This is a genomic window from Rhodococcus sp. KBW08, from assembly GCF_003852455.1.
GTDB classification, from domain to species: domain Bacteria; phylum Actinomycetota; class Actinomycetes; order Mycobacteriales; family Mycobacteriaceae; genus Rhodococcus_F; species Rhodococcus_F baikonurensis.
Genome location: NZ_QAJJ01000012.1, coordinates 1 through 56,634 on the forward strand (window position 1 = coordinate 1; position 56,634 = coordinate 56,634).

Below are 56,634 nucleotides of genomic sequence, written 5' to 3' on the forward strand. Positions count from 1 at the left end.
TTGCAACACTTGCCTGGACAGCTGCTGACGTCCGGACGCACAGCGTGACGGCCAAATATCTCGGTAATGCCAAAGTAGCGACCTCCACGTCGTCGGCAATCGACGTCGTCGTGTCCGAAGCCGACAAGAACACCGCCACCACGATTACCGGTCCCGCGAGTGCGGTCGCAGGTGAGTCCGTGACCCTCGAGGCTTCGGTCTCTCCTGTCCCGGAGGGCGGAACGGTGCAGTTCAAGGACGGTGCAACCGACCTCGGCGGCGCTGTTACGGTCGACGCCAACGGCAAGGCGTCACTGGCGAATTCCTATGCAGAAGGCGCACATTCGATCGTGGCGGTGTACTCCGGTTCCGGCGTCTACCAAACCTCGACGTCAGCGCCGCATGCTTTGACGGTCGCTCCGGTGGTGGTCGAGGAGAACACCACGACCACTCTCGTCGGTCCGTCGACCGCTTCGACCGGAGAGGCATTGTCGTTCACTGCCTCGGTCTCTACCGGTGCTGCAGGTGGCACCGTGCAGTTCAAGGAAGGTGGCAGGGATCTGGGCCCCTCGGTTCCAGTGGACGCCGCGGGTAAGGCGACAACCATGCCGACCTTCAACGTGGCGGGCGAGTACAGCATCACCGCAGTATTCTCGGGTTCGGGCAACTACCTGGGGTCGACGTCGAACACCCAGACTGTGAACGTCAAGGCGCCGGCTCCCACCGACCAGCAGACCGAGACGGTCTTGACCGTTCCGGCGGATGCGAAAACCGGTACGGCAGTGGGTCTCTCCGTGACGGTCACTCCGTCGCCGGTGGGTGGCACGGTGCAGTTCAAGGACGGCTCGGGCAATCTCGGCTCGGCGGTGCCGGTCGTCGACGGCAAAGCGTCGATCATGCACGAGTTCGCGAGCGTTGGCACTCACGACATCACGGCGGTGTACTCGGGTGCAGCAGGATTCCTCACCTCTACCTCGGCCGCGCAAACGGTTTCGGTCACAGCTCCGGCTGCGGAGGATCAGGAAACGTCCATCACCGTGAGCGCTCCGACGTCAGCGGTCAAGGGCGCGAAGGTCGATCTTGTTGCGGCAGTTGTTCCTACGCTCAGTGCGGGAACGGTCCAGTTCATGGACGGAACCACCCCGATCGGCGGACCGGTTGCGGTAGTGAACGGCAAGGCCACGCTCTCGCATACCTTCACCGAACTCGGTGATCGCCGAATCACCGCGGTGTTCAGCGGAACCGACGGCTACCTCGGTTCCGAGACCCAGACTGCAGTCACCGTCAAGGTCACGGCAGAGTCCGACGGCGGAGAGCCCGGCAACGGCGGCAGTTCGACCGGTTCGCTCGGAAGCCTGGAAAACATCTTCGGGTCCTAGCCCGACGCTTGCACGAAGACGCCCCGCCGCGGAGAGAACCTCCGCGGCGGGGCGTTTCACGTCGGCGACTTCAGGGGTTCGGCGCCACCACATGCCAGGGCACCGTCAAGATGCAGTCGCGAAGGCGACGTCGCGCCGGCTGAACGGGAATTCCCTGCGCCCGAAGAATCTCCAAGGCAGCGGCCCAGCGGTGGCGAGGGCCGAAGGAGGCGTGCGGCGCGGCAGTTGCCCAGGCTCGATCGGCGGCGCTGAGCAGTGCATGGATCGGCTCGCCCGGAACGTTGCGGTGGATGAGGGCCTTCGGGAGACGTTCCGCGATGTCGGAAGGGCGATCGATGTCGAAGGGATCCCATGCCAGTGTCAGGGTCAAGGGACGATCGGCGTCGAGAAGCACCCAGGCGCAACGCCTCCCGAGTTCGTCGCAGGTTCCGTCGAGTAGCAGTCCGCCTGGTGCGAGGCCGGACTGGATGTGCGACCAGGCCGAACCCACGGCGTCCTCCGGGTACTGCCGGAGCACGTTGAAGGCGCGCACGAAAACGGGTGTGAGACCGGCCAGTTCGAATCCACCACGGGCGAAGCTGACACCGTCACGACTCTCGACCACGCGCGCAGGGTCGATCTCGAGCCCGATGACGCGTCGATCCCGCCGGACAGCGGTGAGGCGGCTTGCCATCTCGAAGGTGGTGTCCGGCCTCGCTCCGTATCCGAGGTCGACGATCAACGGATCGGCCGCGTTGTTCAGGGCATGCGCAATCGTCCGGTTGTGGACGATCCACCGGTCACTACGGCGTAGTCGGTTGATCCCCGTCGTGCCACGGGTGATGACCCCCTCGATCTTCGGGGGTGGAGCCTTCTTCACGACGGCTTCAGCGAGCGGCGAGCCACGTCGCCGTGACCTGAGCTTCGGTGCGGAACAGATCGACGAGGTTGATGAGCATGAGCTGTTCCAACTTCGCGCCGATGAACGGTATGAATACCTTGGCCTCGGACGTGGTTCGCAGCGTGGACCCGGTATCGGTGGCGAACAACTCCATGGTTCCGGACAGACTTCCCGGACCGGCCGGGATCGAAGCCTCGTATGTGCCGGTCACGGTGTCACCGAAGGCGCCGTACGACTCCTTACGGGTGATGACCAGGTCCTTCTTCATCACAGTCTGTGCGATGTCCGGCAAATCGGTACGCGGAAGAATGTGGTGGAGCACGAGATCGATTCCGGAGTCGGTGACCTCGAAATGTTCGACATGGTTCTCGGAATGCTTGCGCATCTCGTCGACGCGGGCCTCCCAGTACGAGCGGTCCGCCAGCGCCGCGTAGACCTGCTCGGGGGAGTGCTGATAGCGGGCGGAGTAGTCGATGCGGCGAGCCATGATCGGAAAGAATACCGGTTACGCGTTGTGACAAGGCAAATTGGCTGTATCGACAAACTGTCGCCGCCGCAGCGAATTACTTCGCGATCCACTCCCGGGTGAAGTCCTGCTCGGCCTGGATGAGCCGGACAACCTCGTCGACAATCGCGCTTTCGATCTTTCCGCCGAGGAACGGGATCTTGACCTCGACCTCACCGTCGATCTCGAGAGTGGCGGAGTTCTCGTCACCCGTCAGGACCTGAGTGCCCTCGATACGGGCGGGAACGCCGTCGACGTGGGCGGAGAAGGTGCCAGTGGCCTTGCCGTCCTTGAACGGCGCCATCGTTTCGCTGCGTTTGATGACGATGTCGCCGTTGACAACCTTCGACACCATGCTCGGGAGATGTTCGGCGGCAATGATCTGCGACATCGTGACCGCGACGGTCTCGTCGCGCACGGTCAGCTCTTCGATCGTTGCGCCGGGACCGCCGACAGCGACGATTCGGTCGCGCCAGTACTGCTCGGAGGTCACCGCCTCATGGACCTTCTCGGCGGGGACTGTGTACTTCGACGAATGCTCGATGCGACGGCTCACGATTGTGGAGGCTACCGTTTATCGATGTGTGGGACGTAACCATTGGCAGACGCGTCGTGGAATCAGGCGCTTTCGTGTCCGAGAACGTTGACTTGTCGGGATTGACGACGCTCCGAATCGGGGGACCGGCGCGGCTGCTCGCCGAATGCCCGACGACGCAGTCGTTGATCGACGTCGTGACGCTGCTCGATCGCGAGCAGATCCCGACGCTGATTCTCGCCGGCGGGTCCAATCTCGTGATCTCCGACGCGGGATTCGACGGAGTTGTCGTTCGTGTGGCCAACACCACCGTGAGCCTCGACACGGACCGCGTCGTCGCCGAAGCGGGCGCAGTGTGGGACGAAGTAGTCGGCCAATCCGTCGCCGCGGAACTGGGCGGCCTCGAATGTCTGTCCGGGATTCCGGGCTCGACTGGTGCGACGCCGGTGCAGAACGTCGGCGCGTACGGCGTCGAGGTGGGCTCGCGGCTTCGGCAGGTTCAATTGCTCGACCGACGCAGCGGGGAAGTGTCGTGGGTCGAACCGTCGACACTCGAATTGGGTTATCGGTCGAGCGTTCTCAAGCATTCGGATGCAGCACTGGTTCTGGCCGTCGAATTCGACGCGTCGACCGACGGGTTGAGCGCCCCGCTCGCGTACCGCGAACTGTTCACTGCACTCGGCGCCGAGGAAGGCGCGCGGTTGCCTGCGTCGCAGGTCCGCGAGGCAGTTCTGGGGTTGCGGACCGGTAAGGCGATGGTCCTCGATCCGTACGACCACGACACCTGGAGCGCGGGTTCCTTCTTCACCAACCCCGTGGTGCCGGACGCGGAGCTGCCTGCTGTGCTCGGGGCCATCACCGAACAGCTCGGAGACGTCACCGTGCCACAGTTCCCCGGCAGTGGTGGAACCAAGCTCTCGGCCGGATGGTTGATCGAACGGGCCGGATTCTCGAAGGGTTATCCCGGCGAAGATGCACCGGCCAGGCTGTCGACCAAACACACCTTGGCGTTGACCAACAGAGGGTCCGCAACAAGTGCGGATGTGGTCTCGCTCGCGCAGACAGTGCGCGACGGCGTCGAGGTCGCGTTCGGCGTCCGGCTGGAACCGGAACCGGTAACTGTGGGCTGCACCATCTGATTCCTGACAGAGCCCGCAGGTAGCCTGTTGAAGTGCATGAGCTGGGTGGTCGGAGAAGTCGTTCGCGTCTTGTTGCGTTGGTAGCTGTCTTACTCGCTGTGATGGTGGCCGTAGTCGGCTGCACGATCGGCGGCAAGGACGGACAGGGCGGCGCGGCCGCCGCCGAACCGGCCCCGGTCGCGACCGTGGTGTCGACGCCCGCACCAGGCACCAAAGACGTCAGCCCGGTAGCTCCCGTCTCGGTAGCGGTGACCCAGGGGACACTGTCGGACGTCAATCTCAGCAACGCGGCCGGTAAGGCCGTCGCCGGGCAACTGTCGCCTGACAAGACAACCTTCACCGTCAGTGAGGCACTCGGCTACGGCACCACGTATTCGTGGTCGGGTACGGCAACCGGAACCGACGGCAAAGCGGTGCCGGTTCAGGGGAGCTTCACGACGGTTGCCCCGGAGTCGACCACCGGCGCCACCCTCAACATCGCCGACGGCCAGGAAGTTGGTATCGCGGCACCGATCACGTTGCAGTTCGACAACTCCGTCGTCGACAAGGCGGCCGTCGAGAAGGCGCTTGTCGTGACCACCGTGCCGCCCACCGCCGGATCGTGGGCATGGCTGGCCGACGACAACGGCGGATCACGGGCCCATTGGCGTCCGGCCGATTACTGGGTGCCGGGCACAACTGTCCATCTGGACGCCAAGCTCTACGGCCTGAACTACGGCGGTGGCGCCTTCGGTGACCAGGATCTCACGCTCGACTTCACGATCGGTCGTAGCCAGATCGTCAAGGCGAACGCGCCGAGCCACCGCATGCAGGTGGTGCGCGACGGTCAGACGATCATGGACATTCCCGTCAGCTACGGCGAGGGAAACGAACCTCGAAACGTCACGCGCAGCGGCATTCACATGGTGACGGAGAAGTACGAAGACTTCATGATGTCCAATCCGCCGTTCTACGAGAACGTGCGTGAGCGTTGGGCGGTGCGCATCTCCAACAACGGCGAATTCATCCACGCCAATCCTGAAACCACCGGGGTGCAGGGCTCGTCGAACGTCACGAACGGTTGCATCAATCTGTCGACGTCCGACGCGCAGGAGTACTTCGGAACGGCCCTCTACGGTGACCCCGTCGAGGTAACCGGCACGTCGATCGACCTGTCTCCTGCGGACGGCGACATCTACGACTGGGCGATCGATCTGCCGACCTGGAAGTCGATGTCTGCACTGGCTTAGATTTCTCCTGCTGTGAACCGAGAAATCGGTGGACGAAGGGAACCGTCCGTGCTCTGCATCCGTCAGTACAGGTAAGTGCTGTCGGCTCGGGGAGTCTGACGGGGATTTTCGACTTCAGGGGGACAGCGGTGGGCATTCCATTTCTGGAAGACGTGCTGGGAAGGATCTCCGAAGCGACGCGGGCCGTGCCTCCCGGCGTGGCGGCATTGCCAGTTGTCGGCACTCCCATCGCTAGCGCAATCGCTACATCTGCGCTGGTTCAATCCGTGACCGACGACCGCGGAGCGTTCGACGACGAGATGGCTGCTGCGACTGCTGACGCCGATGCGGAGCGCGCACGGGCCTGGGGCGAGCGCGATGCCCTCTCCGCTCAGACCTCGTCGCTGCAGTACAGCGAACATGCAATCGTGGACGACGATCCGTTCGACGCGATGTCGCACTCCGAAATCTTCGATCACGTCAACGAGATGGATCCGGCAACCCTGAGCGCAATCGGCGAGGCCTGGAAGGCAATTGCCGGTCGGGTGGAAGCCGGCATCGGGAAGTTCCGGAGCGATGTGAACGGCGCGATCACCGAAGGCTGGCAGGGGCGGGGCGGCTCGGCGGCGTTGGAAGCCGTGCTGGCCTACTCGGCAGATGCGGGTGAGCTGAAGGTGCGGGTCGACCTGATCTCGAACAAGATCGAGGAGGCGAAGATCGCACTCCACGAGGCCAAACGCTCGATTCCGGCACCCGACGGCGCCTCGACGGTCGAGATGATCCTCAGCATGGTTCCCGGGGCTACGTGGAAGCAGGCCCAATACGAAGCGGAAGAAGCCGAACGTCAAGCGCGTCAGGTGATGAAGGACGTGTATCTGCCGTACATGAAGCGTGCGGACGACCAGGTGCCCATCCTCCCGGCCGCGTTCAATCCGGTCACCGGCAGTGGAGGGGCTGGCAGTGGAGGGGCTGGGGGCGGCGCATTCGGTGGCGGTGGTTCCGGCGGCGGGAACACGTCGGGTTCGGGGAACGGACTCGGCGCGCCATTTACATCGGGTGGCGGAGTTGGTGGAGGAGCGGACGGTGGACACCTCGGCGGTGCAAACCCGGCCGGAGACGGTTCCGGTCAGAACCCACCCGGCACCGCTTCCGAACCTGGTGACAACCGTAGCGGCGTTGATGCCCAAGGGAATTCGGGTGCCGATGCTGCCCGGTTCGCACACGATTCCGGCCCGGCCGGGACTGCCGCGGCACATGCCGGCCCACTGCCGTCCGGTGCAGCGCCAGGTGGCCTGGCAGGTCCAACTCCGAATGGTGCCCAGCTCGGTTCCGGAGTGCCTTCAGGCCTCATGGGTAGCGGTTCGGGTGGTGGTTCCGCAGGTGGAATCGGTACCGGCGGCTTCGGGCCTGTCGGAACCGGAGGTGGCGCTCTCGGGCCTGGCGGCTCCGGCGGCCTCGCCGGTGGTGGACGTGGGGGAGTCAACGGAACTGGCGGTACTTCGGCGACGGGCGCGCAGAGCGGTCGGGGCGCGATGGGTGGCGTCGGTGGCATGGCACCGGGACGCGGACAAGGACACGACGAAGACACCGTTCACGACACCCCCGGCTACCTCGTCACGGTCGAGAACGGCAACACCCTGATCGGCGACCTGCCCATGGTCTCTCCGGCGGTGTTGGGCGAATGACGACCACGCGGTGGCAGTTCACAGGCCTCGAATTCTCGATCCTCTGGGAAACGATCGGACGCGACCGACTCCCGTACCCGCTGCGATTTCGTCCGGCGGCCGAAACCATGGACGAGCTGAGGGCGCAGCGTCGTCGAGCGGGAGCGCACCTGTCTTGCGTTCTCGACGATCGGCTGCATCACGTTCTCGGTGTTCTTGCGAATCCTGATGCTCGCGTGGAGGTTTCCGGTTTTCACGGACAGAAAATGAGTACGGCGACGCGATTGCACGGCGCTGTCGCCGGCGACCTGGGTGTGCTCCTGGCTCAACTGCCCGGCAGGACTGTCGACTGTGGCTCCGACGTGGTTCTCACCGTGGCACGGCCATCGGCAATTCCACGGATGCTCGTCGATCACCTGCCGACCTGCCCCGCCGGATCGGAGCGTGGGGTGAGCATCGAAACGTCGAAACCTAATGGTAAACAGGGGTTTCTGCGCAGTGTCGACGGTGCGCGAGCGAGTGAGGAAGTGAGCAGGTTCTTCGGCCGAGAGCGGACCTCGATCGGTGAAGTCACCGTATATCCGGGCGGAGCCGTCGACAGCAGGCCGACCGACGACGGCATGACTTTCCACTGGTACGACTATGCCGGTGACGGTCGGTACATCATCACCGCCGGTGAAACCGTGAGTGCCCGCAGCGCTTCCACGGAAATGACGGAGGCCGAGATTGCACGCAATCTCGGCCTCGTCCTGCACCGGGCGATTCGGACTGGTAGCCAGAGTTGTTCGAACTAGCTGGTGGTGCGGTGGAACCGACCGGGGCTTGCCTGATCCCGCGGCTTGACGACAATCTGATCGAGGTTCACGTGTGACGGCCTGGACGCGACGAAACCGATGATCTCGGCGATGTCCTGCGCCACCAACGGTGTGATTCCCTCGTACACCTTGTCGGCCTTGTCCTGATCACCTTCGAACCGGACGAGTGAGAATTCGGTCTCCACTGCTCCGGGCGCGATTTCGGTCAGACGAACGGGCTTACCCAAGAGTTCACCGCGCAATGTCCGATGAAGGACGGCTTGAGCGTGCTTGGCCGTGGTGTAGCCCGAACCGTTGTCGTATGCCTCCAGCGCCGCTACCGACGTGATGGTCACGACCAGACCGTCACCCGAATCGATCAGCTTGGGCAGCAGTGCTTTCGTCACACGCAACGTGCCCAGGACATTGGTCTCCCACATCCATCGCCAGTCGTCCAGATCGGCGTCCAGGACCGTCGCCAGGCCCTTCGCACCACCGGCGTTGTTGACCAGCACGTCGACACGGGGGACCACGGCGGCAAATGCGTCGACGGAATCCTCGTCGGTGACGTCGAGTTCGAGCGCGGTACCACCGATTTCCTCGGCGATCTTCTCGAGACGATCGACGCGGCGAGCACCGATCACGACATGGAATCCCTGAGCTGCCAGGGTGCGGGCGGTGGCCTCACCGATTCCGGAGCTGGCTCCGGTGACTACGGCGATGCGGGCATCGGAAGAAATGGTCATGATGCAATCGTAGGGCTAGTCGGCGGCATACTCTGCTTCCCGTTCGATGGATTCAATGTGACGACGCGGTACCTTGACCGGGCCAGGGGTGTAGGTGACGGCGCGCAGCGCCCCGCTGTACCGGAACGGTCCGTGGCGTCGTCGTACTTCCCACGACACAGGTCCTCGGGCGTCGACCCCGACCGAGATGCCGGTCCACGGCGCCATCCCGACCAGTTGTACCTGACCCAGCAGTTGACCGGCGTGGACGCCGTCGACGCTGACGTGGAGGTCCCAGCGCAACCGCGGTACCACCGTCACGGACACGTCGATGCGCTTGGTGCCGACCGCCAACGGGCCCGCATCGACCACGGAGTAGGAACCGAACGCGTTGTACCCGAGATGCAGGTGCCCGTCCTCGACGTACAGAAGATATCCACCCTGCGGATCACCATGGGCAACAAGGACACCGGCGTCGCCTTCGCGGTAGCCGTCGAGTTCGATCGTGATGTCGAAGTCACGGAACCCGATCAGTTTGGATGAGCGGTAGCGCTCGAGTGGAGGCGTTCCGGCAAGTAGTCGCACCGGGTGTGAGAGCGCCTCTTCCTCTGGACGGCGGACCGCGCCGACGGTGTTGCCGAGCAGTGGAAATACGGTGTTCGCCCACGCCGAGTGGTCCCAGGCCTCGGCGAGTTCGCGAACCTTGTCGGGAAACCGTGATGCGAGGTCGTCGAGCTCGGTCGGGTCGGCTCGGACGTCGAACAATTGCCAGTGCGGTTTGTCGATGTCAGCTGGAGCGAGCGCCAGCAGTTTCCATCCGTCCTTGTAGTAGCCGCGGATTCCGGTCACCTCGGTGTACTGCTCGGTGTGGGTACTCGGAGCGGTGGGTGAACGCAGAACCGGCGCGCTCGACGCGCCGTCGAACTCCTTGACAGGAAGCCCGTTTCGCACGGTGGGGGTTTCGATTCCGGCCAGTTCGAGAAGCGTCGGCGCCAGGTCGGTGACATACGCGAACTGGTCGCGGATCCCGTTGTCGCCCGCTTCGGGTTTCAGTCCCGCGGGCCAGGACAGGAGGAAGGGAACACGGATTCCACCGGCAAAGGATTGCCCTTTGTAGAACCGGAAGGGGGTGTTGGACGTCTGCCCCCATCCACGTGGATAGTGCACGCCCAATTCAGGTCCGCCGATGAGGGATTCGTCGTGGGGGACATCGCCGACCCAGTCTGGATCCTGGATATGCGCGAACTGCGCGAAGTAGCTTCGAGTCCCGTCCGAACCGCCCTCGGCGGTGCCGCCGTTGTCCGAGGTGAAGACGATGATCGTGTTGTCGAGCTCGCCCAGTTCGTCCAGGGTGTCGACAATGCGTCCGACGCTCTGATCGATCGAGTCGACCATCGCCGCGTACACCTCCATGTAGCGGGCGAACCGAGACCGCACCTCCGGCGTGAGCGAATCCCATTCGGGCACGTCGAAACCGGGTTCGGAGTTTCGTGGTGCCTGCCGTGTCCCCTCCGGAAAGAGTCCTTGCAGGAGTTGAGAGGCGAACCGCGACTCGCGGATTCGATCCCAGCCCTCGTCGTATCGACCACGGTATTTCGCCTGATCGGCGGGCTTGGCCTGCAACGGTCCGTGCATGGCGACGTGTGCGAAGTAAAGGAAGAACGGCTTGTCCTGATCGTGGGCGCGAAGGTCCTTGATGTACCCGACGGCCTTGTCGGTCAGATCGTCGGTGAGGTAGTAGCCCTCGGGATACTCGTCGACGTCGACCACTGAATTGTCGGAGATCAGTTGATTGGGGTAGTAGAAGGAGTTCAGTCCTTCGAGAGAGCCGTAGTAGCGATCGAATCCGCGCTGAGTCGGCCAGGAGTCACGACTTCGTCCCGGGGCGAGGTTTGCGTCGCGCACGAGATGCCACTTGCCCACCGCATAGGTGGCATAGCCTGCGCCGCGGAGGATTTCGGGGAGTGTCTGTACGTCGTCGGCCAATTCCAGGCGCAGTCCGGGGTATCCCGGATCGGCGTTGGCGACGAAACCGTACCCGGCGCGGTGCGGATTGAGGCCGGTGAGAAGAGCGGCGCGCGACGGCGAGCAGAGGGGCGTCGTGTGATAGTTGGTCATTCGAATACCCTGCGCAGCAAGGCGATCGAGGGTCGGAGTCTCGATCTCGGAGCCGAACGGCCCGATGTCGCTGTATCCCATGTCGTCGATCAGAACCACGACGATGTTGGGTGAGCCGGGAGCCGGGGCCGTGGCGGTGGGCCACGACGGGGTCGAATCGGCTGCAGTGCGGCCGATTCGACCTTCGAAGCCTTCGTAGCCGCGCGCGTGCGGCGGAAGGGCGGAATCTGCGTGCGTCATGAGTTGGTCGAGGCACCTTCGATAACCGAGTATTCGGAAGCGTCGCCGGCTATGCTCCGGCTTCGTTCCCCGTGGATGTTGACCGGAATGTCACCGGCAAGTGTGATGCGCTCCAGACGGCGGTACTGGTCGTCGTAGTCGGCGATCGCGTAATGCTGGGTGGCGCGGTTGTCCCAGATCGCGACGTCACCCGCCGCCCAGTTCCACCGCGTCGTGTACTCGAGCTTGATGGCGTGATCCTGCAAGAGCTTGAACACACCGTTCGACTGTTCGGTGCTCAACCCGACGAAGTTCTTGACAAAATGCCCGAGGACGAGCGTGCGCTCTCCGGTTTCGGGGTGTACACGCACCACCGGGTGTTCCGTCTCGAAGTACGTGGACTGGAACTCCTCGCGGTAGGCGGCCGTGCGATCTTCGGTGAGCCGCTCGGCGCTGGTGGCCGCGTAGTCGTAGACGTTCGTGTGACGGGCCCAGAGGTTCTCCGCGAGTGCCTTGAGCGGATCCGGCAGTCCGTTGTACGCGGCTACCCCCGACGCCCACGTGGTGGAACCGCCGTACTCGGGGAGCTGCACCGCGCGCAGGATCGAGGCCTTGGGGATGCGATCGACGAAGGTGACGTCGGTGTGCCAGCTGTTGGCCTTGCCCAGGTCCGAATCGATGGGCAGAACTTTTGCGCCGTGCGACTTCACCGTGGGGTGGGCAGTGGTCGGGGTGCCCAGTAGCTGGGCGAACTCGTACTGCGAATCGTTGTCGAGGTGGTCCTGCCCGCGGAAGAAGATCACCTTGTGCTCGAGAAGTGCCTGTCGGATGAGTGAGATCGTCGCCGGGTCGAGGTGCCCGCCGAGAGTGATTCCGTCGATTCGGGCGCCGATATGCGCGCCGAGGGTGGTGACAGTGCCGCGAGCGGCGTCAGCAGCCACCCCGTTCGTTGATGCCGTGTTCGTGAGAGTCGGCTTGGCGAAAGCTGTAGACATGGTGCACCTTTCGTGGGGAGTGTGCCCACCCAAACACGCGAGATTTCGCCACGACAGGGTTGCGTTCAGTGTGATCGTTACCGCACCTGATTTGTGAATCTCGGTGAAGCTGCTACTTTTGGAGCCATGTCGACCGACCAGCCTGCCGCTTTGCGGGTCACCTATGTGACCGCTGCGCTTGGTTCGCGTCTGCCTCTGGCGCGAGAGCTGTGTTGTCGCCGCCGTTCTTTCTGCAGCTAATTTCTGCGCCTTTTCTGTCTATTTCTTCGTATGACCAGTGGAAACGCTGAGTTCTCGGTCGACAGAGATGTGCGCCTTCTCCTCCTTCTGCAAGGGACAGCCATGTCGACACCCACAATCTCCGCCATTCCGAACATCCGATCGCGAACCGCGCTCTCGGGAACCCGGACCCGAACCCAGATAGTTGCGCCGGAGCTGCGCATTGCCGACGGTCCGTCCGCGACGGTGTTGCGCATTGCTCGATCCCGCGGACCGCTCTCTCGCGATACCGCGGCCAAAGCGTCCGGGCTGAGTATTGCCACCGTGAACCGGCAGGTCACGAGCCTGCTGGACCTCGGGATCCTGCGCGAACGCGCAGACCTGACAGCTTCCGGCGCCATTGGGCGTCCGCGAGTTCCGTTCGAGGTCAATCACGAGCCGTACCTGACCGTCGGCATCCACATCGGTGCCGTCGTCACCAGCATCATCGCCAGCGACATTCGGGGCAAGGTGCTCGGTGCCGTCGAGATCCCGACGCCCGCCACCAACTCCGCTGTTGCGCTTGCCACCATTGCGCGCTCGGCCAAATCGTTCGCCTCGCGGTGGCACAAGCGTCGTCCGCTCGCGGTCGGGGTGGCCATCGGCGGTCGCGTCGATTCGGCTACCGGAGTAGTCGACCACGCGCGCCTGGGGTGGAAGGGCGCCAAAGTCGGATCCATCATCGGAGCCGGCTTGGACCTTCCCGTTTCGGTTGCCGCCCACGTCGAGGCGATGGCGGCGTCGGAACTTCTGCTCAGCACCGACCGCGCCGAGGCCCCGACGCCGGGAACCACCGGGCTCTACTTCTATGCCCGCGAGACTGCCGGTATCGCAATCACTTTCGAAGGGCGAGTGCACACGCCGTCCAGTGGGCCAGGCTCGATCGCACACCTCCCCACCGGTTCGTCGGCACGGTGCACCTGCGGTGCGGTGGGTTGCTTGGAAGCGACGATCAGCGACCGCGCTGTCGTCGCGCAGGCACTGTCTTCGGGTGCAGTGATCCAGGGCAGTGAGCGTGTGACGATCGCGGATGTCTACCGTGCTGCGTCGGCGGGTTCCATTCCGGCACACGACCTTCTGGTTGATCGAGCACGCGTCCTCGGACGAACGGTGGCGATGTTGCGTGACCTGTTCAATCCGGATCGGGTGATCCTCGGCGGCCAGGCCTTCACCGACTACCCGGCCGGCGTGCCGCACGTCGCCGAGGCCTTCTCGACGGCATCCTCGTTGGAGCGTAAGGACATTCGGATTACCGGGTTCGGCAATCGGGTTCAGGAATACGCGTCCACCGTCGTGTCGCTGAGTTCCTTGTTCGCCGATCCTGCGGCGGCAATGCGGCGTGCTTCGGCCATCTGACTGCGAAGAGGGCAGTCAGAGTTCCGGTCGGTCGAGCACCCGCAACCACGAACCGTCGGGCTGGCGGCGTGCCACCTGAGTGCGTCCGCCGGTCCCGTCGGAAGGTTTGGTCGAGGTCATGGCGAGATCGCCGCTGATTACCGTGGGTAGCGCTTCCTCGACGGTGAATGTCGGTGCTGCGGCCAGCATCTGAGAAATGACGTCTCGGATGGCCGTCCTTCCCACAGTGAGTGACCCGGGTGGAAACGCCATCACGGCGTTTTCCTCGTAGAGTCCGGCGACGGCGTCTGCATCTCCGGCGTTCGCGAACTGGACGAACAATCGGGCGATGTCTTCCGGGGTTTCGGCCGTCTGAGCTTCATGTGTTGTTGTCATGCCTCCATCTTGCGAGTCCGCCGACGATAAGTCCAAGATCTAGTTTGTCTCAAAGCTAGAATTATCAGTTATGGAACTTCGGCAGCTCGAATACTTCGTCACGGTAGTGGAGGAAGCCAACTTCACTCGCGCCGCCGAGCGGCTTCACGTAGCGCAGCCGGGTGTGAGTGCGCAGGTCAAAAGGCTGGAACGTGAGCTGGGTCAGGAATTGCTCGATCGGAGTGGTCGAACCGTTCGTCTGACCGAGGCCGGGCGAGCTGTCCTCCCACATGCCCACGCTGTGCTTGCGTCCGTTCAGAGCACCCGAGATGTCGTCGACGCCCTGAACGGACTGGTGAGGGGCTCGGTAGCGGTGGGGATGGTCACTGCATGCGCGTCTGCCGACCTGACCGACCTGCTCAGTCGGTTGCACAACAAACACCCCGGTCTGGACATCTCCCTGTCCGAGGACGACTCGCGCAGCTTGCTTGCCGGAGTGTTGGACGGAACCTTCGACATAGCCGTCATCGGGGTGGCGGGCGAACTGCCGGAAGGGCTCGAGTCGAGGGTGATCACCGACGAGCGACTGGTAGCCGGAGTGGCAGCGGATCATCCGCTGGCCGAGGTGTCGGCTCTGCCGTTTGCCGAGCTCGCCACGCGATCTGTCATCTGCCTGCCGGAGGGAACCGGAATCAGAACGTGTCTGGACTTCGCGTGTGCCGCGGCCGGCACGAAGCCGACGGTGGCACTCGAGGCAAGCAACCTCGGCATCATCGTGTCCTTGGCCGCTCAGGGGTTGGGAATGGCCGTGATTCCCGAGTCGGCAGTGGGGGAGTTGCATCGGATCGATCTCGAACCGGAAGCGCGGTCTCGGCTGGAATTGGTCTGGCGTGCTTCCGGCGGGAAGAATCCGGCGGCCTCAGCTCTCATCGATCTTGCGAGAGCTGTTCCCGCCGAGTGAGTTCGGCCTGCGCCCGATCCAATCCGCCGTGCTCGAGAGCGGCCAATCGCGACCTGTCCTTCCAGACGATGGTTCCGCGTCGTCGGACGATGACCGACATGGTTCCACCGAGATGCTCGAGCGCTCCGGGCACGTTTCGGCGCTCGGCGGGTATCGGAACAGGAAGTATGTGTGCGTCGGCGATGGGCGCGGTCCCGTCGATGTCGACGCTCCACTTCCTGCTGTAACCCCGAAGCGTCCAGCGATCGTCGGACACGGTTGTCTCCACCTGTGACGTCAGTGGATTGCCCAGCCGCAATACCGTTCCGTCCGGTAGCGCAGCAACGACGGCGGTGACTTCGGTGCGCAGAGGCCCGGCGCTGACCTGTCCGCCGGCAAACGCCACGCAGGCTCGTGGATCGGTGAACCCCTGTGCCTGTCCCCACCACCAGGATTCCGGGAATCCTCCCTTTCCCCAGTTCTTCTCGCCGTACACCTGCGCTCCGGTGAGATCCCACCTCTGTCCGTCGATGACGGCGCTTCCCTCGACCCGGCCGCCGAGCAGCCACGGATGCCAGTACTGATTGAGCGCGGGAACTGATTGGAAGTAGCTCGATCCGCCGAAGCGGCGGTGCGGCCAGAATCGCTGATTGCTGATCCGCACGTCGAGGTGGCTGTCGCCGAAATCGACCTGCAGTCGATCGGCGTTACCGCGGAAAACGTTGTCGGCGTAGGCCCCCAGTGTGCGGGGATCCGCCGATCCACGCGGATGTTCGGCGGTACGGAGAAATCCGCCCGGATGCGCCGCGAGACCGAGCGTCGACCAGTTGCCACTGTCGGACTTGTTGATACCGGCGAGCGCGATCACCACCCGTCCGCTGGCCGGCATCGTGAATCGCCAGAAGTAACCCTCCATCGCAACGTCATGGGAGGCAAGCAGATTGCCGTACGGCAGGGTGGCGCCCGAAGCGCGGTACGCGGGAAGTTTCACGGTCCCAGTACTGCCTGTGATGCGGTGACCTGAGCGACGAGGCGGCCTTCGTCGTCGCGAATCTCGGTCACGACCGCGATAGTGCTGCGCCCCGCATGCAAAGGGCGGGCGGTTGCGGTGACCGTGCCCTTGCGGACCCCGCGTGTGAACACGGTCGACGAACTGGTGGTGGAAGTGCTTGCACCGGGCGGAAGATTGAGGAACGCACAGACGGCGCCGACGCTGTCTGCCAGCGTCATCAAGGCGCCGCCGTGCATTCCGTTGCCGGCGGTGGTGCGGTGGCTGTCCCAATCCAGATGGCCGACAACCTGTTCGGGTGCCGCGCTGTCCAACTGAATTCCGGTGTGAACTGCAAAAGGCATGGTCGCGACAAGTTGTTCGAGGTCCATGCCTACCGATGGTAACGAGCCGCCGAAACCTCCGTCGGGACTTCGGTTTATCGAGGGAGGTGGCTCAGAGGGGGAGGGCGGTTTCGGACAGTCCCTCGGGCGCGTTGCGGCGACGGAACCACTCGGTGCCGAATGCCGCGGCGAGCTGCTCCGTCGGCATTTCGAGGAACGGGCCGAAATCGCCGACCTGCGTTGCGTGCGCGTACATGGCCGCGCGCTTGGACGAGATCACCGAACTGACGTCGACGGCGGTGGTGAGTTGATCTGCCGGAAGCCCGAACGATTCGATGTCCGGCGGCTGCGCCTCCTCGGTCCACTCGGGGTTGGCCTGCATCAGCATCTTCATGTGATCGCGGTTGGTGGACGCCTCGTAGACGAACGGCGTGCCTGCGAGTTCTGCCGCCCGGACGCCGACGTGGTGGACCTGGATGTGATCCGGGTGCCCGTATCCGCCGTTGGGGTCGTAGATGGTCAGGACATCGGCGTTCTCTTCACGAAGTACCTCGGCCAGACGCTCAGCGGCCTTCTCGACGTCGACGTTGCAGAACGCTTCCGGATTCTCGTTCTCGGGCGTACCCACCATCCCCGAATCCGGGTAGTGCAGGGACACGACGCGATTGGCGCCCAACGCGTCGGTGGACGCCTCGAGTTCACGGCTGCGGCGCTGAGCCAACGTCTCGTATTCGTCCAACAGGCCGTCGGGGAATTCACCGAGAGCACCGTCGGTAGCGGTGACGACTACGACGCGGTGACCTGCGTCGGCGGCCATTCTCATCACGCCGCCCGTAGTGAAAACTTCGTCATCGGGATGGGCGTGGAAACACACCAGGACACTCATTCGCGCAATCGTAAGGCAAGTTACCGACAGGTCAACCCGAGCGCACAGTGAAAACGATTTGTCGAGTCGGCCTCGGCTCTGTGAACCTTGTTCAGTGCACGAGAAGCTGACATGAGCGAATCCACCAACAAAGGCCTGTTGAGCGCCTACCGCGAGATCTTTGCCGCCCCCGGATCGGTCGCCTTCTCGGCCGCCGGATTTGTCGCAAGGCTGCCGATCGCCATGATCGGCATCGGAATCGTGACGATGATCTCGCAACTTCGTGGTGACTACGCGCTCGCCGGCGCGCTCGCCGCGGTTTTCGCGCTGTCGTCGGCGATCATCGCGCCCGCCGTCTCGCGTGCGGTCGACCGCTTCGGGCAGCGAGCGGTCCTGCCGATTGCCGCAGCAGTGAGCGTCACCGCGATCGGGGCGCTCTTGCTCGCCGTACGGATGGAAGCTCCTGACTGGCTGCTTTTCGTTCTGGTCGTCCCCGGTGGCGCCACCCCGACGATCGGGGCGATGATCCGCGCCAGGTGGGTCGCGATCTACGTCGGAAAACCTCAGCTGCGCACCGCCTTCGCCTTCGAGTCGGTGGTGGACGAACTCTGTTTCGTGGCGGGTCCGGTCATCTCGGTGGGCCTGAGCATCGGACTCTTTCCCGAAGCGGGACCGCTGGCGGGACTGATTCTGCTGGTGACCGGGACCCTGCTGTTGGTCATTCAACGTGGAACCGAACCGAAGGTGCACCCGCGTCGACCCGGCCGCGGACGATCGGTTCTCGGTAACCACGTGATGTGGATCGTCATCGTGATCATGGTGATGCTCGGAACGATCTTCGGCGTCATCGACGTCGGTGCCATCGCGTTCACGAAGGAACAGAATTCGCCGGGATCCGCGACGCTGGTCCTTGCGCTGTTCGCCGGCGGTTCGGGAATTGCGGGACTGATCTTCGGGTCGATGCACCCGGCGCGATCGCTGCGCGGTCAGCTGATGATCGCGTCCTCGGCGGTCGCCGTTCTCAGCGTCCCCCTTCTCCTCGTCGGCAACGTGGCCGCACTGGCGGGTGCATATGTGCTCGCGGGCGCGACCATTGCTCCGACCCTCATCATCGCGACGGCCTTGGTCGAGCAGATCGTCCCCCCGGAAAAGCTCACGGAGGGAATGACCCTGACGGTCACCGGCCTCGGCGTCGGCGTGGCGCTCGGGTCTGCGCTGGCCGGACAGCTGATCGATCGTTACGGCGTCCCGTCGGCCTACATGCTCGCCGTCGGCGCCGCAGTCGCAGCCTCTATCGTGACGGCATGTCTATTCGTGAAGCCGTCAGCGTCGACGGCACGTCCATCGTCTATCGAGTAACCGGAAATTCGGCTGGGACCCCGCTGGTGCTGCTGCACGGCTGGGCTCAGTCGTCGCAGTGCTGGGGTGAGCAGGTCCTCGCGGACCTCGCCGCGGACTACCGCCTGATCGCCGTCGATCTGCGCGGCCACGGTTACTCCGATGCGCCTGAATCCGGATACGACGACTCCGCGAACTGGGCCGGCGACGTCGCGGCCGTTCTCGCGGCAGAAGACGTCACCGAGAACGCGATCCTGCTCGGCTGGTCGTACGGCGGACTGGTGATCTGCGATTACCTGGCAGCACACGGAACCGGTGCGGTGGCGGGTGCGGTTCTGGTCGGTGCGATCACCAGCATCGGTCGCGGTGAGAAGGGCGGCAAGGTCGGCTCGGCGATGCGGAGTGCGGTTCCCGGCGCGATGTCCGAAGATCCCCGCGAGGCGATCAGGGCTCTCGGTGCCTTCGGCAACGCGCTCACCGGCCCACCCGAGGGCAAGGGCGCAGCGTCGCAGGCCTTGTTCGGGTACAGCCTCTCGACGCGTCCGCGGGTGCGCGCAGCACTGTTCAATCGTGCCGTCGGTCACGACGAGTTGCTCCGCAGCCTCGACATCCCGGTCCTCGTTCTGCACGGAACCGAGGACTCCGTCGTCGACGTGAGCGCAGGTAAGCACGCCGAGGAACTGATTCCCAAGTCCCAGGCGTCGTACTGGGAAGGCTGCAATCACGGACCGTTCGTGGAGGATCCGACACGATTCGTGTCCGAAGTGCGAGCCTTCATCTCGAGCCTCGGTTAGAGTTCGCGCCCGGTGAGGGGGCAGTATGGAGTGGTGACGCCCATGCACATTTCGCGCCCTCGCCGGGTGGCCGTTCTCTCGGTCCACACCTCGCCATTGGCGCAACCCGGCACCGGTGACGCGGGTGGGATGAACGTCTACGTTCTGCAATCCGCCATTCAACTCGCCAAACGTGGCGTAGAGGTGGAGATATTCACCCGCGCGACGTCCTCGGCCGACGCACCCGTGGTGGACGCCGCTCCCGGAGTGCGGGTTCGGAACATCGCGGCCGGTCCCTTCGAAGGACTGGACAAGGCAGATCTGCCGACTCAACTGTGTGCCTTCGTCGCGGGAGTTCTGCGGGAGGAAGCGCGTCACGAGCCCGGGTACTACAGCCTGATTCATTCGCACTACTGGTTGTCCGGGCAGGTCGGATGGCTGGCCCGCGACCGCTGGGGCGTGCCACTCGTACATACCGCCCACACCCTCGCGGCGGTGAAGAATCTGTCGCTGGCCGAGGGGGACACCCCCGAGCCCGCAGCACGTCAGATCGGTGAGCAGCAAGTAGTCGCCGAGTCCGATCGTCTGGTCGCCAACACCACCGACGAAGCCAAAGCGCTGCACGAGTTGTACGGCGCAGATCCCACGCGTATCGACGTCGTGGCTCCGGGCGCCGATCTCACCCGCTATCGACCGGGCGATCGCGATTCCGCCCGCGCGTCGTTGGGGTTGAACCCGGGCGAGATCGTCGTGACCTTCGTCGGCCGCATCCAACCGCTCAAAGCGCCGGACGTTCTGCTGCGCGCAGCAGCCGAGGTGATCAGCCGTCGCCCGGGGTTGCCGCTGCGCATCCTCGTTGTCGGCGGGCCGTCCGGAACCGGTCTCGCGCGGCCGGACGTGTTGATCGAACTGGCACGCTCACTGGGCATCACAGCGCAGGTGACGTTCTTGCCGCCGCAGGCGCCGCAGCGTCTCGCCGATGTCTACCGCGCATCGGATCTGGTTGCGGTGCCGAGCTATTCGGAGTCCTTCGGACTGGTAGCCATCGAAGCTCAGGCCTGCGGAACCCCGGTGATCGCCGCGGATGTCGGCGGACTGGGAGTGGCCGTACGCAACGGTGAGACCGGTCTGCTGGTTCAAGGGCACCGCACCGAAGACTGGGCCGGCGCTCTCGAATCCTTGGTGACAGCGCCGAAACGCTTGGCCGAACTCGCCGCGCAGGCACCGCGTCACGCCGAGAATTTCTCGTGGGAACACACCGCGGACGGTTTGCTCGAGAGCTATCGCAAAGCCGCAGTCAACTACAACAACGGAACCGGTCCCAGCGACTTCTCGCCCCGCCGTGCGCGGGGTCTGTGGCGTCTGCGCCGGACCGGAGGGGTGCGTACATGAGCAGCATTTCGGACACCATCGAGCAGGCTCTCACGGAGCGTGAACTCGACTTCACCAGAAAAGACGACGCGCATTTCATCGTCGAACTTCCCGGCGAACACAAACTCAAGACGTCGACGCTGCTCACTGTCGGTAATCACGGCGTGCGGGTCGAGGCCTTCGTGTGCCGCAAGGTGGACGAGAACTTCGAAGGCGTCTACAAGTTCCTGCTCAAGCGCAACCGTCGTCTGTACGGAGTGGCCTACACACTCGACAAGGTCGGGGACATCTACCTGGTCGGCAAGATCGCCGAGCATGCCGTGACCGGCGACGAACTGGACCGAGTGCTCGGTCAGGTTCTCGAGGCAGCCGACGGCGATTTCAACGTCATCCTCGAACTCGGTTTTTCCTCGTCGATCAAGCGTGAGTGGGCGTGGCGGGTGTCGCGTGGTGAGTCGCTGGCGAATCTCGAGCCGTTCAAGCACCTCATCGAGGAAGAGCCCGCGCAAAGCTGATCGAGCGGGGTGAGACACATCGCGGATGTGTCACGTAAAGTGGCCTTTACTTGTGACTGTCGTCACGGAATAATACTGTTCCCGTGAGTCACAGTAAGTTGGTCACACCACCCCGCCGCGCAACTTTTCGAGGAGCACAGTGAGCTTCAAGAGTCCGTTCCCCGACGTTGAAATCCCCAACCTCAGCGTCTACGACTTCCTGTTCGGAAACACCGACCCCGCAGACCTCGACAAGACGGCATTCGTCGAAGGCAGTTCGGGCGCCGTAACCACATACGCTTCGCTGATCGCGCAGATCAACGGCGTTGCAGGCGCCCTCGCAGCGCGTGGGCTCGCCGTCGGCGACGTCGTCGGGCTCCATTCGCCCAACGTCCCGGCCTTCGGTTCCGTCTTCCACGGCATCCTGCGTGCCGGTGGCGTCGCGACCACGATCAACGCGCTCTACACCGCCGAGGACATCGCCAAGCAGCTCACCGATTCCAAGGCCAAGTTCCTCTTCACCGTCTCGCCGCTGCTGCCGCAGGCCAAGGCCGCCGCCGAGCTGGTCGGTATCCCGACCGAGAACGTGTTCGTGCTCGACGGCGCCGAAGGCCATCTGTCGCTGCGAGATCTGCTCGGTGAGGGCGCAGCGGCGCCCGAGGTTTCCTTCGATCCGGCCACCCAGCTCGCGGTGCTGCCGTACTCGTCGGGCACCACCGGCCGGCCCAAGGGCGTCATGCTCACCCATCGCAATCTCGTGGCCAACGTCTGCCAGATCATTCCGCGGATGGGGATCGAGACCGACGACAAGATCCTCGCGGTCCTGCCGTTCTTCCACATCTACGGCATGACGGTGCTGCTCAACGCTGCGCTCTACCGCCGCGCGAGCCTCATCACGATGCCGAAGTTCGATCTCGTCGAGTTCCTACGGATCGTCGCCGAGCAGAAGTCGACGTACATCTTCGTCGCACCGCCCGTTGCCGTCGCGCTGGCCAAGCACCCGCTCGTCGATCAGTACGACCTGTCGAGCGTGCACACCATCTTCTCTGGCGCGGCCCCCCTCGACGCGGCGCTCGGCAAGGCCGTCGCGGACCGTTTGAACTGCCATGTGCGCCAGGGCTACGGCATGTCCGAGATGAGCCCCGTCTCGCATGCGATCCCGTTCGATCGTGACGACATCGCGCTCGACACCTGCGGTCCGACCATCGCCAACATGGAATGCAAGCTCGTCGACCCGGGAACGGGCGAAGAGGTCGCGTACCCCGCGCTCGGCTCGGACGGCGTCAGCGAGCCCGGGGAACTGTGGTGCAAGGGACCGAACATCATGCTCGGTTACCTCGGCAACGACCAGGCCACCAAGGACACCCTCGACGACGACGGTTACCTGCACACCGGTGACATCGCGACCGTCGACGGCGACGGCGTCGTCAAGATCGTCGACCGCCTCAAGGAATTGATCAAGTACAAGGGCTACCAGGTTCCCCCAGCGGAACTCGAGGCTTTGCTTCTGACACACCCGCAGATCGCCGACGCTGCAGTGATCGGTGTGCTCGACGCCGAAGGCGAAGAGGTTCCGAAGGCATTCGTCGTGCTCCAGGACGGCGCCGAGTTGACCGAAGACGACGTGATCTCGTTCGTCGCCGAGCGCGTCTCACCGCACAAGAAGGTCCGCCAGGTCTCGTTCATCAGCACCGTGCCGAAATCCGCGGCCGGAAAGATCCTCCGCAAGGATCTGCGAACTGCCGAAGTAGCCCCGAGCTGATTTCCAGGCAGGGTTGATCAAGAAGGGTTCCGGTACTCGTGCCAGGATGAACGCCATGAGTATCGGAACCCTGGTCCTGCTCCGCCACGGCGAGAGCGAATGGAATGCACTCAATCTGTTCACCGGCTGGGTGGACGTCCACCTGACAGACAAGGGCATGGCCGAAGGCAAGCGCGCCGGCGAACTGCTCGCCGAGCACAACCTCTTGCCTGACGTTCTCTACACATCTCTGCTCCGCCGCGCGATCAGCACGGCCAACCTCGCACTCGACGCCGCCGATCGCCACTGGATCCCGGTGGTCCGCGACTGGCGTCTCAACGAGCGCCACTACGGCGCTCTGCAGGGCAAGAACAAGGCTCAGACCAAGGAAGAGTACGGAAACGAGCAGTTCATGCTCTGGCGTCGTAGCTACGACACCCCGCCGCCCGCCATCGAAGCCGGCAGCGAGTACAGCCAGGACACCGATCCCCGGTACGCGAACCTCGACGAGGTTCCCTTGACCGAGTGCCTGCTCGACGTCGTCAAGCGCCTGATCCCGTACTGGGAGGACACCATCTCGCAGGAGCTGCTCGCCGGCCGGAACGTACTGGTCACGGCGCACGGCAACTCGCTGCGTGCATTGGTCAAGCACCTCGACGGCATCTCGGACGAGGACATCGCGGGCCTGAACATCCCGACCGGAATCCCGCTGCGTTACGACCTCGACGAGAACCTGAAGCCGCTCAATCCCGGCGGCACCTACCTGGATCCGGAGGCCGCAGCTGCCGGCGCCGCCGCGGTGGCGAATCAGGGCGGAAAGTAGCAACCCGATGATGTGCGTCGAGGCCCCCCGAACAGTGTTTTCGGGGGGCCTCGGCCAACAACAGATGAACGACGAACCAACGCCGCCCACCTGGCGGATTACGCGGGCGGGAACGTCCGAACCCGCCGTAACCGACACTTCGCGCGAACGTACGATTGCGCCGTGAGTGTCGTGATTGCAGTGCTGCTGGTCGTGGTCGCCGGCTTGGTCGGCTACCTCGTCGGCGGGGTGCTGGTCCCCAGGCTGTCGTCGCGCCAGAGTCAGCGCTCCGACGAACAGACCGGGCTCACGATGTCTCAGGTTCTCGACCTCATCGTGTTGGCTTCGGAAAGCGGTATCGCCGTCGTCGACGGTTTCCACGACGTCGTGCTCTTCAACCCTCGCGCCGAAGAACTCGGCCTCGTCAAGAATCGTCTGGTCGACGAGCGGGCGTGGCGGGCGGCGCAGGAAGTCCTGCGGACAGGTCAGCCCGTCGAGGTCGATCTGACGGCGCAGACCGCGCAGCGCGGCCGCGACAAGATCGCGGTACGTGGGACGGCCCGGTTGCTCAGCAAGGACGATCGCAACTTCGTGGTCCTGTTCGCCGACGACGATTCCGAGCAGGTCCGCATGGAGGCGACGCGACGCGATTTCGTCGCGAACGTCAGCCACGAACTGAAGACGCCGGTCGGCGCGATGAGTTTGCTCGCGGAGGCGCTGCTCGAGTCCGCTGACGATCCGGAATCCGTGCGCCACTTCGGCGAACGGGTGCTGGGCGAGTCGATTCGTCTGGGCAAGATGGTCACCGAGTTGATCGCACTCTCGCGCCTGCAAGGTGCCGAGAAGCTGCCCGATCTCGACGTGGTCGACGTCGACACCGTGGTGTCCGAGGCACTGTCGAGGTCGAATCTGTCGGCCGAGGCCGCCGGGATCACCGTCACCACCGACCATCCGAGTGGGTTGGAGGTGCTCGGGGATCAGACTCTTCTCGTGACGGCACTGTCCAACCTCATCGAGAACGCTATTGCTTACTCGCCCAAGGGGTCTCCGGTGTCAGTCAGTCGGTCGGTACGCGGCGACAATGTCGCGATCGCGGTCACCGACCGAGGAGAGGGCATCGCGAAAGCGGATCAGGAACGAGTGTTCGAGAGATTCTTCCGCGTGGACAAGGCACGGTCACGGCAGACCGGCGGAACGGGTCTGGGGCTGGCAATCGTCAAGCACGTCGCGGCCAATCACAACGGCTCCATCGAACTGTGGAGCAAACCGGGAACAGGGTCTACCTTCACGTTGCAGATACCGGCACACGTGGAGTCGGACGACGACATCGACTCTGACGACGCGGGAACCGCCGGTTCCACGCGGATCGGCAGACGAGAACAAGGCAGTAGAGAAAACGGCATGGAGGCCAAACGATGACGAGTGTGCTGATCGTGGAGGACGAGGAGTCCTTGGCGGACCCGCTGGCGTTCCTGCTCCGCAAGGAAGGCTTCGAGACCACCATCGTCAACGACGGACCGTCGGCGTTGGCGGAATTCGATCGCTCCGGAGCGGACATCGTCCTGCTCGACCTCATGCTGCCCGGCATGAGCGGCACGGACGTCTGCAAGGCGTTGCGATCGCGTTCGGGCGTTCCCGTCATCATGGTGACGGCGCGTGACAGCGAGATCGACAAGGTCGTCGGCCTGGAACTGGGTGCGGACGACTATGTGACCAAACCGTATTCGGCGCGTGAGCTGATCGCCCGCATCCGTGCGGTGCTGCGCCGCGGGGTGGAGAACGAGGCGGACCTCGCCTCCGACAACGGGGTGCTCGAGGCCGGACCGGTACGGATGGACGTCGAGCGCCACGTCGTGCAGGTCGCTGGAAACCCGGTGACGTTGCCGCTCAAGGAGTTCGACCTCCTCGAGTACTTGCTCCGCAACTCCGGCCGGGTGCTGACCCGCGGACAGTTGATCGACCGCGTCTGGGGCGCCGACTACGTCGGTGACACCAAAACCCTTGACGTACACGTGAAGCGGTTGCGTTCGAAGATCGAATCGGATCCGGCCAAGCCGGAACATCTGGTCACGGTCCGTGGATTGGGTTACAAGCTCGAAGCGTGATCTAAGTTCGTCGAGAAGAATTCAGCCGCTCACACGATCGTGTGAGCGGCTGAATTCATTTGTTCTTGCGGAGTCAGCCCTGAGCCTTGTTCTGAGCGATCGTGGTCGCCGGATGGACTGCTATGAGGCCGAGGCCGGCACGACGCCTGCAGAGGCGAGCCAGCTCGTCGTACGCACGCTTTCCGAGAAGCTCCGTCAGTTCCGGCCCGTAGGACTGCCAGACCTGCCGTTCCCCGACATGAGCGTCAGGGGAGCCGGAGCAGTACCAGGCGAGGTCGTCGCCGCCCTCGCCCCAACCGCGGCGGTCGTACTCGGTGATCGTGGTCTTGAGGATCTGGACGCCGTCCGGTCGGTCGACCCAGTCCTGGGTGCGGCGGATCGGTAGCTGCCAGCACACGTCCGGCTTCACCTCGAGCGGCTCGATGCCCTTCTTGAGCGCCATGGAATGCAGTGCGCAGCCCTCACCGCCGGCAAAACCGGGCCGGTTGAGGAAGATGCACGCACCTTTGTAGCGGCGGGTGCGCAGCGCGGGCTCGTCCTCGAGGTCGTCTTCCTCGACGTATCCCTTCTTGCCGAGACCCTTTTCCATGAACTGCCAGTCTTCGGCTGTGAGCATTTTCACTGACGCGTCGAGCTTGTCCTGATCTTCCTGATCGGAGAGGAAAGCGCCGTGCGAGCAGCAACCGTCGTCCGGGCGGTCGCCGATGATGCCCTGACACGCCGGCGTGCCGAACACGCAGGTCCAATGCGAGAGCAACCACGTCATATCAGCGGAAATGAGGTGTTCGGAGTTATCCGGATCGACAAATTCGACCCATTCGCGCGGGAAATCGAGATCGACCTCGGGGCTCGGAGTCATCTTGTGGGACCGGTCTGGGTTACCTGCTGTCACAAGGGCCGACCGTAGACCCAGTAACGTGGCGATGTGCGACTAGGGGTACTCGACGTCGGAAGCAATACCGTCCATCTATTGGTTGTGGACGCCCATCGGGGCGGCCACCCAACACCCATGAGCTCGACCAAGTCCACGTTGAGGCTGGCAGAAAACACCGACGACCGCGGCGATATCACCACGTCAGGGGCCGATCGCTTGGTGTCGACGGTCTCCGAATTCGCCGGTATCGCCAAGACGTCCGGATGCGAGGAAATGATGGCTTTTGCCACGTCCGCCGTCCGTGACGCCAACAATTCCGAAGCCGTGCTCGCCCGCGTGCGCGCCGAGACCGGAGTCAATCTCGAGGTTCTCTCCGGGGTCGACGAAGCACGGCTGACCTTTCTGGCAGTGCGCCGCTGGTACGGCTGGAGCGCCGGACGCATCCTGAACCTGGACATCGGCGGCGGCTCGCTCGAACTCACCGCAGGTGGTGACGAGGATCCGGACGTCGCCTTCTCACTGCAACTCGGTGCCGGACGGTTGACGCGCGACTGGCTCCAGGCCGATCCGCCGGGCAAGCGCCGAGTCTCCGTCTTGCGCGACTGGCTGGACGCGGAGTTGGTCGGACCAGCCAAGGAACTGCGCGCGGCCGGCGACTGGGACCGCACGGTCGGGACCTCGAAGACCTTCCGATCGTTGGCTCGGCTCACCGGCGCGGCCCCTTCTGCCGCAGGCCCCCGGGCGAAACGGACCCTGACTTCCAGCGGACTCAGGCAACTCATAGCCTTCATATCCAGGATGACGGCAGCGGACCGTGCAGAATTGGAAGGAGTGAGCTCGGATCGGTCACAGCAGATTGTGGCCGGCGCGCTCATCGCAGAGGCAACCATGCGGGCGCTCGGAGTGGACGAACTGGAAATTTGTCCCTGGGCACTGCGTGAGGGTCTGATTCTGCGAAAGCTCGACACAGAAATGGGCGGTGAATTGGTGGTGAGTGCTTGATGACCGAGGACAGTCAGCAGATTTCCGTAGCGGAACTGCTCAAGCGGAACGGTCAGAGCGTCGAATCCCGAGGTGGGCGACGTCGGCGCGGCGTAGCCGGTGGCATCTCCGTCGCCGAACTGACGGGTGAGATCCCGATCGTTCGCCAGTCGGGATCGCGCGCGGCCGCCGAGCCAGAGTCGGCCGAACCAGCAGCCCAGCCTGAAGCAGCTGCGCCAGAAAACGCTGCACCTTCTGCGCCGGCCGAGGCTGTCGCGGAAACCGCCAAGTCAGCCGAACCGGCACCGAAGGTTCCCGCCGACCGCACCGCAGCCTTCGCCGTCTCGTTCGACGACGATGACGATGACGACGAGCCGCAGACACCCAAGGCCGAGTCGAAGCCGGCCGCGCCGCCGGTCACCACTCCGAAGCCGACTTCCACACCGTCGCCGGGACAGACCTCGAAGTCCTCGCCCGGACAGTGGGTGAGCCGAGCGCCGCTCAACTCCTCCTCACCGACGCAGGTAACGCAGGAACCAGCTCTGCTGTCGGGTCAGACCCTGGCGGGCGACCTGATGCGTCAGGAGCGCGCCGCAACCCAGTCGCCGTCGTTGCGTCCGCCGATCCTGCCGCCGCGTGTCCCCACTCCCGTCGCCAAGGCACCTACACCGACTGCTCCTGCTCCGGCAGCGCCGGAAGAGAGCACCGAACTGATCGACAAGATCGCAGACGCGGATGCCGGCGAGGCCGAATCGACCGCCGTGGTCGATCTGGTCAAGGCGCCGGTGGTCGCTGACGGTGCGACAAAGTCCACTGCCGTCGCCGAGTCCGAGACCGACGTGGAAGCCGAACCGGCAGCGGAAGAGGCCGGCGAGCGTAACTCGATCCGTGAATGGGCAGTGCTTGCCGGTCAGGTCGTTGTTGCACTGATCGTCGGCGGCGCGATGTTCAAGGGCTTCGAGAAGCTGTGGGACATGCTGCCGTGGGTGGCGTTGGTGCTCGCGCTGATCGTGATCGTCGGCTTGGTGGCCGTCGTGCGGGTTCTACGCAAGACGGACGACATCACGAGTTTCGTGATCGCGGTGGTTGTCGGCATGATCGTGACGCTCGGTCCACTGGCGTTCTTGTTGACCTCGGGTTGATCGGACGATGATCGGGGGATCGCAGCGCATGGTTCGTCGGCCGATAGCCGTCGGTTTGTCGACGGCCTCGGTGTATCCGGAGAACACGGAAGCAGCATTTCGCTACGCCGCCGATCTCGGATACGACGGTGTCGAGCTGATGGTGTGGGCCGAATCCGTCAGTCAGGACATCGGTGCTGTTGCTGCCCTCGTTCGCAAGTACGCGATTCCGGTGCAGGCCGTGCATGCGCCGTGTCTGCTGATTTCGCAGCGCGTGTGGGGTTCCGATCCGGTCGAGAAGCTCGAGCGTTCGGTACGCACGGCCGAAACCTTGGGCGCGACGACGGTGGTCGTCCACCCGCCGTTCCGGTGGCAGCGCAAGTACGCCGAAGGCTTCGCGGAACAAGTTGTCGATCTCGAATCGAAGAGCAGCGTCGTGGTGGCGGTGGAGAACATGTTCCCCATGCGCGCCGACAGCTTCTTCGGTGGCAAGGACAAGTCCGCGGAGCGTCTGCGTAAACGGGGCGGTCCGGGGGCAGCGTTGTCCGCGTTCAGCCCGTCGTACGACCCGACCGATTCCGATCACGCTCACTACACACTCGATCTGTCGCACACCGCGACGGCGGGAATGGACGCTTTGGAGTTGGCCTCCCGGATGGGCAAGGGCCTCGAGCACCTGCACCTGGCCGACGGCCGCGGGGCGTCGATGGACGAGCACCTGATTCCTGGACACGGTTCACAGCCGTGCGCGGAGTTGTGTCGGCAATTGGCTGCGAGCGACTTCAGCGGCCAGGCTGTCATCGAGATCAACACTCAAAATGCGCGTACCCGTCGGGAGCGGTCGTCGATGCTGGCGCAGGCGCTCGCGTTTGCACGCGAGCACCTGGCACGCTCAGCGGTGGCCGGCAAGTAGCGCAGCTTCGAACTGCGCGCGCACCTTCTCGACGTGTGCGTCGAGGTCTTTGGTCTCCCAGCCTTCGGTGGAGATGGGATCGAGCACCGAGACGTAGACCGGACCCGGATGGGCGACAAGCGAATTGCGCCACATCCGTTCGCCCGCGTTGTGAATCACCACGGGCACGATCGGCACACCGGCCTGGATCGCCAAGTGGAAGCCGCCCTTCTTGAACGGGCCCAGGCGTGGCGTCGGAGAACGGGTGCCCTCCGGAGCGATGACTATCGAGACACCATTCTTCAGCTTGTCGACTGCCGGTTGCAGCGCAGCCTTCGCCTTTGTGGTGTCGGTGCGGTCGATGTAGGCGACGTCGAGCAGTGCACCGACGGGCATGAACCGTGGATCGCTTGCCGCTTCCTTCTTCGCGACGCCGGTCACGTCACGCTTGATGACGGTGCCGAGGACCAACATGTCCAGGGAACTTTGATGATTGAACATGAATACCGCCGGGCGGTGATCCCACACGTTGTGCTCGCCGTCGATCTCGACGTCGATGCCGAGCAGTGAGAGTGAGATGTCGGGGCCGTACGTGCCCACCAGGTTCGCACCCAGTTGACGGTTGCCGGTGACGATGCCTGCCGACGCACCGAGGGCGGCGGTGGCAGCAAGCGCGCCCATGGCCGTCGCCGTTCGGATCGTCGAGATCGGTGTTGCGCCTCGTTGCGGTTTACGCAGGCTGACCGAAGGCCAGTGATTGCGCAACGCGATCTTGGCCAGACCACGATCGGGGTTCAACGCGACAGGTCGCCCGACGGCCTCGAGCATGAACACGTCTTCGACACCGTTGGAGTACGCAAACGCGTTCTTCAAGTCGGCGCCCATCTTCTCGGCATAGCCCGCAAGGGCATTGGCCTTGGCCGGCCCCCACAGAGCGGGCGAGGACAGTTCGCCGGTGAGCATGCCGTCGACGACTTCGGGCTCGGTGCACAGCACATCTTCGATATCGAGATCTTCGGCGACGTACTTGGCTTGGAACGGAGTCGCCGACGTGGCCATCACGATCGTGTGGCCTGCTCGCCGGTGCGCCGCCAGTAGCCCACGGGCTTCCGGGTAGATCATCGCGGCGATCTCCTGCTTGAACAACCGTCGGCCCCAGTCGTTCAGTTCCTCGACGGTACGGCCGCCCAGGGCGCGCACGCCGATGTCCATCAACGCTCCGACATCAGCGCCACGGAACTGGGTGTCGATCGCGGCACCGGTGGTGCGCAACAATTCGCCGACGCTGATATCCAAGCGTCGCAGGCGGTCTCGGTAGACCACGCTGGCCGAATATCCACTGATCAAGGTGCCGTCGAGGTCGAAGGCGGCGATCGTTCCGGGCCCGGGAGGGGCGGCTTCGATGGCGGAGTGCAGACGCTCGAGTCCGGTCACAGTCCTACTTCCTCGTTCGCGGCGGGCGCTCTGTTTGCTTCGGGAATGGTGACTACTGCAGCGGCGTCGGGCACCGGCATGGCCACCTGATCGAGCCGTGCATGCGCGAGTGCTCGGAGGTGGCGCAGACGCTCGACCTGAACCTTGATTTCCGCGGCGAATGCCAGGCGCCTGGCCCGGACGCCGTCGTCGTCGACTTCGATCAAGTTCCGGTTGCGCGCCAAATTCAGTGCAGTGGCGAACAATTCACCGGAAACCGATTCGTTGCTGGCGATCTGCTGTCGTAGGCGACGCTGATGTGCGACGTCGATGCAGTTGCTGACGAAGGACTTCTCGTCGAACGACGTCGAAATCGGGGCAAGTACAAGCTGATCGGCGACAACCTGGTACGCCTCGAGAAACGGTTGGAGCACACGGTGCGCGAGGTACGGCCGCACCGACTCGATCATGTGCTCGGTTCGTTTGTCGTCGGCCATGACGGTTTCCCACTCGGGATCGATCAGGGTCAGCTCGGTCCGCATCTCCTGCTCGAAGGTGTCCCGATCGCTGAAGAAGAACTCGAATTTCAACAGATCGCGGATGCGCTTGGCCTCGGCCCAACCGTCCCCGATGGGATCCTCGAACCGTTCTTCGACGGCTGCCTGCAGTACGAGTTCGGTGATGGCACGCACGACGAGAAAGTGAATTGTGTTGTTGCGGTAGAAGGCAGCGACAAGGTGCTGGTCCTTGCCGAGGTAGAAGACCTGCTCGCCGCCGCGATCGAAGCGCTCGAGGACACCGGAATCGACGTGTGTCTGCAACGCCTTCTCGATGACGCGCGGATCGGACAGTTCGACGTCGCCGGCGATCGGAAGATTTCGCGCGGTGATGTACCCGAACAGCGGCGTGAGGATCGCGGTGAGCTCACGAACGGTCAACGCCCGGTCTTCGATTCCGAGGAACGCCAGCATCGCAAGCGAAGACACGGTCACCGGTGTGACCTCGTTGATGCGGTGACACACCTCGATGCCGGCCTTTTGAATGGCGAGGCGCTGATCGGTTTCCTGGCTGAGTGCGTCCGCAAGTGAGAGCGGCCGGCCGATGGTCACGTGTGCGACACCGTTCCGTTTTCCCTGTGCGCGTACGTAACCCACCATCCAGCGCAGGCCTTCCGGTGTCTTCTCGGCGCCGAGAGCCTCCGCAGCCATGGCCCCGACCTCGTAGAGCTGGTCGTAGCTCAGCGCGACCGGGACGAGATACACGTCGGATGCGCCGCTGACCTGAAAGGCCTTGGTCAGGTAGGTCAGGAGACCGAAGCGCGGCGGGCGTAATTTCCCGGTACGCCCGCGCCCACCTTCGATGTACCACTCCAGATTGAAGCGCTTGGTCAGCAGGTAGCGCATGTACTCGTGCATCGACCACTTGTAGACCTCGTCGTTGCCGATGCTTCGACGAATGAAGACGGTGCCGCTGCGCTTGAGGATCGAGCCCATGGGCCAGAAGCTGATGTTGAGGCCGCCCATGACGTGATTGAGCGGCAAGCCGTTCGCGATCAACGCCGGGCGCAGGACGAGGGGATCGAGGTACGAACGGTGACTGGGGAGGAAGACCAGTGAGTGTTCCTTGTTCAGCTCACGGAGTTCCTCGAACCGGCTCGTGTCCACGTCGAGCTTGTAGGCGCGAGCGAAATAGCGCCCCAGACGATCCCACACCGCGATGGCTTGGCGACTCTGGGTGGCAACCATTTCTTCGAGAGCTTCACGCGCGCGGCGGTCGACTTCGGCGACGGCGATGTTCAAGCGGTCGGCCAGAGCCATGACCTCGGTGGCGAACCGGCGGGTGTCGGTGATCTCGTCGACGACGAACCGCGACACCTTGTACTGGCCACCCAGAAGGCCTAATTCGGCACGCTCGAGCGCCAGGGCGGCCTGCCGTCGGATGAACTCGGGTAGCGAACCGCCACCGCTCTTTTCGAGACGACGCTCGAGATCGCTCAGTGGCGCCGGCTCGCCTTCGATGACCTGGCACCGTGACGGGTCGGTGCGCAAAGTTCTGCGTTGTGCGCCGCGTCCGGGGTGGAGAGGATCGCGTGGTGCCAGTGCGTCACGCAGTCGCACCGCGACGTTGTGCTTGGTATGGGTGTCCGGAATCCACACCACGCGAAGCGGCGCGAGCATCGGGTCGTCGGTCCGTGCCGCCAGTTCGGCCAGAGTCTTGTCGGTGATGTTGACGGTAACCGGCCGAGTTTCGGATGCGGTCGCCTTGTCGGCGAGCCACTTTCGCAGCACTCCGGCTTCGGCCTCTGTCATGGTTTCGGTGAGGTACACGCGCGGGTTGGTCGTGTTTTCGCTCATGACTCACGCACCTTCCGTTGTGACTCCGAGAGCCACGATCTCGTCGAGGCTCTCCTGCAAGCACTGCATGAGCAGTGCGGGCTTCGTGACCGCGGCGGTGTCGAGATTGATTCCGATGCAGCACACTCCGACGTGGGAGACCAGCGTTGCCATTGCCGCGCAACCGGGGGCCGGGCCGAACGGGAACATCCGTTCGATCTTCGCTCCGGCGAGATACACCGGTACCGGTACGCCGGCGACATTGCTCGCCTGCAGGTCCAGTCCTGTCGACTGGGACAGATACCAGTTCGCGAGTAGATAATTCGGCAGGCGGGCGAGGATCGGGGCGGCGACGTCGAGAGCGTCCAACGCCGGTTCCTCACGCAGACCCAGAACGATTTCCCGCACCTGCCTGATGCGTTTGGCGGGATCCGTCTCGGCGACCGGACCGTTGAAGCGAACGGCTGCAAACCGGTTGCCGCCGTTGGCGTCCGCGCCGGTGCGCATGCTGATGGGCATACCCATCGGGATGCTCTCGACGGATTGTCCGAACGACTCGTGGTAGCGACGGAAACCGCCGAGCAGGGCGGCGACGTAGGCGTCGTTGAGTGAACCACCGGCAGCCTTCGCTCCGGCCTTGAGTTCGGGAACACCCACTTCGAGAGTTCCGAACCACCGTCCGAGACCACGATCGTGGAGAAGAGGGGAACCGGAACGAGCTGGGGGAGTGACGATCTTGCGGAGTGAATTGGCGTAGCCGAGGACCTCGGAAGCGGTGCTGAACGGACTCGAGATCGCCGTGGTCGCAACATTGGTGGCGCCGCGGACCAGCTTGGCGATACGGGAGGGCGCACGCCGGATCTCGCTGACGACCTCCTCGCCGAAGGCGCCTACCGACGACAGGTGCTCAGGAGCAGGCGGCGTGCGGTCGGGCTTGTTCGGGGTGGGGTCCGGGCGACGGCTGTGCAGGAGCGTCATCATCTGGATGCCGCCCATGCCGTCGGTGATGGAGTGGTGAGTCTTGACCACGAACACGGCACGACCGTCGTCGAGACCTTCGATGAGCAGCGCGCTCCACGGCGGTCGAGCCTTGTCGAAAGGTTCGGTCGCAAGGTGACGACACATGCGCAGCGCGTGATCGAAGTCCGCCGGCGCGGGCAAGCGGACGCGTCGTAGGTGGTAGCCGATGTCGAACTCGGGATCAACCGACCACACCGGATTGCCCAGTTGCATCGCCGGTTCCACCGCGCGCATACGAATACGCGGAACCACGTGCGATGCCCACTCGACCGCGTCGAGCAGCCGGTCCCAATCCGGGGCACGATCGAGAACCTCGACCGCAACGATCGGTGAGCGCAGTTGCGGCTGCGCCTCTTCCATCCGCCACATTCCCGTCTCGAAGTCGGACATCGTGCGGTTCGCCCCCCAGGCAACCGCGGAAAGGTCGACGTCGACCGCGCTCGGAGGAACAAATGGATTGCTGTTGGCCATACGTCAAGAACTCCCTCGGTCTGCGGATCCACCCCGCGCATCTCTGCTTCTCAGTGTGGACCCGTGACCGTGGGCGCGTCCCGGTTTCGGTGTCAGCCGACAGGTGTGACGTTCGTCAGTTAAGGGCTAATCGGACATGACTGGAAATTCGACCAGCGCTCACGCAGTGACACCGACGGCTTTCAGAGCTATCTCGCGATAGAGAACACTGACTTCGCGCGGAGTCTGCGGTCCGTCGAGTCGATACCAGAGGACGACGGACTGACACATGCCCAGCAGTGCGCGGCCCGTTCCGGTGATGTCGGGGACCGTGAACTCACCGCTCTGGACGCCTGCCGTCAGGACGTCGACGAGTAGGTTCTCGAGCTTCTTTCGTTTGGCGGCGTAGCTCTTTCGTTCCGCTTCCTCGAGGTACCGCAGTTCGGAATCGAGGAAGGCTATGTCGGAGCGACTGGTCATGTGCAGAACACACGCCTCGACGAGATTGCCGAACTGTGCCGTCGGCGACGGTCCGGCAGCGTCGACCGCAGCGCTCGCGCGTGCGGTGACGTTCTCGATGCCCGGTTCCATCAGCGCGACGAGGATGCCCTGTTTGTTGCCGTGGTGGTAATACAGCGTCGGCACGGTGACGCCGGCGCGTTTTGCGATGTCACGAACCGACGCTCCGTGGTAACCGAGTTCGTGGAAGACCTCGAGTGCGGCGGTGAGCAGGGGAGTCAGCGTCAGTGGTTCGACGATGCGCCACTGTTCGTCGGGCTGAGCCTCCGACTGCAAATCCGTCATTCCGCCTGTTCGCTCCGTTCGGAAATTTCTGGTGGTGTGCGCAAAGAGGGTTCAACCCTAGCGCAAGGCACGTCCTCCTCATCGGGGCTCGGCCGCCATTGGATAGCATCACTATCCAGTAGTAGGCCGAAGCGAATCGGATGGACGGAGGAGCGGTGAAGGTTTCCGAACTGGCCGCGCAGTCCGGTGTCGCGCTGGCCACGATCAAGTACTACCTCCGTGAAGGTCTGCTGATGCCTGGTGAGCCGACCAGCGCAACGGGAGCGAGGTATGGCGAACAGCACGTGCGGCGACTCGCGTTGATCAGAGCCCTGGCCGGGGCGGGACTCGCGATTCCGAGGATTCGCGCGGTGCTCGAACTGGTGGACAGTGACGAGCGATCCGAATTCGAGACGTTCGGCCGCGCAATCGCGCAACTACCGCCGTACGTCGAACCTGAACCGGATCCAGAGTTCCCCAGAGCTCGCAAGGTTCTGGAGTTTCTCGGTCAAGTCTTCGAGCCGAGGTACGTGGCGGTCGCTCACCTCGAGCGGGCACTGATCGGCCTCGAGGACGCAGGACTGAGTCTCTCGGACGAGCGCTTGCAGGCTTACGGTGACCACATCCGAGGGATTGCCGAGGTGGAAATCGAGCTGATGCCCACCAGCACGACGGAGGACGGCATCCGATATGCCGTCCTCGGAACCGCCATGTACGAACCCGTTCTGACAGCTTTACGACGCTTGGCGCACCAAGACTTGGCCGCACGACATTTCTCGCAACACCGAGACAGCACCGAACAGGAAAATTGATGAGCACCAGCCCCTTTCAAGATCTCAATCGCCTCACCTCGCTCGGCGACGGGCGATACACCGCAACGATCGATCCGATCTGGACCATCGGGCCGAAAGTGCACGGCGGCTCCATGATGGCTGTGTGCGCCGCTGCCGCGCGTCAATGTCTGCGAGACGGCGCAGGTGAGAACGACTCGCTGGTGAAGATGCAGCCACTCGCGGTGAGCGCCAACTATCTGTCAGCGCCCGATCCGGGTGAAGTCGAACTGGAGGTGATCGTCCGAAAGCAGGGACGCCAGGTCGCGTTGTTCGACGTCGAGTTGAGCCAGGCGGGCCGCAGCGCTGTTCGCGCGGCGGTCACGCTCGGATTCCCCGATGACGGCGATCCCACCTTCGTCACGGCCTCGTCGATCGACGACATGTCACCGGAACCGCCGGAGAGTGCGGTGGCAGTCATCGGCGATCACCCGATGGCGCAGGTCGTGCACGTCGGGCAGGGCTGCGACATGAGGATCGACACCACCTCGGCGCACTTCCTCACCGGGAGCCAAGGCGAGGCCGAGGTCAGGATGTGGGTTCGTCCTCGACCCGAGGACGAAAACGACCTCGACACCGCCGTGCTGTTCGCGATCATGGCCGGTGACATCAGCGCGCCGGTGACGATGAACCGTGGCCTGTTCGGGTGGGCGCCGACCGTGCAGTTGACGACGTACCTGCGCCGACTACCGACGCCGGGATGGCTTCGCGTGCGGGCAAGCTCGGATGTTCTGGGCAGCACGTGGTTCGAAGAGGATCATGCTGTTCTCGATTCGGCGGGCGCAGTCGTCGTACAGAGTCGTCAATTGGCGATGATGCCCCGCTAGGGTCGATCGCTGCGGTCGTGGCAGGCTGTTCGCCATGACAAGAATTGCGATTATCGGTGGCGGCAAGATCGGCGAGGCGCTGATTTCCGGGCTGTTGCAGGCCGGCCACGCCATCAAGGATCTGGTTGTCGCGGAGCAGTATCAGCCTCGCGCAGACGAATTGATTGCCGAATACTCGATTCGAGTCAGTTCGGTCGCGGACGCAGCCGAGGGTGCAGACGTCATCGTCATCGCGGTCAAGCCGAACGACGTCGAATCAGCCCTCACCGCGTTGACGAAGGTCGATCTGGACGGTGACCTCGAGCAGCTGATCGTTTCTCTCGCGGCGGGAATCCCCACCGGGTTCTTCGAAACTCGTCTGCCCGCAGGCTTTCCGGTCGTCCGGGTCATGCCGAACACCCCCATGTTGGTGGGAGAGGGCGTGAGCGTCCTGTCACCCGGACGCCACGTCAAGGCCGAGCATCTCGAGCTCGTACGCGGCATCCTCGGCAGCGTCGGCAAGGTGGTGACGGTTCCCGAATCGCAGATCGACGCGGTCACTGCTGTCTCCGGTTCCGGCCCGGCCTACTTCTTCCTCGTTGCCGAAGCGATGATCGACGCGGGAGTCGGTCTCGGCCTGACACGCCCGGTCGCCACCGAATTGGTGGTGCAGACGATGGTCGGTTCCGCAGCGATGCTCGATCGCACCGGCGACAGTGCGACGGATCTTCGCGCCGCGGTGACGTCACCGGGCGGAACGACGGCTGCAGCACTGCGTCAGCTCGAAGCGGGCGGCCTGCGGACGGCGTTCTTCGATGCCTTGGATGCCGCGAAGTCGCGTTCGGCCGCGATGGGTGCAGCTGCGGAATAGTCGTCCGTTTAGCCACACCCGTCGCTTTAACCCCACCAGTACAGCTAAGCTCGACTTAGTACGTACGTGTCTGTTCCGCCGGAGGGGAAGCCGGCGGCGCGAGTCGTGCTGGAGGTATGTGGATTAATGGTGTCTGCAAACAAGCCGTCCATGGGTTCGTCCCACGACGGAAAGCCGGCAGTGGCCGGCACGCAATTCCTCACTGTTGCTGAGGTAGCAACTTTGATGAGGGTGTCGAAAATGACTGTGTACCGGTTGGTACACAGTGGCGAATTGCCCGCTGTACGAGTGGGTCGTTCGTTCCGTGTACATGCGAAGGCAGTGCACGATTACCTCGAAACCTCGTACTTCGATGCCGGCTGACCAGCCGGTTCGAGGAGGATGACCTCGGCGTGAGCCGAGTCGCGGGCACAGCAGTTGCTGTGCCGGAGGCTCGGTTTATGCCGAGTGACTCCACACCGGTACGATGAGTCACTGTCGTACCAGCAAGCTGGTGTCGTAAGGCGCTGAGCTAGTTAAAACGAGGGCCAGGCGCCAATTGCTTGGCGCAGGCGTACGTGACCGGCGTGCGCAGGAACGCTAGAGAAGAACGTGAGGGACACCCGCTATGGGTTCAGTGATCAAGAAGCGTCGCAAGCGCATGTCGAAGAAGAAGCACCGCAAGCTGCTTCGTCGTACCCGAGTACAGCGCAGGAAACTCGGTAAATAAGCAGTACCTGTTGATGCCCGCCGCCCCTTCCGGGGTGGCGGGCATCAGCATATTCGGGGGGAAGCGATGTGTGCCGCGTCTCATCGGCTGGGCGGTTTGTCTTGAATGGCCGAATTTTGGGTAGTCAGCGCGGGACCCCCTCTGCCCGTAAAGTGGGGGAAAATCGCGGGAGGGACGCTTCGGCAGAGCGCGTTTCTACTGGATATGGGGGTACTTGGTGGTTGAAGGTGACAACACTTCAGGGGGCACGACGCCTCGCGTCGTACTGGTGACCGGGGCGAGCAGATTCCTCGGCGGGTACCTGGTGACCAGGCTTGCGCAGAATCCGTCGATCGAGCGTGTCATCGCCGTCGACGCCGTCAGTCCGAGCAAGGACATGATGCGCAGGATGGGCCGCGCGGAATTCGTGCGAGCAGACATCCGCAATCCGCTGATCGGCAAAGTGATCCGAAACGCCGAGGTCGACACCGTCGTGCACGCGTCGACGCTTCAGAAAGCCCCCAAAGCCGGCAGCCGCGCCGCGATGAAGGACATGAACGTCATCGGCGCCATGCAACTGTTCGCGGTCTGCCAGAAAGCTCCGACGGTTCGCAAGGTGGTCCTGCGCTCGGCTTCGGTCGTCTACGGGTGCAGTGCGAAGGATCCCGCTCAGTTCACCGAAGAAATGAGTGCGCGCCGCCGGCCGCCGGGCGGATATGCCCGCGACAGTCTCGAGATCGAGGGATACCTTCGCGGAATGGGGCGTCGGCGCCCGGACATCTCGGTCGGGATTTTGCGGTTGGCGCCGTTGATCGGACCTCAGCTGACTGCGACCGTCGGCCACTACGTCACCGCCCCGCTCGTGCCGACCATCGTCGGCCGCAACGCGCGCCTGCAATTGCTCCACGTCGAGGATGCGCTCGCAGCGTTGGAGAAGGCGACCATCGGCCACGCCTCGGGTACGTACAACATCGCCGGCGACGGAGTGGTGATGATGTCGCAGGCGATCCGCCGGGCAGGACGCGTGGAAGTTCCCATGCCGCTCGCTCTGTTCCGCAGCGTCGGGAGCGCATTGGTGGGATCGTCCATGAGGCTCTACACCGACGAGCAACTCGAGTACTTCCGATTCGGCTGCGGACTCGACACCACTCGCATGCGCAGCGAACTGGGGTTCGAGCCGCGATGGACCACCATGCAAGCACTCGACGATTTCATGCGCGCGACGCAGACCCGCCGGATCATCAAGTCCGAGTGGATCGATCGGGCGGAGAATGCGTTGACCACCATCCTCGGCGGTGACTCCGCGGCGGCGACAGCAAGTGCAGACGTGATGCACATGCCGTTGTCGGGACGAAGTGCGGTGAAGGGGTGACTGACGTGGCGAAAGTAATTCCCCTGCGGCCCAGCGCAACTCACGCCGGAAAGTCGGCAACTTCTCGTTCGCGTGAGTCCGTCACCGGCGCGGAGCGTGACATCCGTGAACAAAGTGAGCGTCGGCATCCGTCCGGTTCGTCGTCGGCAGCCGACCACGGCGGCGAGAACACGCTCGTCGATGCGGCCCGGTCTGCGCTCGTCGACCAGATCGCCTCGGCAGCAGAATTCTTCCGACGTCGGGTCTCCGGCGACTACGAGGTCGACGAGTTCGGATTCGACCCGCATTTCGCGGACAACGTCGTCATGCCGATGTTGCGGCCGTTGTTCGAGAAATGGTTTCGCGTCGAGGTCAGTGGGATCGAGAACATTCCCCTCACCGGGGGAGCGCTGGTGGTCGCCAATCACGCCGGTGTGATCCCGATCGACGGACTGATGACGTCGGTTGCCGTGCACGATCATCATCCGGCGCATCGTCCACTGCGAATGCTGGCTGCGGACATGGCATTCGAGATGCCGGTGGTGGGCGGACTGGCGCGCAAGGCCGGTCACACGCTCGCGTGCAACCCCGACGCCGAGCGTCTGCTCAACGACGGTGAAGTCGCAGCCGTGTTCCCGGAAGGATTCAAGGGCATCGGGAAACCGTTCAGTGAGCGGTACAAGTTGCAGCGGTTCGGGCGCGGTGGTTTCGTGTCGGCCGCGATGCGTACCGGCGTCCCGATCATTCCGTGCTCGATCGTGGGTTCGGAGGAGATCTATCCCAAGATCGGTGATCTGACCACTCTCGCACGAGTTCTCGGTCTTCCGTATTTCCCGGTGACACCACTGTTTCCGCACTTCGGGCCGCTCGGCTTGGTGCCGTTGCCGTCGAAGTGGTACATCGAATTCGGAAAGCCCATCGTCACCGACACGTTCGAGAGCGGTGCCGCCGACGATCCGATGGTCCTGTTCGAGGTCACGGACCACGTTCGGGAAACGATTCAGCAGACGCTGTATCGGTTGTTGGCCAAGCGGCGCAACGTCTTTCTCGGCTGAGTTCGGTCCGGAGCGAGAATCGATCCGGACCGAACCCGCTCAGGCGTTCTGTTCTTTGCGCCGGGCGAGAATTGCCGCGAGCGCACCGCCGACCGCCCCGAGCACCAGTGCCGTCGGCACGCCGATCTTGGCGGCCTTTCGTCCGGTGCGAAAATCGCGAACTTCCCAGCCGCGGTTCTTGGCGAGTTCACGAAGATCTGCGTCGGGATTGATCGCCACCGGCGTTCCCACCAGTGAGAGCATCGGTACGTCGTTGTGGCTGTCCGAGTAGGCGGAACAGCGCTTGAGATTGAGTCCTTCACGCACCGCCAACGTCCGCACGGCGTGCGCCTTGCCCATGCCGTGCAGGATGTCGCCGACGAGTCGGCCGGTGAAGACGCCGTCCTCACTCTCGGCGACGGTGCCCAACGCACCGGTCAGTCCGAGTTTCTCGGCGATCACCTGAGCCAGTTCGACCGGAGTGGCCGTCACCAACCACACCTGTTGCCCTGCATCGAGGTGCATCTGGGCCAACGCCCTCGTGCCTGGCCAGATCTTGTCGGCGATGACCTCGTCGTAGATCTCCTCGCCGAGGCGGGCGAGTTCGGCGGTGGATCGACCGGCCACGAAGGACAGTGCTTTCTCGCGGCCTTCCGCGACGTCGTCACTGCTTTCTCGGCCGGTGACTCGGAACTTGATCTGCTTCCACGCGAAATCCACCAGATCCGAGGTCTTGAGATACTTGCGTGCGGCGAGACCACGGGCGAAGTGGATGATCGAGGCACCCTGCACCATGGTGTTGTCGACGTCGAAGAATGCGGCGGCCGTGAGGTCGCGCGGAACGGCCGGGGGCTCTTCGCCGGTTTCCGGTTCGGAGGGGTTGGCAGCTTCGTGCAATGCCAGAGCTGCGTCAGCGCTCGCCTCGCCGGCGAGATTGGCTCGAACTTCCGACTCACTCGGGCCCAGCGGATTCTTCACATGTCGACGTCCGGGGAGAATGACCCCGGCCAGCCCTGATCCGAATCCGGAGCCGTTCGGTAGTGATCGCGCAGGCACCCGCACCTCCCGTGTTGCACTCTCGAGCAGAGAACTCTTCGAGTCAGCCTATCCTCCGCGATGAGGCCCGATGGGTTGGATGGCGACCTTCCCTGTGGTGTGTGACGTTCCTCTCCGCTGATTTGGTACCGAGTGGGGCTCTGGAGGCACACTCGACCGATCAAGTAGATGGCGTCCCAGTAGAAGAAAGGTATGCGTCGATGACTACAGCTACGCATGAAGTAACCCTGTTGACACGCGCAGGATGCGCGTCCTGTGTCGGCGCGGCGGAGGTACTACGACGGGTCTGTTCCGAGTTCCAGCTCGAATTGACGTGCATCGACGTGGACGAAGCTGCTGCGACGGATCCGGAGCTGAGAGCGGAATACGGAGACCGGTTGCCGGTGATTCTTCTCGACGGACGCGAGCACGGTTATTGGGAAGTTGACGAAGAGCGCCTTCGTGACGATTTACGCAAGTAAGGCAACCCTCAAAGTTGTCCGCGGAGCCGCTTTGCAGGTGAACGGCACATCGAACCCGTCTCGAGCAACTTTGTGCATGGGTTCACAAGCGGTTACCGTGGTGTGAACATTCCCCCGGAGCATCGTGGAGGTCGACAGTCGTGTCGACCGGACGAGGAGCCAGCGACGTGACCGAACCGCACCAGACGCATGAGCCTGTGGCTCAGCGCGTCACCGGCGCTGCGGGCTCTTCCGTCACCGACGCTGCCAGCGCCTCGGTTACCGACTCGATCACTCAGGATCGCGTCATCCCCCAGGCTACGGTGACGCGCTTGGCCGCATACCTGCGGGTCCTCGGAGTGATGTCCGATCGCGGTACCTCCATCGTCTCGAGCGAGGAGCTCGCCCAGGCGTCGGGCGTCGGATCAGCGAAATTGCGCAAGGATCTCTCGTTCCTCGGACCCAACGGCGTCCGCGGTGTCGGGTACGACGTCAACAGGCTCCGCATTCGTATCGAGCGTGCACTCGGACTCGATCGTGGGCACAAGGTCGTTCTCGTCGGAGTCGGAAATCTCGGCAAGGCGCTTGTCGGGTACGGCGGATTCAGTCGCCGAGGTTTCGAGATGGTCGGACTCTTCGACAGTGACGCAGATCGAATCGGAAGCCGAGTCGGCGACCTGGTCGTGCGTAGCACCGAGGAACTGACCGTCGCCTGCCGCGAACTGAACGCCACCATCGGCGTCATCTCCACTCCGGACGAGGCAGCGCAGGGCGTGTGCGACCAGTTCGTCAGCGCCGGGTTGCGTTGCATCATGAGTTTCTCGCCGATCGCCCTCGACGTTCCCGATCACGTGGAGCTGCGACGCGTAGATCTTGCCGTCGAGATGCAGGTTCTTTCCTTCAACAGCGCACGCAATGCCGATCAGGCATCCAGTGCGCCGCGAGTACGCGTGGCTCACGCCGCATCCGCTTCGTCAGTCCCATCCACCAGTTCACCCGCTCCGGTCGGAGCAGGTTCGACAAGAAACGGATCAGTGATCGCGCCGTGAGTGTTCTGCTTGTCGGGGTCTCGCATCGAACCGCGCCCGTCCCGGTGCTCGAGCGAGTGGCTGTTACCGACACCGATCGTCCGAAGCTGATCGACAAGCTTCTGGCGTCTTCGCACATCTCCGAAGCGATGATCGTCTCCACCTGCAACCGGGTGGAGGTCTACGCGGTGGTGGACGCGTTCCACGGTGCACTCACCGAGGTCGGTGAAATCCTGGCCGACCATTCGGGTCTCGATCTGACGGCGCTGCACGCTCACGCGTACGTCCGCTACAGCGAAGCAGCGGTCGAACATCTCTTCGCCGTGGCCAGTGGCCTCGACTCGATGGTGATCGGCGAACAGCAGATTCTCGGCCAGATCCGTTCGGCCTACGCATCTTCGGACGCGCAACAGGCCGCCGGACGCGTCGTCCACGAACTGGCTCAGCAGGCATTGCGCGTCGGCAAGCGAGTGCATTCCGAAACCGGAATCGACTCCGCCGGAGCATCTGTCGTGTCCGTGGCTCTCGATCGTGCAGCTGGCATCATCGGTGAGGGCGGCCTGGTCGGCCGCACTGCCGTGGTCGTCGGGGCAGGTTCGATGGGCGGTCTGTCGGTTGCGCATCTCACCCGCGCCGGAATCGCACGCATCGTCGTCGTCAACCGGACCCAGGAACGCGCCGAGCACCTCGCCGAGACGGCACGATCCAACGGCGTCGACGCCGACGGTGTTGCCTTCGACCAGCTTTCGGCCGCGATGGCGCAGGCAGATGTCATGGTCACCTGTACCGGCGCGGTCGGGGCGGTGGTCACCCTGGCGGATGTGCACCGCGCACTCGCCGAGCCCGATCGCGACGACACCAAGCACCTGGTCATCTGCGACCTCGGATTGCCGCGCGACATCGATCCCGCCGTCGCCGGCCTGCCGGGTGTCACCGTTCTCGACATGGAGACGCTGCAGCGTGATCCGGCGGCAGGCGCAGCCGCGTCCGACGCAGATGCCGCACGCACCATCGTCGCCGGCGAACTTGCGACCTACCTTGCCGGACAACGCCTCGCCGAGGTCACTCCGACCGTGACGGCTTTGCGTCAGCGCGCCGCCGACGTCGTCGAAGCCGAACTGATGCGTCTCGATTCGCGTCTGCCCGGCCTGGACGATCCGCAGCGCGACGAGGTTGCGCGCACCGTGCGACGCGTCGTGGACAAGCTTCTCCACGCCCCGACCGTGCGCGTCAAGCAACTGGCGTCGGCCCCCGGGGGCGACTCCTACGCAGCAGCGCTGCGCGAACTCTTCGAACTCAGCCCCGGATCTCCCGCGGCCGTGGCCACACCCACCGATCTGGTGGACGGCGACCGCACTGGAAGGGACCTGCAGGCATGAGCGTCACCACCCCTCGATCGGGGAGCCCGCTGCGGATCGGCACTCGCGGAAGTCTTCTCGCGACCACGCAGGCCGGTACCGTGCGCGATGCCCTCATTGCAGCGGGACATCCCGCCGAGTTGGTCATCATCAAGACCAAGGGCGACCAGTCCACCGATCCCGTCCAGAAGATCGGCGTCGGAGTGTTCACCGCAGAGCTTCGGGAAGCCTTGCTGGACAACCGCGTCGACGTTGCTGTGCATTCCTACAAGGACTTGCCGACCGCTCAGGATCCGCGCTTCGTCATTGCTGCGATTCCGCCTCGTGAGGATCCGCGTGACGCGCTCGTCGCCCGCGACGGTCTGGTCCTCGGGGAGCTTCCGGCCGGTTCCAAGGTGGGAACCTCGGCGCCCCGCCGTGTTTCGCAGCTCAAGGCACTCGGGCTCGGCCTCGACATCGTGCCGTTGCGGGGCAACCTGCAACGCCGTCTCGGCAAGGTCGAATCCGGTGAACTCGACGCCGTGATCCTCGCTCGCGCCGGCCTGTCCCGGATCGGTCTGCTCGACCTCATCACCGAGAACATCGAGCCCGTACAGATGCTCCCCGCTCCGGCCCAGGGTGCTCTGGCCGTCGAATGCCTTTCTGCCAATACGGAATTGGCGGCGATCTTGGCCGAGCACGACGACGCCGGTACCCGCGCGGCGGTCACTGCCGAGCGTGCCCTGCTCGCCGAGTTGGAAGCCGGCTGCACCGCGCCGGTCGGTGCGATCGCGGAGATCGTCGAATCTCTCGACGACGACGGCAGAATCTTCGACGAACTGTCGGTACGCGGCTGCGCAGCCGCCATCGACGGTTCGGACGTCATCCGTACCGGCGCAGTGGGTGCGCCGGACAAGGCCGAGGAACTCGGCCGAGCGGTAGCGCGCGAGTTACTCGAACTCGGCGCCCGTGAGTTGATGAACGTGACTACAGGCGAGGCAGCCGATGTTTGACGCCCCACTTTGCACTTGCACCAAGTTCCCATTTCGATACAGCGCACTGGAGAATCACCGATGACCCGAGTCCGAAAGAACACTCCCGGACGGATCCTGTTCGTGGGATCGGGACCGGGCGACCCCGCCCTGCTCACCGTTCGCGCACGTGACGTCCTCACCGGCGCCGCAATGGCATTCACCGATCCGGACGTCGACAAGGGCGTCGTCGCGCTCGTCGGCATCGACATGGGCCGCGACGAGGAGACCGGCGAGCTGATCGCGGACGTGCGTCCGGCACTCGGTGAACCTGCCGAGGTTGCAAAGACATTGGTTCACGAGGCCAAGAACGGCCACGACGTCGTGCGTCTGGTCTCCGGCGACCCGCTGACCACGGATTCCGTGATCGCGGAGGTCACCGCAGTCGCCCGCACGCAGGTTCAGTTCGAGGTTCTCCCGGGTCTGCCTTCCGGTTCGGCTGTGCCGAGTTACGCAGGCATGGCGCTCGGCTCGGGTCACACCGAGGCCGACGTTCGCGGTGAAGTCGACTGGGCTGCTCTGGCCGCTGCACCGGGACCGCTTGTCCTGCATGCAACGTCAGGACATCTCGCCGAGACCGCCAGCGCGCTGGTCGAGAACGGCTTGGCTCCGCAGACGCCCGCTGCCATCACCGTCCGCGGCACCACTCGTCAGCAGCGAACCGTCGAGGCAACTCTCGCCACTCTCAACGAAGCCGGATCCGAACTGGTGGGCTCGCTCATCGTCACGGTCGGCAAGGTTGTCGCGCAGCGCAACAAGATGTCGTGGTGGGAATCGCGCGCACTGTACGGCTGGACCGTCCTCGTGCCGCGCACCAAGGATCAGGCCGGCGAGATGAGCGACCGGCTGGTCACCCACGGAGCCATCCCGATCGAGGTTCCGACCATCGCCGTCGAGCCGCCCCGCAGCCCGGCTCAGATGGAGCGTTCGGTCAAGGGTCTCGTCGACGGTCGCTACCAGTGGGTCGTCTTCACTTCCACCAATGCCGTTCGCGCAGTATGGGAGAAGTTCGAGGAGTTCGGTCTCGACGCTCGCGCCTTCTCCGGTGTGAAGATCGCCTGCATCGGCGAAGCAACCGCTGCCAAGGTTCGCTCTTTCGGTATCAACCCCGAGCTGATCCCGACCGGTGAGCAGTCCAGCGAAGGCCTGTTGGCCGAATTCGCTCCGTACGACGACGTTTTCGATCCGGTCAACCGGGTTCTGTTGCCGCGCGCGGACATTGCAACCGAAACCCTCGCCGAGGGCCTACGTGAACGTGGTTGGGAGATCGACGACGTCACCGCCTACCGCACCGTCCGGGCAGCGCCGCCGCCGGCCGAGACCCGCGAGATGATCAAGACCGGTGGATTCGACGCCGTCTGCTTCACCTCGTCCTCGACCGTGCGCAACCTCGTCGGCATCGCCGGCAAGCCGCACGCCCGCACGTTGGTCGCGTGCATCGGCCCGAAGACGGCCGAAACCGCTATCGAGTTCGGTCTGCGCGTCGACGTGCAGCCCGAGACCTCGCAGGTGGGACCGCTGGTGGAGGCTCTCGCCGAGCACGCAGCTCGCTTGCGTGCCGAAGGCGCTTTGCCGCCCCCGCGCAAGAAGTCTCGAAGGCGCTAGCGCACCCGTGAGTGGTTGAGGAGTCTGTGGACTCCTCAACCACTCACAGATCCCGACGAAGGAGGGCTACTTCTCGTGTTTCCCACTCATCGCCCTCGCCGGCTCCGGCGCACCCCAGCGCTCCGGCGACTCGTGGCTGAGACCTCGCTCGAACCCCGGCACCTCGTTTTGCCGATGTTCGTTGCAGACGGCATCGACGCGCCGCGTGAGATCAGTTCCATGCCAGGCGTTTTCCAGCACACCCTCGATTCGCTGCGGTCCGCCGCGGTGGAAGCGGTGGAAGCCGGAGTCGGTGGCCTGATGCTCTTCGGTGTACCGAAGGCGGAGGACAAGGACCCGCAGGGGTCCGGCGCCTCCGATCCCGACGGCATCCTCAACGTCGGATTGCGTGCTCTGGCAGACGAACTCGGCGATTCGACGGTCATCATGGCCGATACCTGCCTCGACGAGTTCACCGATCACGGCCACTGCGGCGTGTTGACTGCAGGCGGCACCGTCGACAACGACGCAACCTTGATCCGATACGTCGAAATGGCTCTCGCGCAAGCTGAATCGGGTGCGCATCTGCTCGGTCCCAGTGGCATGATGGACGGTCAGGTGGCCGCGATCCGCGGCGCACTCGATGCATCCGGGTATGTGGAGGTCGGCCAGCTCGCCTATGCCGCAAAGTACGCGTCGGCGTTCTACGGGCCGTTCCGTGAAGCCGTCGGATCCTCACTGCAAGGCGACCGTCGTACTTATCAGCAGGACGGGGCCAATCGCCGCGAGTCGATGCGCGAGGTAGACCTCGACATCGCCGAGGGCGCCGACATGGTGATGGTCAAGCCGGCAATGTCCTACCTCGACATTCTGCGTGAGACCGCCGACCGGTCTCCGGTTCCGGTCGCTGCGTACCAGATCTCGGGGGAGTACTCGATGATCACCGCCGCCGCGCAGAACGGGTGGATCGATCGGGATGCGGCGATTCTCGAATCGCTCACCAGCATTCGCCGCGCCGGTGCCGACGTGGTCCTCACGTACTGGGCGTCGGAAGTTGCCGGATGGCTGTGACGGAGTCACGCATGGTGGCTGCGCCGGCGTCGACCGATACGCTGGTGTCATGACCGAGCAGTGGCCGCCGTCGCGCCAGGAACCGCCCCGCCGGGAACCTCCCTACGACAACCAGCCGTTCGAGAATCAGCCCTACCGCGAACTCGGACCGATGCCGACGGGTCAGATCCCGGGATACGGCCCCGGTTACAACGGATACCCGGGGCCCCAGCCGAAGCTCGAGCCGCCGACGGACGTCGTGACTGCGATTCAGCTGTGGTGGGCTGTGACGGCTCTGGGGTTGGTCCAGGGCGGCGCGATGATCTGGATGCTGCTCGGGCAGAAGTCGATGTTCGTCGACGAGATGCTCAGAAACCAAGCAGCTGTCGACGCCGGCCTGACGCGTTCCGACGTGGAGGGCATGTTCCCACTGGTCATCGTGTTCTCTGCGGTTCTGGTCGTGATCGTCACCGCGGTGTTCCTCCTGTTCGTGCGCGCGATGAGTCGCGGCAAGAACTGGGCTCGAATGTTGCTGACGTTCTGTGGCGTCTTCATGCTGGTCTCCGCGATCCCGGTGATCTTCGGGCTCGGCGGCGACGGCGGTGCGGCCACTCTGCTGTTCGGCGGAGCGGAAATCCTGCAGGCAGTTGCGGCTGTCGGGGCGATCGTGATGATGCACCGGAAAGAGTCCAATCCGTACTTTCTTCGTTTCCCCCCGGCGGGGAACCGGTAGGTAGCTCGGGGTACTGTGAAACGGGTCACTGAAGTAGTAGGGGAGAGGTCGGACGCGATGAGTTCTCAGGAAGCCCTGCGTACGGAAAGCACCCACGACGCGCCACTGCGCCAACGTGGTTCACGCACCGAAGTGATCTTGTTCGCGATCCTCGGAGCCTCTGTTCTGGTGACACTCCTGATGCTCATGATTCCGGGCATCGTCAGCGGATAGCGCACACTTGAACCCGTGAGTATCTCTACGAAGGTCCGGCGCCCGACGGCCGTCGAGGCAGCATTCTGGCTGTGGATCGCCAGCGCGTTCCTACTCATACTCTTCGGCCTGATCAATGTCACCAGCGCCTCGTATTCGCTGCGTGAGCAATTCACCGATCAAGGCGTTTCGGCCGGAAACATCGACATCTACGTCACCTTCGTGCGGGTGTCCGGACTGGTTCTGCTGTTGACCGGCCTCGCGATCGGCGGCCTCGCCGGTCCCACTCGCGCCGGCAAACCTCTGTGCCGACGGATCCTGGTGATCGTGTCCGGGGTGTTCGCGGTGCTGCAGATCGCGCTGGTCGTCGCGGGGATCAGTACCGTGCTCGCGCTTGTCGTTCCCGTCATGCTGATCTGTGCCTGCGTCGCGATCTACCGCGACACCACCCGAAGTTGGTTCGCCCGTGGTTGACCGTGCTCCCGAAAGCGGCCCGGACGTTCTGTACTACGAACCGGGTTCTCGGTGGTGGGCCATCGCGTTCGGTCCGATCTTTTGCCTGATCGCCCTGGTCATCGAACTGTTCACCGGCCCGGTGGTGCACTGGTTCGGTCTGGCGATGTTCGCCGTGATCCTCACCGGATTGGTGTACGTGCAGGTGATTGCCGCGCGCCGGCATGCGAGCGTGCTTCTGACCGCGACCACGTTGCGTCAGGGAACCGAAGAGGTACCGATCACCGAGATCGCCGAGGTGTTCCCGGAGTCCGACGACGCCGCCTACGAGGACGAAATGGAGCCGTGGGAAACGGCTCGCGCGCTCGGTGAGCTGTCCGGAGTGCCCCGGCGACGGCACGGGATCGGCTTGCGTCTGACCACCGGGGGACTGGTGCGAGCGTGGGCGAAGGACGATCGGGCACTTCGCGAGGCGTTGAGCCAGGTTGTCACGGTTGGTGTAGAACCGGACGGGTCTGCCGATGAGTGAGCCGCAGTCGTCTCCATTCGTCGATGTGAAGACGTGGATCGGTGTCCTCGGGATCGTCGCCGCCACGATTCTGGCGGTCGTGTGCTGGCGAGCGGGTACCACGACGTCCGACTTCGGGCCGATACTCGAGGGCGCTCCGCCGTTCGAGAGCACACACTACGACGGGCTCTGGATCTCGGGTGCCGGGCTGTCGATTCTGGTGGCGGGGCTGATGGCCATCGATGTCGTGCGCCGCGTCCGGGTGGGCTTCGTCGCATCCCGGTAGCCCTCATACGGGTAGGGGGTATAGTTGCGGTATGAGTAGTTACAGCCCCGAGCAGGACGATCTGCTCAAGCGCCTTCGTCGTATCGAAGGTCAGGTAGCCGGAATCTCGCGCATGGTCGCAGACGACCGTTACTGCATCGACGTGCTCACCCAGGTGTCCGCCGCGACGAGCGCGTTGCAGTCCGTATCCCTGAAGCTTCTCGACGCCCACCTTGCTGGTTGCGTCGTCGAAGCTGCCAAGCAGGGTGGTCCGGAAGCGGACGTCAAGATCAAGGAAGCTCAGGCGGCCATCGCTCGTCTCGTTCGTTCGTAAGGTGCCGGTCCGTCACTGCGTGATGGACCGCGCGAGCGCCCGGGCGGAGAAGTTCACGAAATGCTCGGGTGTGATCTCTTTGGCGACGTTGATGACGATGGTGTCCGACAGGCCTTTGAGCCCGGAGAGCACCACATGGACAAGCGCGGGGTCGTCGATCAACCGGTTTCCTTCGGCTGCAGCAGATTCCGTGAGCGCTCGAATCAACGCCGAGTTGAAGACCGCTACGGATGCGTGAAGTTCCCGCATGCTCTCTCGGTCGGAGCCGGCCATGCCTTCGATGTCGCGCCAGGTGGTGGTGAGTCGGCCCACCCGTGCCCAGTGCCGAGCAAACTCGGAGATCACGGACTCGAGTAATGCGCTCAGCCCCTGCTCGCGGGGGAGCGAGTTCACGAAATCGGCCATTTCCAGCTGACTCTCGCTGAGGAGGGCGGCGAAGATGTCCTGCTTGTCGACGAAGTACTGGTAGATCAGTCCGGTGCTGGTGCCGGCTCGTTTGGCGACCGCGCGGATGGTGAGCGCGGAGTAGCCGCCCTCGTCCAGAAGCGAAATCGCCGCGTCGAGCGTTCGGCGTCGACGCACTTCGGCGTCGCCGTAGATCGACTTGCTGCTGGTACTGCTCATTTGATCACCGTAGTCGTGGTGGTCGGCATCCTCAATTCACATCGAACACCGTTCGTTGTGAACGCCACCCAGAATGAAATGTGATACAGATCATAGAATGAACATTGTTCGAAATAGAATGAACATCGTTCATTCTGGTGTTACGGTATGGCGCAGACCACATCGAGACCAGTGCATCGCGCTGGACACTCTGCGGTCGGCCTGACCTTTCTTCCCGTATCGATCGGGAGGTCTACACAGTTGTGGAGTACCTATGACACGCACTAACGATGAACGCGCGGCGATCGACATCGCCACCGCGGCTGGAGAACTTCTGCTCGAACACCGCAAATCCCTCGGCGAAAACGACGGTGATGCCGCGACTTTCAAGAACGCGGCCGATCGACTCAGTCATGAATTCATCGTCGCCGAACTTGCCCGACGCTTCCCTGCGGATGCAGTGCTGTCGGAGGAAGGTGTTGACGACCTCGCGAGGCTGGCTGCGGATCGGGTGTGGATCGTCGACCCTCTCGACGGCACCCGTGAGTACGGCGAGGCCGGCCGATCGGACTGGGCCGTGCATGTTGCACTGACCGAAAACGGCGTCCTCACAACAGGTGCGGTCGCAATGCCTGCCCTCGGCGTCACCTATTGCAGCGGTGATGATCGAACCGGGCGGGATTCCGCGACGCCGGTTCGTGTTGTCGTATCGCGGACGCGGCGTCCGGAACCGGTCATGCGCATGGCCGACTCCATGGGCGCGGAGTTGATCGAAATGGGATCCGCCGGAGCCAAAGCAATGGCGGTCGTCTCGGGTGACGCAGACATCTATGCGCATGCGGGCGGACAGTACGAGTGGGATTCGGCGGCGCCCGTTGCCGTCGCACGTGCTGCAGGACTGCATGTTTCACGTATCGACGGCAGTGAGCTTTGCTACAACCAGGAAAAACCGTGGTTGCCGGATCTCCTCATCTGCTTGCCCGAACTCGCCCCGAAAGCACTGGAGGAACTGGGCCGATGACCGCGACACTGACGCACCTCGAACGACTCGAAGCCGAGAGTATTCACATCATGCGTGAAGCTGCCTCGCAGAGTGAGAACCCGGTGATGCTGTACTCGGTGGGCAAAGATTCCGCGGTGATGCTGCATCTGGCGCGCAAGGCCTTCTATCCGTCGAAGCTGCCGTTTCCGCTGTTGCACGTCGACACCACGTGGAAGTTTCGCGAGATGTACAAACTTCGTGACAGTACCGCTGCTGCAGGCGATCTCGATCTCATCGTCCACACCAATCCGGACTGCGTGAAGCAGGGGATCAACCCGTTCACTCACGGCAGCGCTGTCCATACCGACATGTGGAAAACAGAAGGTCTCAAACAAGCCCTCGATCACTACAAATTCGACGCGGCGTTCGGTGGTGCCCGGCGCGACGAAGAAAAATCCCGTGCCAAGGAACGGATCTTCTCGATCCGATCGGCTGCGCACCGCTGGGATCCCAAGCAGCAGCGACCAGAGTTGTGGCGGATGTACAACGTCCGCAAAGCGCCGGGCGAAAGCCTGCGCGTCTTCCCGCTCTCGAACTGGACCGAGCTGGATGTGTGGGAATACATACGCCAGGAAGAGATTCCGATCGTTCCGCTGTATTTTGCCGACAAGCGGCCCGTCGTCGAGCGGGACGGTGCGCTGATCATGGTCGACGACGACCGGATGCCGTTGCTGCCGGGCGAGACTCCGGAACTCAAGAGCGTTCGTTTCCGCACCCTCGGCTGTTACCCGCTGACCGGTGCCGTCGAATCGGCCGCAACGAGTCTGACCGAGATCATCTCGGAAATGTTGCTCACCACCACTTCCGAACGCCAGGGACGGGTCATCGACCACGACTCGAGTGCGTCGATGGAAAAGAAGAAGCAAGAGGGGTACTTCTGATGACTGTTTCCTCTGAATTGATCGCTGACGACATCGAGGCGTACCTCGAACGTCATGCGAACAAGAGCATGCTGCGATTCATCACCTGCGGCAGCGTCGACGACGGCAAGAGCACCTTGATCGGCCGTCTGCTCTACGAATCGAAACTCGTCTTCGACGACCAGCTCACGGCGCTCGAAGCCGATTCGCGCAAGAGCGGAACGCAGGGGGAGGGGCTCGATTTCGCTCTCCTGGTCGACGGTCTCGCCGCCGAACGTGAGCAGGGCATCACGATCGACGTCGCCTACCGCTACTTCACGACCGAGCGAAGCAAGTTCGTCGTCGCTGATACTCCGGGGCATGAGCAGTACACCCGGAACATGGTGACGGGCGCATCGACGGCCGATCTTGCTGTGATCCTTGTCGATTCCCGCAAGGGCATACTGACTCAGACCCGTCGGCACTCGTATCTCGTGTCCTTGCTCGGGATCAAGCACGTGGTGCTGGCCGTGAACAAGCTAGACCTCGTCGACTACTCGCAAGAGGTCTTCGATGCCATCACCGCGGATTACGCAGAGTTCGCTCACGAGATCGGTCTCGACGGGTTTGTCGCCATTCCGATGTCGGCATACATGGGTGACAATCTCACCGAGCGCAGCGCGAATACCCCGTGGTACTCCGGACCCAGCCTGATCGAACATCTCGAAAGCGTGGACATCGACGATGCTGCCGCTGCGGCTCCGTTCCGGATGCCGGTGCAGTGGGTCAACCGACCGGACCTCGACTTCCGGGGATTCTCCGGCCAGATCGTCTCCGGCACCGTATCTCCCGGAGATCCCATCCGCGTACTCCCCAGTGGAAAGACGTCCACGGTCGAGCGCATCGTGACCATGGGTGGCGACCTCGACGTTGCCGGCGCGGGCCGCTCGGTCACGATCACGCTCGCCGACGAGATCGACATCAGCCGCGGTGATGTGCTGTCCATCGGCGACAACCCGCCGGCCGTCGCCGATCAGTTCGAGGCCTGCATCGTCTGGATGGGTGAGGCTCCCATGCTGCCTGAGCGGCCGTTCCTGTGCCAGATCGGTACCGTCACCGTCACTGCGCGCATCACGAAACCCAAACACAAGATCAACGTCAACACTCTCGAGAAGACTGCAACGACTACTCTCGCGCTCAACGAAATCGGAGTGTGCAACCTCAGTTTCGATCGGCCCGTCCCGTTCGACCCGTACGTCGGCAACCGTGACACCGGTAGCTTCATCCTCATCGACCGCCTGACCAACAGCACTGTCGGTGCGGGCATGATCACGCACTCGCTGCGTCGATCGGACAACATTCACTGGCAATCCGTCGACGTCGACGAGGCCGCGCACACCAGGCTCAAGGGTCACCAACCTGCAGTTCTGTGGTTCACGGGCCTCTCCGGTTCGGGAAAGTCGACCATCGCCAACGATGTCGAGCGTCAACTGCACGCACTCGGCGCGCACACCTACCTCCTCGACGGAGACAACGTCCGTCACGGGCTGAATCGAGACCTCGGATTCACCGAAGCCGACCGCGTCGAGAACATCCGCCGCGTCACGGAAGTCACCCGCCTGATGGCGGATGCCGGCCTGATCGTGCTCGCGTCCTTCATTTCACCGTTCGAGGCCGAGCGTCATGCCGCCCGTGAATTGATCGGCGACCAACAGTTCGTCGAAATCTTCGTCGACACCGCTCTTGCCGTCGCAGAGGAGCGAGATCCCAAGGGGCTGTACAAGAAAGCTCGACGTGGGGAATTGGTGAACTTCACCGGCATCGATTCGCCGTACGAACCACCTCAGCACCCCGATATCCACATCGACACCAGTGTCACGACGACCGAGGACGCTGCGATCGCGATCATCGACTATCTCCGCGCCCGCGGAACCATTTCTCGATCCGTCTGAACTCGAGGAGCATCCATGCCTGACAGGGCTGAAATAGTTTCTGCTGTAGAAGATTACGTCAATTGTCTCGCAAGTCACGACGTCGACGGCCTGGTCGCGCTGTTTGCGCCCGACGCAGTTCAACATGAGCCGCTGGGTGTCACGACTTACCGCGGGATCGACGAGATTCGCGCATTCGACACGGCGTGCGCCCAGGTCGACTTCACCGTCAGCCTGCTCGGGCCGATTTCGGTGACGGGAAAGTTCGCAGCCATGCAGCTTCGGGTTCAGCGGGTCGGGATGCCCGACTTCGCCGCCACCGACCTGTTCGAGTTCGACGATGACTGCAAGATCGTTTCTCTCAGTGTTGTTCTCGATCCGCAGGCACAGTGCTGACCCATCCGGGCCTGTTGGCAGGCAAGGTTGTCGTCGTCTCGGGAGTGGGCCCGGCGCTGGGTCGTTCGATTGCGCTGCAGAGTGCGGCGTCCGGAGCGAAAGTTGTTCTGGCTGCCCGCACACCCGAGCGCTTGGAATCAGTGGCAAGGGAGATCCGAGACCGCGGCGGAATTGCGTTTGCCGTACCGACGAACCTCACCGACGTCGATTCGATCGCTTCGTTGGCGGAGACAACTGTCGCTGAGTTCGGTGCGGTGCATTGCCTGGTGAACAATGCGTTTGTTCAACCCGCGCAGGTGCCACTCCTGGACGCCGACGTGGCGTCCATCCAGTCGGGCATCGACATCAACTTGCTCGCGGCGTTGAACTTGACCAGGGAATTTGCTCCGGCATTGATCGAGTCGCACGGGTCTGTCGTGATGGTCACGTCCATGGTGCTGCGCAACCAACTTCCCGGTTTCGGGGCCTACCGCATCATGAAATCCGGGCTCCTGGC

59 protein-coding genes (1 of these 59 only partly in view) are annotated in these 56,634 nt (G+C 63.7%); 42 read left to right on the forward strand and 17 right to left on the reverse strand.

The window, feature by feature from the left end:
- A partial coding sequence (locus tag DBV08_RS16660; protein WP_148090786.1) for an Ig-like domain-containing protein occupies positions 1-1,358 on the forward strand: 1,358 nt, incomplete at its 5' end.
- 70 nt (positions 1,359-1,428) lie between these two features.
- Here DBV08_RS16660 and DBV08_RS16665 read toward each other — a convergent pair.
- The 3 genes from DBV08_RS16665 to DBV08_RS16675 form a co-directional block, all read right to left on the reverse strand.
- The gene (locus DBV08_RS16665; RefSeq protein ID WP_095970402.1) at positions 1,429-2,217 is read right to left on the reverse strand and encodes an SAM-dependent methyltransferase; all 789 of its coding nucleotides are present in this window, start codon (positions 2,215-2,217) and stop codon (positions 1,429-1,431) included.
- A 7-nt stretch (positions 2,218-2,224) separates the two neighbouring features.
- Entirely contained in the window at positions 2,225-2,725 is a 501-nt protein-coding gene (locus tag DBV08_RS16670; protein WP_095970401.1) for a DUF2505 domain-containing protein, read from the reverse strand.
- Between the two features lie 76 nt (positions 2,726-2,801).
- The gene (locus tag DBV08_RS16675) at positions 2,802-3,299 is read right to left on the reverse strand and encodes a DUF2505 domain-containing protein (protein WP_095970400.1); all 498 of its coding nucleotides are present in this window, start codon (positions 3,297-3,299) and stop codon (positions 2,802-2,804) included.
- Positions 3,300-3,373: 74 nt separating this feature from the next.
- On the opposite strand from DBV08_RS16675, the gene DBV08_RS16680 reads away from it, so the two are divergent.
- From DBV08_RS16680 to DBV08_RS16695, 4 genes are all read left to right on the forward strand, one after another.
- Positions 3,374-4,417: a UDP-N-acetylmuramate dehydrogenase gene (locus tag DBV08_RS16680; RefSeq protein WP_124568169.1), complete on the forward strand. Its 1,044-nt coding sequence runs from the start codon at positions 3,374-3,376 to the stop codon at positions 4,415-4,417.
- A 32-nt stretch (positions 4,418-4,449) separates the two neighbouring features.
- Positions 4,450-5,646, forward strand: a complete 1,197-nt coding sequence (locus tag DBV08_RS16685; protein ID WP_095970399.1) for an Ig-like domain-containing protein — start codon at positions 4,450-4,452, stop codon at positions 5,644-5,646.
- A gap of 128 nt (positions 5,647-5,774) precedes the next feature.
- Positions 5,775-7,310 (forward strand): hypothetical protein, encoded by a 1,536-nt coding sequence (locus DBV08_RS16690; protein WP_124568170.1) that lies wholly within the window; start codon positions 5,775-5,777, stop codon positions 7,308-7,310.
- Positions 7,307-8,083 (forward strand): ESX secretion-associated protein EspG, encoded by a 777-nt coding sequence (locus tag DBV08_RS16695; RefSeq protein ID WP_124568171.1) that lies wholly within the window; start codon positions 7,307-7,309, stop codon positions 8,081-8,083. The genes DBV08_RS16690 and DBV08_RS16695 overlap by 4 nt, the downstream gene beginning before the upstream one ends.
- Here DBV08_RS16695 and DBV08_RS16700 read toward each other — a convergent pair.
- From DBV08_RS16700 to DBV08_RS16710, 3 genes are read right to left on the reverse strand one after another with little or no spacing between them, the layout of a single operon-like run.
- Positions 8,080-8,829, reverse strand: coding sequence for an SDR family NAD(P)-dependent oxidoreductase (locus tag DBV08_RS16700; RefSeq protein ID WP_095970396.1), 750 nt, complete (start codon positions 8,827-8,829; stop codon positions 8,080-8,082). The two genes, DBV08_RS16695 and DBV08_RS16700, sit on opposite strands and share 4 nt — an antisense overlap.
- Before the next feature lie 15 nt (positions 8,830-8,844).
- Positions 8,845-11,166 carry an arylsulfatase gene (locus tag DBV08_RS16705; protein WP_124568172.1) on the reverse strand — a complete coding sequence of 774 codons (2,322 nt, stop codon included), beginning with the start codon at positions 11,164-11,166 and terminating at the stop codon, positions 8,845-8,847.
- Positions 11,163-12,140: a TauD/TfdA family dioxygenase gene (locus tag DBV08_RS16710; RefSeq protein WP_095970394.1), complete on the reverse strand. Its 978-nt coding sequence runs from the start codon at positions 12,138-12,140 to the stop codon at positions 11,163-11,165. Before DBV08_RS16710 ends, DBV08_RS16705 begins: the two co-directional genes overlap by 4 nt.
- Before the next feature lie 342 nt (positions 12,141-12,482).
- Between DBV08_RS16710 and DBV08_RS16715 the strand changes: the two genes are divergently transcribed.
- A complete protein-coding gene (locus DBV08_RS16715) occupies positions 12,483-13,754 on the forward strand; it encodes an ROK family transcriptional regulator (protein ID WP_124568173.1) in 1,272 nt (423 codons plus the stop codon).
- 15 nt (positions 13,755-13,769) lie between these two features.
- Here DBV08_RS16715 and DBV08_RS16720 read toward each other — a convergent pair whose 3' ends face one another.
- Positions 13,770-14,129: a nuclear transport factor 2 family protein gene (locus DBV08_RS16720; RefSeq protein WP_124568174.1), complete on the reverse strand. Its 360-nt coding sequence runs from the start codon at positions 14,127-14,129 to the stop codon at positions 13,770-13,772.
- 70 nt (positions 14,130-14,199) lie between these two features.
- Here DBV08_RS16720 and DBV08_RS16725 point away from each other — a divergent pair, with 70 nt between their 5' ends.
- On the forward strand, positions 14,200-15,069 hold the full coding sequence (locus DBV08_RS16725) for a LysR family transcriptional regulator (RefSeq protein WP_124568175.1): 870 nt from the start codon (positions 14,200-14,202) through the stop codon (positions 15,067-15,069).
- Here DBV08_RS16725 and DBV08_RS16730 read toward each other — a convergent pair.
- The 3 genes from DBV08_RS16730 to DBV08_RS16740 form a co-directional block, all read right to left on the reverse strand.
- On the reverse strand, positions 15,035-16,039 hold the full coding sequence (locus DBV08_RS16730) for a tocopherol cyclase family protein (protein WP_124568176.1): 1,005 nt from the start codon (positions 16,037-16,039) through the stop codon (positions 15,035-15,037). The two genes, DBV08_RS16725 and DBV08_RS16730, sit on opposite strands and share 35 nt — an antisense overlap.
- Positions 16,036-16,428 carry a PaaI family thioesterase gene (locus DBV08_RS16735; RefSeq protein ID WP_124568177.1) on the reverse strand — a complete coding sequence of 131 codons (393 nt, stop codon included), beginning with the start codon at positions 16,426-16,428 and terminating at the stop codon, positions 16,036-16,038. The genes DBV08_RS16730 and DBV08_RS16735 overlap by 4 nt, the downstream gene beginning before the upstream one ends.
- A 64-nt stretch (positions 16,429-16,492) precedes the next feature.
- Entirely contained in the window at positions 16,493-17,266 is a 774-nt protein-coding gene (locus DBV08_RS16740) for a PIG-L family deacetylase (protein WP_019744397.1), read from the reverse strand.
- A gap of 111 nt (positions 17,267-17,377) precedes the next feature.
- Here DBV08_RS16740 and DBV08_RS16745 point away from each other — a divergent pair, with 111 nt between their 5' ends.
- From DBV08_RS16745 to DBV08_RS16780, 8 genes are all read left to right on the forward strand, one after another.
- Positions 17,378-18,604: an MFS transporter gene (locus tag DBV08_RS16745; protein WP_003942019.1), complete on the forward strand. Its 1,227-nt coding sequence runs from the start codon at positions 17,378-17,380 to the stop codon at positions 18,602-18,604.
- Positions 18,550-19,377, forward strand: a complete 828-nt coding sequence (locus DBV08_RS16750; protein WP_166811132.1) for an alpha/beta fold hydrolase — start codon at positions 18,550-18,552, stop codon at positions 19,375-19,377. Before DBV08_RS16745 ends, DBV08_RS16750 begins: the two co-directional genes overlap by 55 nt.
- 42 nt (positions 19,378-19,419) lie before the next feature.
- Positions 19,420-20,748 carry a D-inositol-3-phosphate glycosyltransferase gene (mshA, locus tag DBV08_RS16755; protein ID WP_095970485.1) on the forward strand — a complete coding sequence of 443 codons (1,329 nt, stop codon included), beginning with the start codon at positions 19,420-19,422 and terminating at the stop codon, positions 20,746-20,748.
- A complete protein-coding gene (locus DBV08_RS16760; RefSeq protein ID WP_047268888.1) occupies positions 20,745-21,242 on the forward strand; it encodes a YbjN domain-containing protein in 498 nt (165 codons plus the stop codon). The genes mshA and DBV08_RS16760 overlap by 4 nt, the downstream gene beginning before the upstream one ends.
- Before the next feature lie 139 nt (positions 21,243-21,381).
- Positions 21,382-22,983, forward strand: coding sequence for an AMP-binding protein (locus DBV08_RS16765; RefSeq protein ID WP_095970388.1), 1,602 nt, complete (start codon positions 21,382-21,384; stop codon positions 22,981-22,983).
- 46 nt (positions 22,984-23,029) lie between these two features.
- Positions 23,030-23,785, forward strand: a complete 756-nt coding sequence (locus DBV08_RS16770) for a phosphoglyceromutase (protein WP_003941992.1) — start codon at positions 23,030-23,032, stop codon at positions 23,783-23,785.
- 162 nt (positions 23,786-23,947) lie between these two features.
- The gene (locus tag DBV08_RS16775; protein WP_003941938.1) at positions 23,948-25,183 is read left to right on the forward strand and encodes a cell wall metabolism sensor histidine kinase WalK; all 1,236 of its coding nucleotides are present in this window, start codon (positions 23,948-23,950) and stop codon (positions 25,181-25,183) included.
- Complete coding sequence (locus tag DBV08_RS16780; RefSeq protein WP_003942020.1) at positions 25,180-25,869, forward strand: response regulator transcription factor; 690 nt, start codon at positions 25,180-25,182, stop codon at positions 25,867-25,869. Before DBV08_RS16775 ends, DBV08_RS16780 begins: the two co-directional genes overlap by 4 nt.
- A 73-nt stretch (positions 25,870-25,942) precedes the next feature.
- Here the strand turns inward: DBV08_RS16780 and DBV08_RS16785 are convergent, their stop codons facing one another.
- Entirely contained in the window at positions 25,943-26,728 is a 786-nt protein-coding gene (locus DBV08_RS16785; RefSeq protein WP_003941928.1) for a hypothetical protein, read from the reverse strand.
- 66 nt (positions 26,729-26,794) lie between these two features.
- Here DBV08_RS16785 and DBV08_RS16790 point away from each other — a divergent pair, with 66 nt between their 5' ends.
- The 3 genes from DBV08_RS16790 to DBV08_RS16800 are packed head-to-tail and all read left to right on the forward strand — an operon-like array spanning position 26,795 to position 29,758.
- Positions 26,795-27,745, forward strand: a complete 951-nt coding sequence (locus DBV08_RS16790; RefSeq protein ID WP_124568178.1) for a Ppx/GppA phosphatase family protein — start codon at positions 26,795-26,797, stop codon at positions 27,743-27,745.
- Entirely contained in the window at positions 27,745-28,866 is a 1,122-nt protein-coding gene (locus DBV08_RS16795; protein ID WP_124568179.1) for a hypothetical protein, read from the forward strand. Before DBV08_RS16790 ends, DBV08_RS16795 begins: the two co-directional genes overlap by 1 nt.
- A 7-nt stretch (positions 28,867-28,873) precedes the next feature.
- Positions 28,874-29,758 (forward strand): sugar phosphate isomerase/epimerase, encoded by an 885-nt coding sequence (locus DBV08_RS16800; protein ID WP_095970386.1) that lies wholly within the window; start codon positions 28,874-28,876, stop codon positions 29,756-29,758.
- Here the strand turns inward: DBV08_RS16800 and DBV08_RS16805 are convergent.
- The 4 genes from DBV08_RS16805 to DBV08_RS16820 all read right to left on the reverse strand — a co-directional run bounded on the left by DBV08_RS16805 (position 29,738) and on the right by DBV08_RS16820 (position 35,757).
- Positions 29,738-31,171 carry an HAD-IB family hydrolase gene (locus tag DBV08_RS16805; RefSeq protein ID WP_003941905.1) on the reverse strand — a complete coding sequence of 478 codons (1,434 nt, stop codon included), beginning with the start codon at positions 31,169-31,171 and terminating at the stop codon, positions 29,738-29,740. The two genes, DBV08_RS16800 and DBV08_RS16805, sit on opposite strands and share 21 nt — an antisense overlap.
- Positions 31,168-33,504 carry a glycerol-3-phosphate 1-O-acyltransferase gene (locus DBV08_RS16810; protein ID WP_124568180.1) on the reverse strand — a complete coding sequence of 779 codons (2,337 nt, stop codon included), beginning with the start codon at positions 33,502-33,504 and terminating at the stop codon, positions 31,168-31,170. The genes DBV08_RS16805 and DBV08_RS16810 overlap by 4 nt, the downstream gene beginning before the upstream one ends.
- A gap of 3 nt (positions 33,505-33,507) precedes the next feature.
- The gene (locus tag DBV08_RS16815; protein WP_124568181.1) at positions 33,508-34,974 is read right to left on the reverse strand and encodes a wax ester/triacylglycerol synthase domain-containing protein; all 1,467 of its coding nucleotides are present in this window, start codon (positions 34,972-34,974) and stop codon (positions 33,508-33,510) included.
- A gap of 159 nt (positions 34,975-35,133) precedes the next feature.
- Complete coding sequence (locus DBV08_RS16820; protein ID WP_124568182.1) at positions 35,134-35,757, reverse strand: TetR/AcrR family transcriptional regulator; 624 nt, start codon at positions 35,755-35,757, stop codon at positions 35,134-35,136.
- Between the two features lie 155 nt (positions 35,758-35,912).
- Between DBV08_RS16820 and DBV08_RS16825 the strand changes: the two genes are divergently transcribed.
- The 7 genes from DBV08_RS16825 (at position 35,913) to DBV08_RS16855 (ending at position 41,337) form a co-directional block, all read left to right on the forward strand.
- Entirely contained in the window at positions 35,913-36,548 is a 636-nt protein-coding gene (locus tag DBV08_RS16825) for a MerR family transcriptional regulator (RefSeq protein WP_124568183.1), read from the forward strand.
- Positions 36,548-37,393, forward strand: a complete 846-nt coding sequence (locus tag DBV08_RS16830; RefSeq protein WP_124568184.1) for a thioesterase family protein — start codon at positions 36,548-36,550, stop codon at positions 37,391-37,393. Before DBV08_RS16825 ends, DBV08_RS16830 begins: the two co-directional genes overlap by 1 nt.
- Positions 37,394-37,427: 34 nt before the next feature.
- Positions 37,428-38,243: a pyrroline-5-carboxylate reductase gene (gene proC, locus DBV08_RS16835; RefSeq protein ID WP_124568185.1), complete on the forward strand. Its 816-nt coding sequence runs from the start codon at positions 37,428-37,430 to the stop codon at positions 38,241-38,243.
- 126 nt (positions 38,244-38,369) lie between these two features.
- Positions 38,370-38,606, forward strand: a complete 237-nt coding sequence (locus DBV08_RS16840) for a helix-turn-helix domain-containing protein (RefSeq protein WP_003941845.1) — start codon at positions 38,370-38,372, stop codon at positions 38,604-38,606.
- Positions 38,607-38,850: 244 nt separating this feature from the next.
- Positions 38,851-38,952, forward strand: coding sequence for a 30S ribosomal protein bS22 (locus DBV08_RS16845; protein ID WP_003402602.1), 102 nt, complete (start codon positions 38,851-38,853; stop codon positions 38,950-38,952).
- A gap of 217 nt (positions 38,953-39,169) precedes the next feature.
- Positions 39,170-40,303, forward strand: coding sequence for an NAD-dependent epimerase/dehydratase family protein (locus DBV08_RS16850; RefSeq protein WP_124568186.1), 1,134 nt, complete (start codon positions 39,170-39,172; stop codon positions 40,301-40,303).
- Positions 40,300-41,337: a lysophospholipid acyltransferase family protein gene (locus tag DBV08_RS16855; protein WP_124568187.1), complete on the forward strand. Its 1,038-nt coding sequence runs from the start codon at positions 40,300-40,302 to the stop codon at positions 41,335-41,337. Before DBV08_RS16850 ends, DBV08_RS16855 begins: the two co-directional genes overlap by 4 nt.
- A gap of 39 nt (positions 41,338-41,376) precedes the next feature.
- On the opposite strand, the gene DBV08_RS16860 is transcribed toward DBV08_RS16855, so the two are convergent.
- The gene (locus tag DBV08_RS16860) at positions 41,377-42,372 is read right to left on the reverse strand and encodes an HAD family phosphatase (protein ID WP_124568188.1); all 996 of its coding nucleotides are present in this window, start codon (positions 42,370-42,372) and stop codon (positions 41,377-41,379) included.
- Positions 42,373-42,572: 200 nt separating this feature from the next.
- Between DBV08_RS16860 and DBV08_RS16865 the strand changes: the two genes are divergently transcribed.
- The 12 genes from DBV08_RS16865 to DBV08_RS16915 all read left to right on the forward strand — a co-directional run bounded on the left by DBV08_RS16865 (position 42,573) and on the right by DBV08_RS16915 (position 51,327).
- Entirely contained in the window at positions 42,573-42,833 is a 261-nt protein-coding gene (locus DBV08_RS16865) for a glutaredoxin family protein (protein ID WP_095970481.1), read from the forward strand.
- Between the two features lie 140 nt (positions 42,834-42,973).
- The gene (locus DBV08_RS16870) at positions 42,974-43,861 is read left to right on the forward strand and encodes a redox-sensing transcriptional repressor Rex (protein WP_095970377.1); all 888 of its coding nucleotides are present in this window, start codon (positions 42,974-42,976) and stop codon (positions 43,859-43,861) included.
- Positions 43,858-45,219 carry a glutamyl-tRNA reductase gene (locus tag DBV08_RS16875; RefSeq protein WP_124568189.1) on the forward strand — a complete coding sequence of 454 codons (1,362 nt, stop codon included), beginning with the start codon at positions 43,858-43,860 and terminating at the stop codon, positions 45,217-45,219. Before DBV08_RS16870 ends, DBV08_RS16875 begins: the two co-directional genes overlap by 4 nt.
- Entirely contained in the window at positions 45,216-46,190 is a 975-nt protein-coding gene (hemC, locus tag DBV08_RS16880) for a hydroxymethylbilane synthase (RefSeq protein WP_050656226.1), read from the forward strand. Before DBV08_RS16875 ends, hemC begins: the two co-directional genes overlap by 4 nt.
- Before the next feature lie 60 nt (positions 46,191-46,250).
- Entirely contained in the window at positions 46,251-47,813 is a 1,563-nt protein-coding gene (locus DBV08_RS16885; RefSeq protein ID WP_003941969.1) for a bifunctional uroporphyrinogen-III C-methyltransferase/uroporphyrinogen-III synthase, read from the forward strand.
- Between the two features lie 75 nt (positions 47,814-47,888).
- The gene (hemB, locus tag DBV08_RS16890) at positions 47,889-48,863 is read left to right on the forward strand and encodes a porphobilinogen synthase (protein ID WP_050656225.1); all 975 of its coding nucleotides are present in this window, start codon (positions 47,889-47,891) and stop codon (positions 48,861-48,863) included.
- 49 nt (positions 48,864-48,912) lie between these two features.
- Entirely contained in the window at positions 48,913-49,575 is a 663-nt protein-coding gene (locus tag DBV08_RS16895) for a hypothetical protein (protein WP_095970375.1), read from the forward strand.
- A 57-nt stretch (positions 49,576-49,632) separates the two neighbouring features.
- On the forward strand, positions 49,633-49,788 hold the full coding sequence (locus DBV08_RS32315) for a hypothetical protein (protein ID WP_003941930.1): 156 nt from the start codon (positions 49,633-49,635) through the stop codon (positions 49,786-49,788).
- 15 nt (positions 49,789-49,803) lie between these two features.
- On the forward strand, positions 49,804-50,241 hold the full coding sequence (locus tag DBV08_RS16900; RefSeq protein ID WP_019744370.1) for a hypothetical protein: 438 nt from the start codon (positions 49,804-49,806) through the stop codon (positions 50,239-50,241).
- Positions 50,234-50,749, forward strand: a complete 516-nt coding sequence (locus DBV08_RS16905; protein ID WP_124568190.1) for a hypothetical protein — start codon at positions 50,234-50,236, stop codon at positions 50,747-50,749. Before DBV08_RS16900 ends, DBV08_RS16905 begins: the two co-directional genes overlap by 8 nt.
- Positions 50,742-51,014 carry a hypothetical protein gene (locus DBV08_RS16910; protein WP_124568191.1) on the forward strand — a complete coding sequence of 91 codons (273 nt, stop codon included), beginning with the start codon at positions 50,742-50,744 and terminating at the stop codon, positions 51,012-51,014. The genes DBV08_RS16905 and DBV08_RS16910 overlap by 8 nt, the downstream gene beginning before the upstream one ends.
- A gap of 31 nt (positions 51,015-51,045) precedes the next feature.
- Positions 51,046-51,327, forward strand: coding sequence for a metal-sensitive transcriptional regulator (locus DBV08_RS16915; protein ID WP_003942012.1), 282 nt, complete (start codon positions 51,046-51,048; stop codon positions 51,325-51,327).
- Positions 51,328-51,339: 12 nt separating this feature from the next.
- Here the strand turns inward: DBV08_RS16915 and DBV08_RS16920 are convergent, their stop codons facing one another.
- Positions 51,340-51,951: a TetR/AcrR family transcriptional regulator gene (locus tag DBV08_RS16920; RefSeq protein WP_124568192.1), complete on the reverse strand. Its 612-nt coding sequence runs from the start codon at positions 51,949-51,951 to the stop codon at positions 51,340-51,342.
- A 253-nt stretch (positions 51,952-52,204) separates the two neighbouring features.
- On the opposite strand from DBV08_RS16920, the gene DBV08_RS16925 reads away from it, so the two are divergent.
- The 5 genes in view from DBV08_RS16925 to DBV08_RS16945 are tightly spaced (at most 15 nt apart) and all read left to right on the forward strand, a layout consistent with a single transcriptional unit that may run on beyond the window.
- Positions 52,205-52,951, forward strand: coding sequence for a 3'(2'),5'-bisphosphate nucleotidase CysQ (locus DBV08_RS16925; protein WP_124568193.1), 747 nt, complete (start codon positions 52,205-52,207; stop codon positions 52,949-52,951).
- On the forward strand, positions 52,948-53,853 hold the full coding sequence (gene cysD, locus DBV08_RS16930; RefSeq protein WP_124568194.1) for a sulfate adenylyltransferase subunit CysD: 906 nt from the start codon (positions 52,948-52,950) through the stop codon (positions 53,851-53,853). The genes DBV08_RS16925 and cysD overlap by 4 nt, the downstream gene beginning before the upstream one ends.
- Positions 53,853-55,763 (forward strand): sulfate adenylyltransferase subunit CysN, encoded by a 1,911-nt coding sequence (cysN, locus tag DBV08_RS16935; RefSeq protein ID WP_124568195.1) that lies wholly within the window; start codon positions 53,853-53,855, stop codon positions 55,761-55,763. Before cysD ends, cysN begins: the two co-directional genes overlap by 1 nt.
- Positions 55,764-55,778: 15 nt before the next feature.
- Positions 55,779-56,138 carry a nuclear transport factor 2 family protein gene (locus DBV08_RS16940; RefSeq protein ID WP_124568196.1) on the forward strand — a complete coding sequence of 120 codons (360 nt, stop codon included), beginning with the start codon at positions 55,779-55,781 and terminating at the stop codon, positions 56,136-56,138.
- Positions 56,132-56,634, forward strand: the 5' portion of a protein-coding gene (locus DBV08_RS16945) for an SDR family oxidoreductase (protein ID WP_124568197.1). Its footprint extends 289 nt past the window's final position; the window shows 503 of its 792 coding nt (coding positions 1-503); its start codon is at positions 56,132-56,134; the stop codon falls past the right edge of the window. The genes DBV08_RS16940 and DBV08_RS16945 overlap by 7 nt, the downstream gene beginning before the upstream one ends.

Bases quoted from the DNA above. Each gene is read 5' to 3' on its own strand.
- DBV08_RS16830 (WP_124568184.1), top strand. From the start codon at position 36,548: ATGAGCACCAGCCCCTTTCAAGATCTCAATCGCCTCACCTCGCTCGGC.
- DBV08_RS16920 (WP_124568192.1), bottom strand. From the start codon at position 51,951: ATGAGCAGTACCAGCAGCAAGTCGATCTACGGCGACGCCGAAGTGCGT.
- DBV08_RS16670 (WP_095970401.1), bottom strand. From the start codon at position 2,725: ATGGCTCGCCGCATCGACTACTCCGCCCGCTATCAGCACTCCCCCGAG.
- DBV08_RS16915 (WP_003942012.1), top strand. From the start codon at position 51,046: ATGAGTAGTTACAGCCCCGAGCAGGACGATCTGCTCAAGCGCCTTCGT.
- DBV08_RS16780 (WP_003942020.1), top strand. From the start codon at position 25,180: ATGACGAGTGTGCTGATCGTGGAGGACGAGGAGTCCTTGGCGGACCCG.
- DBV08_RS16720 (WP_124568174.1), bottom strand. From the start codon at position 14,129: ATGACAACAACACATGAAGCTCAGACGGCCGAAACCCCGGAAGACATC.
- DBV08_RS16940 (WP_124568196.1), top strand. From the start codon at position 55,779: ATGCCTGACAGGGCTGAAATAGTTTCTGCTGTAGAAGATTACGTCAAT.
- DBV08_RS16910 (WP_124568191.1), top strand. From the start codon at position 50,742: ATGAGTGAGCCGCAGTCGTCTCCATTCGTCGATGTGAAGACGTGGATC.
- DBV08_RS32315 (WP_003941930.1), top strand. From the start codon at position 49,633: ATGAGTTCTCAGGAAGCCCTGCGTACGGAAAGCACCCACGACGCGCCA.
- proC (WP_124568185.1), top strand. From the start codon at position 37,428: ATGACAAGAATTGCGATTATCGGTGGCGGCAAGATCGGCGAGGCGCTG.
- DBV08_RS16760 (WP_047268888.1), top strand. From the start codon at position 20,745: ATGAGCAGCATTTCGGACACCATCGAGCAGGCTCTCACGGAGCGTGAA.
- DBV08_RS16735 (WP_124568177.1), bottom strand. From the start codon at position 16,428: ATGGACCTCGAACAACTTGTCGCGACCATGCCTTTTGCAGTTCACACC.
- DBV08_RS16800 (WP_095970386.1), top strand. From the start codon at position 28,874: ATGATCGGGGGATCGCAGCGCATGGTTCGTCGGCCGATAGCCGTCGGT.
- DBV08_RS16770 (WP_003941992.1), top strand. From the start codon at position 23,030: ATGAACGCCATGAGTATCGGAACCCTGGTCCTGCTCCGCCACGGCGAG.
- DBV08_RS16925 (WP_124568193.1), top strand. From the start codon at position 52,205: ATGACACGCACTAACGATGAACGCGCGGCGATCGACATCGCCACCGCG.
- DBV08_RS16785 (WP_003941928.1), bottom strand. From the start codon at position 26,728: ATGACTCCGAGCCCCGAGGTCGATCTCGATTTCCCGCGCGAATGGGTC.
- cysN (WP_124568195.1), top strand. From the start codon at position 53,853: ATGACTGTTTCCTCTGAATTGATCGCTGACGACATCGAGGCGTACCTC.
- DBV08_RS16845 (WP_003402602.1), top strand. From the start codon at position 38,851: ATGGGTTCAGTGATCAAGAAGCGTCGCAAGCGCATGTCGAAGAAGAAG.
- DBV08_RS16840 (WP_003941845.1), top strand. From the start codon at position 38,370: ATGGTGTCTGCAAACAAGCCGTCCATGGGTTCGTCCCACGACGGAAAG.
- DBV08_RS16710 (WP_095970394.1), bottom strand. From the start codon at position 12,140: ATGTCTACAGCTTTCGCCAAGCCGACTCTCACGAACACGGCATCAACG.
- DBV08_RS16715 (WP_124568173.1), top strand. From the start codon at position 12,483: ATGTCGACACCCACAATCTCCGCCATTCCGAACATCCGATCGCGAACC.
- DBV08_RS16895 (WP_095970375.1), top strand. From the start codon at position 48,913: ATGACCGAGCAGTGGCCGCCGTCGCGCCAGGAACCGCCCCGCCGGGAA.
- DBV08_RS16745 (WP_003942019.1), top strand. From the start codon at position 17,378: ATGAGCGAATCCACCAACAAAGGCCTGTTGAGCGCCTACCGCGAGATC.
- DBV08_RS16815 (WP_124568181.1), bottom strand. From the start codon at position 34,974: ATGGCCAACAGCAATCCATTTGTTCCTCCGAGCGCGGTCGACGTCGAC.
- DBV08_RS16865 (WP_095970481.1), top strand. From the start codon at position 42,573: ATGACTACAGCTACGCATGAAGTAACCCTGTTGACACGCGCAGGATGC.
- hemC (WP_050656226.1), top strand. From the start codon at position 45,216: ATGAGCGTCACCACCCCTCGATCGGGGAGCCCGCTGCGGATCGGCACT.
- DBV08_RS16740 (WP_019744397.1), bottom strand. From the start codon at position 17,266: ATGAGTGTCCTGGTGTGTTTCCACGCCCATCCCGATGACGAAGTTTTC.
- DBV08_RS16750 (WP_166811132.1), top strand. From the start codon at position 18,550: ATGTCTATTCGTGAAGCCGTCAGCGTCGACGGCACGTCCATCGTCTAT.
- mshA (WP_095970485.1), top strand. From the start codon at position 19,420: ATGCACATTTCGCGCCCTCGCCGGGTGGCCGTTCTCTCGGTCCACACC.
- DBV08_RS16725 (WP_124568175.1), top strand. From the start codon at position 14,200: ATGGAACTTCGGCAGCTCGAATACTTCGTCACGGTAGTGGAGGAAGCC.
- cysD (WP_124568194.1), top strand. From the start codon at position 52,948: ATGACCGCGACACTGACGCACCTCGAACGACTCGAAGCCGAGAGTATT.
- DBV08_RS16795 (WP_124568179.1), top strand. From the start codon at position 27,745: ATGACCGAGGACAGTCAGCAGATTTCCGTAGCGGAACTGCTCAAGCGG.
- DBV08_RS16700 (WP_095970396.1), bottom strand. From the start codon at position 8,829: ATGACCATTTCTTCCGATGCCCGCATCGCCGTAGTCACCGGAGCCAGC.
- DBV08_RS16695 (WP_124568171.1), top strand. From the start codon at position 7,307: ATGACGACCACGCGGTGGCAGTTCACAGGCCTCGAATTCTCGATCCTC.
- DBV08_RS16705 (WP_124568172.1), bottom strand. From the start codon at position 11,166: ATGACGCACGCAGATTCCGCCCTTCCGCCGCACGCGCGCGGCTACGAA.
- DBV08_RS16820 (WP_124568182.1), bottom strand. From the start codon at position 35,757: ATGACGGATTTGCAGTCGGAGGCTCAGCCCGACGAACAGTGGCGCATC.
- DBV08_RS16810 (WP_124568180.1), bottom strand. From the start codon at position 33,504: ATGAGCGAAAACACGACCAACCCGCGCGTGTACCTCACCGAAACCATG.
- DBV08_RS16885 (WP_003941969.1), top strand. From the start codon at position 46,251: ATGACCCGAGTCCGAAAGAACACTCCCGGACGGATCCTGTTCGTGGGA.